Annotated in this window: 51 protein-coding genes (2 of these 51 running past the window's edge); 32 read left to right on the forward strand and 19 right to left on the reverse strand. The window is 67.8% G+C overall.

Annotation, left to right across the window (positions count from 1 at the left end):
• The 4 genes in view from V3328_RS14075 to V3328_RS14090 are tightly spaced (at most 22 nt apart) and all read left to right on the forward strand, a layout consistent with a single transcriptional unit that may run on beyond the window.
• A protein-coding gene (locus V3328_RS14075) for a branched-chain amino acid ABC transporter permease (RefSeq protein WP_340330311.1) crosses the window boundary here: on the forward strand, positions 1-1,001 show its 3' portion. 28 nt of this gene lie to the left of the window's left edge; 1,001 of the gene's 1,029 nt are visible here — the last part of the coding sequence; its start codon lies beyond the left edge, outside the window; the stop codon is at positions 999-1,001.
• An 11-nt stretch (positions 1,002-1,012) separates the two neighbouring features.
• A complete protein-coding gene (locus V3328_RS14080; RefSeq protein WP_378758894.1) occupies positions 1,013-2,185 on the forward strand; it encodes a branched-chain amino acid ABC transporter permease in 1,173 nt (390 codons plus the stop codon).
• Between the two features lie 22 nt (positions 2,186-2,207).
• Positions 2,208-2,963 carry an ABC transporter ATP-binding protein gene (locus tag V3328_RS14085; RefSeq protein ID WP_340330312.1) on the forward strand — a complete coding sequence of 252 codons (756 nt, stop codon included), beginning with the start codon at positions 2,208-2,210 and terminating at the stop codon, positions 2,961-2,963.
• Between the two features lie 5 nt (positions 2,964-2,968).
• Positions 2,969-3,721 carry an ABC transporter ATP-binding protein gene (locus tag V3328_RS14090; protein ID WP_340330446.1) on the forward strand — a complete coding sequence of 251 codons (753 nt, stop codon included), beginning with the start codon at positions 2,969-2,971 and terminating at the stop codon, positions 3,719-3,721.
• A 234-nt stretch (positions 3,722-3,955) separates the two neighbouring features.
• On the opposite strand, the gene V3328_RS14095 is transcribed toward V3328_RS14090, so the two are convergent.
• From V3328_RS14095 to V3328_RS14105, 3 genes are all read right to left on the reverse strand, one after another.
• Complete coding sequence (locus V3328_RS14095) at positions 3,956-5,137, reverse strand: aminotransferase class V-fold PLP-dependent enzyme (RefSeq protein WP_340330313.1); 1,182 nt, start codon at positions 5,135-5,137, stop codon at positions 3,956-3,958.
• 31 nt (positions 5,138-5,168) lie between these two features.
• Positions 5,169-6,293, reverse strand: coding sequence for a tryptophan 2,3-dioxygenase family protein (locus V3328_RS14100; protein ID WP_340330314.1), 1,125 nt, complete (start codon positions 6,291-6,293; stop codon positions 5,169-5,171).
• Positions 6,294-6,434: 141 nt separating this feature from the next.
• Positions 6,435-6,635, reverse strand: a complete 201-nt coding sequence (locus V3328_RS14105; RefSeq protein ID WP_340330315.1) for a hypothetical protein — start codon at positions 6,633-6,635, stop codon at positions 6,435-6,437.
• Positions 6,636-7,083: 448 nt separating this feature from the next.
• Between V3328_RS14105 and V3328_RS14110 the strand changes: the two genes are divergently transcribed.
• The 5 genes from V3328_RS14110 to V3328_RS14130 all read left to right on the forward strand — a co-directional run bounded on the left by V3328_RS14110 (position 7,084) and on the right by V3328_RS14130 (position 18,622).
• Positions 7,084-8,187 (forward strand): collagen-like domain-containing protein, encoded by a 1,104-nt coding sequence (locus V3328_RS14110; protein WP_340330316.1) that lies wholly within the window; start codon positions 7,084-7,086, stop codon positions 8,185-8,187.
• 283 nt (positions 8,188-8,470) lie between these two features.
• Positions 8,471-14,023, forward strand: a complete 5,553-nt coding sequence (locus V3328_RS14115) for an alpha-2-macroglobulin family protein (RefSeq protein ID WP_340330317.1) — start codon at positions 8,471-8,473, stop codon at positions 14,021-14,023.
• A 385-nt stretch (positions 14,024-14,408) separates the two neighbouring features.
• Complete coding sequence (pbpC, locus tag V3328_RS14120) at positions 14,409-16,535, forward strand: penicillin-binding protein 1C (RefSeq protein WP_340330318.1); 2,127 nt, start codon at positions 14,409-14,411, stop codon at positions 16,533-16,535.
• Positions 16,536-16,670: 135 nt separating this feature from the next.
• The gene (locus V3328_RS14125; protein ID WP_340330319.1) at positions 16,671-18,182 is read left to right on the forward strand and encodes a UbiA family prenyltransferase; all 1,512 of its coding nucleotides are present in this window, start codon (positions 16,671-16,673) and stop codon (positions 18,180-18,182) included.
• Positions 18,182-18,622, forward strand: a complete 441-nt coding sequence (locus tag V3328_RS14130; RefSeq protein ID WP_340330320.1) for a GtrA family protein — start codon at positions 18,182-18,184, stop codon at positions 18,620-18,622. Before V3328_RS14125 ends, V3328_RS14130 begins: the two co-directional genes overlap by 1 nt.
• Before the next feature lie 12 nt (positions 18,623-18,634).
• On the opposite strand, the gene V3328_RS14135 is transcribed toward V3328_RS14130, so the two are convergent.
• Both V3328_RS14135 and V3328_RS14140 read right to left on the reverse strand, forming a co-directional pair.
• Positions 18,635-19,921, reverse strand: coding sequence for a glycosyltransferase family 39 protein (locus tag V3328_RS14135; protein ID WP_340330321.1), 1,287 nt, complete (start codon positions 19,919-19,921; stop codon positions 18,635-18,637).
• A gap of 116 nt (positions 19,922-20,037) precedes the next feature.
• Complete coding sequence (locus V3328_RS14140) at positions 20,038-20,886, reverse strand: MBL fold metallo-hydrolase (RefSeq protein ID WP_340330322.1); 849 nt, start codon at positions 20,884-20,886, stop codon at positions 20,038-20,040.
• Between the two features lie 382 nt (positions 20,887-21,268).
• Between V3328_RS14140 and V3328_RS14145 the strand changes: the two genes are divergently transcribed.
• Complete coding sequence (locus V3328_RS14145; protein WP_340330323.1) at positions 21,269-23,434, forward strand: transglycosylase domain-containing protein; 2,166 nt, start codon at positions 21,269-21,271, stop codon at positions 23,432-23,434.
• Between the two features lie 7 nt (positions 23,435-23,441).
• Here V3328_RS14145 and V3328_RS14150 read toward each other — a convergent pair whose 3' ends face one another.
• The 7 genes from V3328_RS14150 to V3328_RS14180 all read right to left on the reverse strand — a co-directional run bounded on the left by V3328_RS14150 (position 23,442) and on the right by V3328_RS14180 (position 30,329).
• Positions 23,442-24,659, reverse strand: coding sequence for a multidrug effflux MFS transporter (locus tag V3328_RS14150; RefSeq protein WP_340330324.1), 1,218 nt, complete (start codon positions 24,657-24,659; stop codon positions 23,442-23,444).
• Between the two features lie 40 nt (positions 24,660-24,699).
• A complete protein-coding gene (locus V3328_RS14155; RefSeq protein WP_340330325.1) occupies positions 24,700-25,560 on the reverse strand; it encodes a fumarylacetoacetate hydrolase family protein in 861 nt (286 codons plus the stop codon).
• A 25-nt stretch (positions 25,561-25,585) separates the two neighbouring features.
• Positions 25,586-26,482, reverse strand: coding sequence for a 4-hydroxy-tetrahydrodipicolinate synthase (gene dapA, locus V3328_RS14160; protein ID WP_340330326.1), 897 nt, complete (start codon positions 26,480-26,482; stop codon positions 25,586-25,588).
• A gap of 80 nt (positions 26,483-26,562) precedes the next feature.
• Complete coding sequence (locus V3328_RS14165; RefSeq protein ID WP_340330327.1) at positions 26,563-27,309, reverse strand: FadR/GntR family transcriptional regulator; 747 nt, start codon at positions 27,307-27,309, stop codon at positions 26,563-26,565.
• 49 nt (positions 27,310-27,358) lie between these two features.
• The gene (locus V3328_RS14170; protein WP_340330328.1) at positions 27,359-28,666 is read right to left on the reverse strand and encodes a TRAP transporter large permease; all 1,308 of its coding nucleotides are present in this window, start codon (positions 28,664-28,666) and stop codon (positions 27,359-27,361) included.
• A 35-nt stretch (positions 28,667-28,701) separates the two neighbouring features.
• The gene (locus V3328_RS14175; RefSeq protein ID WP_340330329.1) at positions 28,702-29,250 is read right to left on the reverse strand and encodes a TRAP transporter small permease; all 549 of its coding nucleotides are present in this window, start codon (positions 29,248-29,250) and stop codon (positions 28,702-28,704) included.
• Positions 29,251-29,357: 107 nt separating this feature from the next.
• Positions 29,358-30,329: a TRAP transporter substrate-binding protein gene (locus V3328_RS14180; protein WP_340330330.1), complete on the reverse strand. Its 972-nt coding sequence runs from the start codon at positions 30,327-30,329 to the stop codon at positions 29,358-29,360.
• A 210-nt stretch (positions 30,330-30,539) separates the two neighbouring features.
• Here V3328_RS14180 and V3328_RS14185 point away from each other — a divergent pair, with 210 nt between their 5' ends.
• The 6 genes from V3328_RS14185 (at position 30,540) to V3328_RS14210 (ending at position 36,140) form a co-directional block, all read left to right on the forward strand.
• A complete protein-coding gene (locus tag V3328_RS14185) occupies positions 30,540-31,352 on the forward strand; it encodes an HpcH/HpaI aldolase family protein (RefSeq protein WP_340330331.1) in 813 nt (270 codons plus the stop codon).
• A 46-nt stretch (positions 31,353-31,398) separates the two neighbouring features.
• The gene (locus V3328_RS14190) at positions 31,399-32,247 is read left to right on the forward strand and encodes an amidohydrolase family protein (RefSeq protein ID WP_340330332.1); all 849 of its coding nucleotides are present in this window, start codon (positions 31,399-31,401) and stop codon (positions 32,245-32,247) included.
• 25 nt (positions 32,248-32,272) lie between these two features.
• Positions 32,273-33,082 (forward strand): NAD-dependent epimerase/dehydratase family protein, encoded by an 810-nt coding sequence (locus V3328_RS14195; RefSeq protein ID WP_340330333.1) that lies wholly within the window; start codon positions 32,273-32,275, stop codon positions 33,080-33,082.
• A gap of 34 nt (positions 33,083-33,116) precedes the next feature.
• The gene (locus V3328_RS14200) at positions 33,117-34,121 is read left to right on the forward strand and encodes an NAD(P)-dependent oxidoreductase (RefSeq protein WP_340330334.1); all 1,005 of its coding nucleotides are present in this window, start codon (positions 33,117-33,119) and stop codon (positions 34,119-34,121) included.
• On the forward strand, positions 34,118-35,149 hold the full coding sequence (locus V3328_RS14205) for a Gfo/Idh/MocA family protein (RefSeq protein ID WP_340330335.1): 1,032 nt from the start codon (positions 34,118-34,120) through the stop codon (positions 35,147-35,149). Before V3328_RS14200 ends, V3328_RS14205 begins: the two co-directional genes overlap by 4 nt.
• 94 nt (positions 35,150-35,243) lie before the next feature.
• Complete coding sequence (locus V3328_RS14210; protein WP_340330336.1) at positions 35,244-36,140, forward strand: dihydrodipicolinate synthase family protein; 897 nt, start codon at positions 35,244-35,246, stop codon at positions 36,138-36,140.
• Positions 36,141-36,144: 4 nt separating this feature from the next.
• Here the strand turns inward: V3328_RS14210 and V3328_RS14215 are convergent, their stop codons facing one another.
• Entirely contained in the window at positions 36,145-36,603 is a 459-nt protein-coding gene (locus V3328_RS14215) for a VOC family protein (RefSeq protein ID WP_340330337.1), read from the reverse strand.
• Positions 36,604-36,794: 191 nt separating this feature from the next.
• Here V3328_RS14215 and V3328_RS14220 point away from each other — a divergent pair, with 191 nt between their 5' ends.
• Positions 36,795-37,595, forward strand: a complete 801-nt coding sequence (locus tag V3328_RS14220; protein ID WP_340330338.1) for an IclR family transcriptional regulator — start codon at positions 36,795-36,797, stop codon at positions 37,593-37,595.
• A gap of 19 nt (positions 37,596-37,614) precedes the next feature.
• Here the strand turns inward: V3328_RS14220 and V3328_RS14225 are convergent, their stop codons facing one another.
• Positions 37,615-38,169: a hypothetical protein gene (locus V3328_RS14225; RefSeq protein WP_340330339.1), complete on the reverse strand. Its 555-nt coding sequence runs from the start codon at positions 38,167-38,169 to the stop codon at positions 37,615-37,617.
• Positions 38,170-38,350: 181 nt separating this feature from the next.
• Between V3328_RS14225 and V3328_RS14230 the strand changes: the two genes are divergently transcribed.
• Positions 38,351-39,181, forward strand: a complete 831-nt coding sequence (locus V3328_RS14230; protein ID WP_340330340.1) for a transporter substrate-binding domain-containing protein — start codon at positions 38,351-38,353, stop codon at positions 39,179-39,181.
• Between the two features lie 55 nt (positions 39,182-39,236).
• Here the strand turns inward: V3328_RS14230 and V3328_RS14235 are convergent, their stop codons facing one another.
• On the reverse strand, positions 39,237-40,166 hold the full coding sequence (locus V3328_RS14235) for a DUF6282 family protein (protein WP_340330341.1): 930 nt from the start codon (positions 40,164-40,166) through the stop codon (positions 39,237-39,239).
• A 295-nt stretch (positions 40,167-40,461) separates the two neighbouring features.
• Between V3328_RS14235 and V3328_RS14240 the strand changes: the two genes are divergently transcribed.
• From V3328_RS14240 to V3328_RS14270, 7 genes are all read left to right on the forward strand, one after another.
• Positions 40,462-41,466: a TRAP transporter substrate-binding protein gene (locus V3328_RS14240; protein ID WP_340330342.1), complete on the forward strand. Its 1,005-nt coding sequence runs from the start codon at positions 40,462-40,464 to the stop codon at positions 41,464-41,466.
• A 190-nt stretch (positions 41,467-41,656) separates the two neighbouring features.
• Positions 41,657-42,229 carry a TRAP transporter small permease gene (locus V3328_RS14245; protein ID WP_340330343.1) on the forward strand — a complete coding sequence of 191 codons (573 nt, stop codon included), beginning with the start codon at positions 41,657-41,659 and terminating at the stop codon, positions 42,227-42,229.
• 7 nt (positions 42,230-42,236) lie between these two features.
• Positions 42,237-43,517 carry a TRAP transporter large permease gene (locus tag V3328_RS14250; RefSeq protein WP_340330344.1) on the forward strand — a complete coding sequence of 427 codons (1,281 nt, stop codon included), beginning with the start codon at positions 42,237-42,239 and terminating at the stop codon, positions 43,515-43,517.
• A 28-nt stretch (positions 43,518-43,545) separates the two neighbouring features.
• Positions 43,546-44,481, forward strand: coding sequence for a 3,5-dioxohexanoate:acetyl-CoA acetone transferase (kce, locus tag V3328_RS14255; protein ID WP_340330345.1), 936 nt, complete (start codon positions 43,546-43,548; stop codon positions 44,479-44,481).
• 5 nt (positions 44,482-44,486) lie between these two features.
• Positions 44,487-45,122 (forward strand): NAD(P)H-dependent oxidoreductase, encoded by a 636-nt coding sequence (locus V3328_RS14260; protein WP_340330346.1) that lies wholly within the window; start codon positions 44,487-44,489, stop codon positions 45,120-45,122.
• Between the two features lie 173 nt (positions 45,123-45,295).
• Positions 45,296-45,676 (forward strand): ElaB/YgaM/YqjD family protein, encoded by a 381-nt coding sequence (locus tag V3328_RS14265; RefSeq protein ID WP_340330347.1) that lies wholly within the window; start codon positions 45,296-45,298, stop codon positions 45,674-45,676.
• Entirely contained in the window at positions 45,676-46,176 is a 501-nt protein-coding gene (locus V3328_RS14270) for a phage holin family protein (RefSeq protein WP_340330348.1), read from the forward strand. The genes V3328_RS14265 and V3328_RS14270 overlap by 1 nt, the downstream gene beginning before the upstream one ends.
• 3 nt (positions 46,177-46,179) lie before the next feature.
• Here the strand turns inward: V3328_RS14270 and V3328_RS14275 are convergent, their stop codons facing one another.
• Entirely contained in the window at positions 46,180-47,526 is a 1,347-nt protein-coding gene (locus V3328_RS14275) for an aminotransferase-like domain-containing protein (protein WP_340330349.1), read from the reverse strand.
• A 114-nt stretch (positions 47,527-47,640) separates the two neighbouring features.
• Here V3328_RS14275 and V3328_RS14280 point away from each other — a divergent pair, with 114 nt between their 5' ends.
• Complete coding sequence (locus V3328_RS14280) at positions 47,641-47,856, forward strand: DUF1127 domain-containing protein (RefSeq protein WP_340330350.1); 216 nt, start codon at positions 47,641-47,643, stop codon at positions 47,854-47,856.
• 90 nt (positions 47,857-47,946) lie between these two features.
• Here the strand turns inward: V3328_RS14280 and V3328_RS14285 are convergent, their stop codons facing one another.
• A complete protein-coding gene (locus tag V3328_RS14285; protein WP_340330351.1) occupies positions 47,947-48,732 on the reverse strand; it encodes an IclR family transcriptional regulator domain-containing protein in 786 nt (261 codons plus the stop codon).
• A gap of 111 nt (positions 48,733-48,843) precedes the next feature.
• On the opposite strand from V3328_RS14285, the gene V3328_RS14290 reads away from it, so the two are divergent.
• The 5 genes from V3328_RS14290 (at position 48,844) to V3328_RS14310 (ending at position 52,316) form a co-directional block, all read left to right on the forward strand.
• Positions 48,844-49,698 carry a CoA transferase subunit A gene (locus V3328_RS14290; protein ID WP_340330352.1) on the forward strand — a complete coding sequence of 285 codons (855 nt, stop codon included), beginning with the start codon at positions 48,844-48,846 and terminating at the stop codon, positions 49,696-49,698.
• Positions 49,695-50,465 carry a CoA-transferase subunit beta gene (locus V3328_RS14295; protein WP_340330353.1) on the forward strand — a complete coding sequence of 257 codons (771 nt, stop codon included), beginning with the start codon at positions 49,695-49,697 and terminating at the stop codon, positions 50,463-50,465. The genes V3328_RS14290 and V3328_RS14295 overlap by 4 nt, the downstream gene beginning before the upstream one ends.
• A 76-nt stretch (positions 50,466-50,541) precedes the next feature.
• On the forward strand, positions 50,542-51,246 hold the full coding sequence (pcaH, locus tag V3328_RS14300) for a protocatechuate 3,4-dioxygenase subunit beta (RefSeq protein ID WP_340330354.1): 705 nt from the start codon (positions 50,542-50,544) through the stop codon (positions 51,244-51,246).
• 2 nt (positions 51,247-51,248) lie between these two features.
• Entirely contained in the window at positions 51,249-51,815 is a 567-nt protein-coding gene (pcaG, locus tag V3328_RS14305; RefSeq protein ID WP_340330355.1) for a protocatechuate 3,4-dioxygenase subunit alpha, read from the forward strand.
• A gap of 180 nt (positions 51,816-51,995) precedes the next feature.
• Complete coding sequence (locus tag V3328_RS14310; protein ID WP_340330356.1) at positions 51,996-52,316, forward strand: hypothetical protein; 321 nt, start codon at positions 51,996-51,998, stop codon at positions 52,314-52,316.
• Positions 52,317-52,751: 435 nt separating this feature from the next.
• On the opposite strand, the gene gyrB is transcribed toward V3328_RS14310, so the two are convergent.
• Entirely contained in the window at positions 52,752-55,178 is a 2,427-nt protein-coding gene (gene gyrB, locus V3328_RS14315) for a DNA topoisomerase (ATP-hydrolyzing) subunit B (protein ID WP_340330357.1), read from the reverse strand.
• A 187-nt stretch (positions 55,179-55,365) separates the two neighbouring features.
• Complete coding sequence (locus tag V3328_RS14320) at positions 55,366-55,977, reverse strand: LysE family translocator (protein WP_340330358.1); 612 nt, start codon at positions 55,975-55,977, stop codon at positions 55,366-55,368.
• A gap of 218 nt (positions 55,978-56,195) precedes the next feature.
• Here V3328_RS14320 and V3328_RS14325 point away from each other — a divergent pair, with 218 nt between their 5' ends.
• Positions 56,196-56,984, forward strand: the beginning of a protein-coding gene (locus tag V3328_RS14325) for a hypothetical protein (protein WP_340330359.1). It continues 813 nt past the right edge of the window; the window shows 789 of its 1,602 coding nt (coding positions 1-789); its start codon is at positions 56,196-56,198; its stop codon lies off the right edge, out of view.

Raw genomic sequence — 56,984 nt, forward strand, 5'->3', positions numbered from 1 at the left:
ACGGGCTCGACAAGGGCGGCGCCTATGCGCTTATCGCCCTCGGCCTGACCCTGATCTTCGGCACGCTCGGCGTGGTCAACTTCGCCCATGGCGCGCTGTTCATGCTCGGCGCCTTCTGCGCCGTCACCCTGAACAAGCTGTTCTCGCTGGAGAAGGTCGTCGTCGATCCCAGCCAGACCACGGCCTGGGGCACGCCGCTGGAAGTGCGCACGCCCTATATCGAGAGCTGGTTCGGCGAGTTCGGGGCAACGCTGATCGACTTCTCCGTGCCGCTGTCGATCCTGCTGGCGATCCCGGTGATGCTGGTCTTCGGCCTGGTCATGGAGCGCGGCCTGGTGCGCTTCTTCTACAAGCGCCCGCACGCCGAGCAGATCCTCGTCACCTTCGGCCTGGCGATCGTCCTGCAGGAGATCATCAAGCACTTCTTCGGGGCCAATCCCATCCCGCAGCCGGCGCCGCAGGACATGCGCGGCATGATCGATTTCGGCACCATGCTCGGCCTCGGCGCCGGCGTCGTGGTCTATCCCGTCTGGCGGCTCGTCTACCTGATCTTCTCGCTGTCCATCATCGGCGGCGTCTTCGCCTTCCTGCAGTGGACGACCTTCGGCATGGTGGTGCGCGCCGGCATGGCCGACCGCGAAACGGTCGGGCTGCTCGGCATCGACATCGACCGCCGCTTCACCGTCATGTTCGCTCTGGCGGCGATCGTCGCTGGGCTGGCCGGCGTCATGTACACGCCGATCCTGCCGCCCGACTATCACATGGGCATGGACTTCCTGGTGCTGTCCTTCGTGGTCGTCGTGGTCGGCGGCATGGGCTCGCTCGGCGGCGCGGTGGCGGCCGGCTTCCTGCTCGGCATCCTGCAGTCCTTCGCCTCGATGAACGAGGTCAACGCGATCTTCCCGGGCATCGACCAGATCATCATCTATCTCGTCGCAGTCGTCGTGCTGCTGGTGCGTCCGCGCGGCCTGATGGGCCGCAAGGGCGTCATGGAATCCTAGGGCAGCGCGTCATGATCGAACGTATCTCTCCCGGCCGCGACTACGCGCTGATCGCCGTCTTCTCGGCGGCGGTTCTGACCATGCCGGTCTGGCTGGCGCCGATCGGCGCCGCCTATCCGGACCTGATGCAGAAGTTCGCGATCTTCGGCATCTTCGCGGTCGGCTTCAACATCCTGTTCGGCCTCACCGGCTACCTCTCCTTCGGCCACGCCGCGTTTCTCGGAGTCGGCTCCTACACCGCGGTGTGGACCTTCAAGCTGCTCGGCATGAACGCCATCCCCGCGATCCTGATGAGCATCGTCTTTTCCGGCGTCTTCGCGCTGGCGATCGGCTACATCAGCCTCAGGCGCACCGGCATCTACTTCTCCATCCTGACGCTGGCCTTCGCGCAGATGGCCTACAACCTGGCCTATTCGGTGCTCACGCCGATCACCAACGGCGAGACCGGCCTCAGGGTGCTGCGCAGCGACCCGCGCCTCCTCGACCACCTGTTCGGCGTCAACCAGGGCGACGGCGTACTGCTGGCACGCGTGTTCGGCTTCGAGCTCCACGGATATGCCGGCTTCTACTTCTGCGCGGTCATGCTGATCATCGCCTTCTACGTGGCGATCCGGATCACCCATTCGCCGTTCGGCATGATGCTCAAGGCGGTCAAGTCCAACCAGAACCGGATGAATTACACCGGCCTCAGCTCGCGGCCCTACACGCTGGCCGCCTTCATCATCTCCGGCATGTATGCCGGTCTCGCCGGCGGCCTGCTGGCGGTGACGGACCCGCTGGCCGGCGCAGAGCGCATGCAGTGGACCGCCTCAGGCGAGGTCGTGCTGATGACCATCCTGGGTGGCGCCGGGACGCTGATCGGGCCGGTGCTCGGGGCGGCGATCATCAAGTACTTCGAGAACATCTTCTCCGCCTTCAACGACGCCACCCTGCACAACTTCTTCTCCTTCCTGCCGGAGGGTCTGCAGGATGTCGCGGCCTCGATCTCCGGCCTGTTCGTCGGGGAGGGCTGGCAGCTCACCCTCGGCGTGCTGTTCATGCTGATCGTCATCTTCCTGCCCGGCGGCATCATGGAGGGGATCAGGCGGATCGGGACGCTGTTCCGGCGCGGGCCGGGCAGCGGCGCCGAGCAACGGGGCGCGCGGAAGGGCGACGCGGGCGCCGTGCCCGCGCCCGCCGAATGAGCCGGGGCGGGGACAGATCGCGATGAGCATCCTTCAGGTAACCGACGTCAACAAGCGCTTCGGCGGGCTCCAGGCCCTCGACAACGTCAACCTCGAGGTCGAGGAGGGCGCCGTGCATGCCATCATCGGGCCGAACGGGGCGGGCAAGTCGACCCTTCTCAACTGCTTCGTCGGGCGGCTGGTGCCGGATACCGGCGCGGTCACCTTCAACGGCCGCTCGCTGCTCGGCATCAAGCCGCACGAGATCAACCAGGCGGGGGTCTCGCGGGTCTTCCAGACGCCGGAGATCTTCGAGGAGCTGAGCCTGATCGAGAACATCATGATCCCCGCCTTCGCCCATCGCGACGGGGCGTTCCGGCTCAACGCCTGGAACATCGTGACCGGCGAGAAGGAGATCCGCGAGAAGTCCGAGCACATCCTCGAGGACGTCGACCTGATCGAGAAGAAGGACATGCTGGCCGGCAGCCTGTCGCGCGGCGACAAGCGGCGTCTGGAGCTGGCGATGTGCCTGGTGCAGGATCCCAAGCTGCTGCTGCTCGACGAGCCGACGGCGGGGATGTCGCGCGCCGACACCAACAACACGATCGACCTGCTCAAGCGCATCGGCGAGCGGAAGATCACCAAGATCGTCATCGAGCACGACATGCACGTCGTGTTCTCGCTGGCCCACAAGATATCCGTGCTTGCGCAGGGCACGGTGATCGCCGAAGGTCTTCCCGCAGAGATCAAGGGAAATCCGAAGGTGCAGGAAGCCTACCTGGGGGGAGCGCACCTGTGAACGTGATGACTGTCACCGAGACCCAACCGAACACGCCGCTCGAGGCTGGCGCCGAGACCTATTTCGCCTGCACCGACCTGCACGCCTATTACGGCGAAAGCTATATCGTGCAGGGGGTCGGGTTTTCTGTCCGCAAGAGCGAGATCGTCGCCCTGCTCGGACGCAACGGCGCCGGCAAGACCTCCACCCTGCGCACCATCGCGCGCGCCGGGCAGCCCGAACTCAAGAGCGGCGAGATCTTTCTCGACGGCGACGCCATCCACCGGATGTCGGCGTTCCAGGCCTCGCGCGCCGGCATCGGCCTGGTGCCGGAAGACCGGCGCATCATCGCCGGCCTGACCGTCGAGGAGAACCTGCAGCTCGCCCAGATAGCCGAACCGAAGGGCTGGCCGCTGGAGCGGCTCTACGAGCATTTCCCCCGTCTGGCCGAGCGGCGGCGCCAGGAGGGCGTCACCCTGTCGGGCGGCGAGCAGCAGATGCTGGCCGTCGCCCGGGCGCTCGCCCGCGACGTCAAGCTGCTGCTGCTCGACGAGCCCTACGAGGGCCTGGCCCCGGTGATCGTCCAGGAGATCGAGCGGATCCTCCACGAGATCAAGTCGCTCGGCCTGACCACCATCATCGTCGAGCAGAACGCCATCGCGGCGCTCAACCTGGCCGACCGGGCGATCATCCTCGACATGGGCAACGTGGTCTTCGACGGCACCGCCCAGGCGGTGCTCGACAACGCCGAGCTCAGGCAGGAATACCTGGCGATTTGAGACTGCCGCAACCCCGCCCGGCGGCTCGCCGGGTCTTCCTGTGTCGGGCCCGGCACGAGAGCCGGGATTTACGTCGGAAGGGCGGCACGGCTGTACCACAGGGGAAAGCCATTCCCCGCGTCTGATCCTATACTGGGCGCGACGACAGGTCGAATGAGGAATGACTTGCGGCGGTGACGGAGCGGGACGCGTTGCGGGTCAACACGAAGCCCGCCCTTCCTGCCGCAGCCGCCGTCAGTCGTCCAGCGCGGCGGCAATCCGAGCGAGGTAGGCGTCGGCGTCGGCGGGCTCGTGGTAGAGCGCGAAGCCGAGGCGAAGGCGGTCGCGGCGGTGGTCGGCGACGACATTCGCCGCCATCATCCGTTCCTGCAGGCTGCCGGCCTGCGGCGTACGGAAGGTCAGGAAATGGCCGGTGGCATCCACGCCCGGCCGGCGCAACAGTGCGGCAGGATCGAGACCGGCGACGGGCCGGCGCTCCAGCGCCGCGAGGAAGACGGTCATGACCGACCTCACATGCGCGTCGATCGCATCGACCTGGAGGTCGAGGCCGTCGAGCCAGTCCATCACCGCGTTGAACCGGTAGAGGCCGCTCGGATCGAAGGTGGCGCCGAGGAAGCGGCCGCCGTCGGGGGCGTAGGCGACGCTGCCGGCATCGCCCGCCAGCGCGCCGAAGGCGGCATACCAGCCGGTGTCGGGCGGCCGCGGCGCGTAGCCCGGCGGGCAGTGCATGAAACAGGCGCCCTCGCCGGACATCGCATACTTGTAGCCGCCGGCCAGATAGAAGGCGCGGTTCCCGATCGCCGACAGGTCGGTCGGCAGCGCCATGAAACCGTGATAGCCGTCGACGACGACGAGCGTCTCCTCGCCGCGCACCGCGCCGACCAGCCCGGCGAGGTCCTCCACAACGTAGCCCGAATCGAAGAACACCTGGCTGACGAAGACCAGGTCGTGGCCGCCCTGCCCGGCGGCCTCGGCGAAGCGGGCGGGAAAGCTGTCGAACGGTTCGGCGGCAATCCTGGTCACCTTAAGCCTGCCGTCCTCCTCCAGCCGCGCCGTCTGGCGGGCGAAGGAATGGAACTCGGCGTCGGTGGTGAGGATCCGGGCCGGCCGGTTCTCGCCCGGCCGGGGCGGCAGGCAGGACAGCAGGCGGCGGACGAAGTCGAAGGTATTGGGCGCGACCGCGATCGTGGCGGGATCCGACAGCGCGAGGCGACGTGCGACATGGACCTGGAAGGCCGGCACGACCTCGCCGAACACCTTGTCCCACTTTCGGTCGGCCAGCGTGATGGCGTCCAGCCAGGCCTGCCGCTGGCCGGCCTCGGTGACGTCGGGCCAGCCGTGGTGGCTGTGGGCGGCGAGATGCAACCGGCCGGGATCGGCCGCAAGGAACCGGGAAAAGTGGCGGGCGTGGCTCATGGGCTGCGTGCGGGCCGGATCGACGGACGGGTCAGGCGGACCGCGCGTCCGGCGCGCCGTCTTGCCCGTTGACGGGCGCGTAGGCGAGCGCCATGCGGCGGCGCAGCGCCTCGGGCAGGTCGGGACGCGCGGCGCGCGGCATCAGGAAAGTCGCCAGCGCGAACAGGTCGGAGAAGATGCGGTGCTGCTCGACGGTCCGGTTCAGGTAGCTGTGGCCGGAGGAGCCGCCGGTGCCGACCTTGCGGCCGATCATCCGCTCGACCATCTGGGCGTGGCGGAAGCGCCATGTGGTCAGCGTCTCGTCGATGTCCATGATGTGGCTGAGGAAGCGGAACGGCACCTGCAGCGCCGGCTCGTCGCGGTAGAGGTTGATGAACAGGGCGGCGAGCACCGCGCCGCGGGCCATGCGCCAGCCAGGGGCCGGCGTGGCGCGGTCCTTCGGCGACGAGGAGAACAGCGCCTCGAAGCGGCCGAGTTCCTCCTCGAGCGCCGCGACCTGCCCCTCGCGCTGCCTGTCGCCGAGCGTCGGGTTGTCGGAGATCCTGGCGATCTCCTCCCTGACGCCGGCGGTGACGGCCGACCGGTAGGCCTCCTGGAACTGCCAGCCGGCGGTCTCCAGGAACGGCACCCGGCCGAGCCAGGCCTCGACCATGTCAAACAGGCTCGGCCTCGCCTCGACGTCGCGGATGCGGGTCTGCTCGGGTTCGATGAGGCGGTGCTCGAAGGGCTGGTCGTCGAACCGCAGACGGTTCTCTCGCTTCAGGCCGAGGCGCACCTCGATCTCGCGGAACTGCAGGCTCTGGAAGCCGGAGCCGGTGAACAGCAGGTCGCGGAAATCGAGAAAATCGAGCGGCGTCATCGTCTCCAGCAGGTCGATCTGGCGGACGCCGAGCTTGAGGATCTCGACGACGCGGGCAAGGCCCGCCGCCGCCGCCGCGACGTCGCGGTCCTCGACCCAGGGACCGGCGAAGATCGCCTCGACCCGGTCGAGCTCGTAGAGCACCTGCTTGAACCAGAGTTCGTACACCTGGTGCACGATGATGAACAGGTGCTCGTCGTGGGCCGGCCGGCCGACCGCCGCGCTCACCGGCTTCTGGCTGGCGAGCAGCGTCTCCAGCTGGAGGTATCCGGCATAGGATTTCGGGTCGATCGTCATCGGCGCCTGACCTGTCTGGCGGGAGCCGGCCCCCCGGATCGGATCTGCCGGGCCGGCCGCCCGAGGATGGTACGACGGGAGCGCTCAGGCAAGGGCGTCGCGAGAGGCCGGCGCGGCCGCGTCAGCCGGTCGGGAGTCCGTTCACCACGGATTGAACGGAGGGGCAGCGGGGCCGGGCAGCGCGTTGGGATTGGTCAGGTCGGGCGACAGGCCGGAACTCGGGTTGAAGGCGGTCGGAGGCGCATATTCGAGCTGCGACACGCCACCGCCGCCGCTGCACGCCGTCATCAATGCGGCCGATGCCACAAGGGCAAAAGCGGTGAACGCTGACTTGAAACGCATAAGAGGCCTCCTCCCGATACCAAGCGCCGGATCCGATCGTCGCGCCGACAGGTTAAGATAGTGCTGCCGGCACCTTTGCAAAGACCACATCCGCGGGCCGCTGTCCATGCATCTGTGACAGGACGCAGGCCGGGCAGTCTGCCGATTGTGACCTTCCGTCAATTGTTAACCGACAAGCAGCATTGTATTGCGTAGTATGGGGGTGGCCGATTCGGGGGCAGGAGGGCACCCGGGCGGCGACCCGCACTGGGCGGGCGAAACCTTTTGTATTGAAACACAAGGGTATTTTCAGGGGCAACAGGAACGCACGCGACGGGCGGCCGGGCGGGGCGAAGCCATACCGGCGTTCGATGTGCGGGGAAACGGAAGGGTTCAGAAAATGCGGGTTTTCGGACTGGCCGGCACGCGACGTGCGGCCCTGGGAGGCGTTTGCGCGATCTGCCTAACGATGTCGGGCGCCGGACACGCCGGCGCGGCAAGCGGGCTCGACGACCTGATCGCGGCGAATCCGGATATCGCCTTCGGCATCGACCAGGCGCGGACGAGCAAGGATTTCGTCGTCGTCTATTCGGCGATCTCGGCGGGCGAACTGATCGTCGTGGGCCTGACGAGGGCCCCCGGCCAGAAGGTGGTGCTGGACGGCAAGTTCCGGACCCGCTCCAACGCGGCGCGGATCTTCTACTTCCAGGAGGTCTACTGGCCCGAGGGCTGCGAGGTGACGCTGAAGTCCGGCAAGGACAAGCAGCAGGCGCTCGTCCAGTTCTGCGGACCGGAGGGCCCCGAAGGCCCGGCCGGGCCGCAGGGACCCGAAGGGCCGCGCGGCAAGCAGGGCAAGACCGGCGCCGACGGAGCGGAGGGGCCGCAGGGGCCCGAAGGCCCGCAGGGGGAACAGGGCCCGCGCGGCAAGCGCGGCAAGCGCGGTGCCACCGGTCCGGAAGGTGCCACGGGACCGGAGGGTCCTGCGGGTCCGGAGGGTCCCCAGGGACCGCAGGGCGCCACCGGCGCCCAGGGACCGGCCGGGCCCGAGGGCCCGCAAGGTCCGACCGGACCCCAGGGGCCGACCGGCGCGACGGGCGCGACCGGGCCGATCGGGCCTCAGGGACCGACCGGAGCAACCGGTCCCCAGGGACCGGCCGGCGTGGTCGAGATCCTGAACTTCCAGGGTGAGGTGGGCGACGTCGACGGCTCGATATTCGGCAACCGGTTCATCGGCGACACGGTGACGGTCACGGTCGACGACGGCCAGCGGGTCACCGGATCGGCCACCGCTATCCTCGGCCTCGCGCTCGACCTGCCGGGGCTCTTCGTCGACTATGATCTCTGCTACCGGTCGACCTCGGGCGGATCGATCGAGCGGTTCTCCACCGACCCGCTACGCGGCTTCCTGAGGCTGCTGCCGACGCCCTATGCCGCGAGCGCCTCGCGGGTGTTCGCGACGGGCGGCGAGTTCACGATCGGGTTCTGCGCCGATCCGACGCTGCTCGGCAACACCGACGCGCTGGAAGGCAACAACCACAACGTCGCCGGCTGGATCATGGTGACGAACGACTAGCTCCGACCATCGAACCAACCATCGCGGGCGGGGCGCCAGGGCGCTCCGCCCGTCTGCGTTGGGGCTTCTGCGTTCGGGCAGGCTGCCTTTCGGCGCGATCCGGCCAGCCGCAGCCCGGCGGCACGATGGGATGGGCACTATTCGGGCGTGCGGGCCGATGGACGTTGCGTCGGCAACGAGTCAATATGCTGCCGGCAGGTCAGGTCGCGATAGGACCGCAACCCATCCAGGTTGCAGACCGCCGGGGGCGCCGGCGTCGAACCGATTGTCCGAGGAGACACCCATGGCATTCATCCGCGTCCCGCACGCAGCGCTGCTCGTCGCACTCTTGCCGGCACTGGTCCTGGGAATGATGGCCGGGGCCGCAGGCGCCCAGTCGGCTGGCCAGACAGTGGGCCAGACAGACAGCCAGTCAGGGGTGCAGACGACCGAGCGCCGCATCGTTCCCGTCGACGACGGCGACTACTACGGCCACGACTACCAGACGCTGAAGGAGGTCACGCTCGGGGCGTGCGAGACGGCCTGCATCAACGACACCTCCTGCAAGGCGTTCACCTACAACACCTCGGCGCAGTGGTGCTTCCTGAAGAACGACGTCGGGCCGCTCAACAGCTTTGCCGGCGCGGTCGCCGGCAAGGTGGTCGAGGTCTCGACGCGCGTCGAGGACATGCCGAGGCCGGACCTGTCCTTCGTGGCCGACTGGCTGGTCGAGGAATCCGGCCGCTACGTCGCCCGCATCAAGGCGCGCCAGGCGCCGGCCGGCGATTTCGCGATGCTGACGGCGCGCGGCCTCGACGCGCTGAACCGCGGCGATGCCGATACCGCCGCCCGCAGCTTCCAGGCCGCGGCTTCGCTGCAGCCGTCCGACGGCCAGGTCTGGCTCGACCTGAGCCGGGCGATCCAGGCGATCTCGCCGTCCGACAGTTCCGACCGCTACCAGCTCAGCGACGACGCCGTGTCGTCGGCGATCGAGGCGGTGAGGCGGGCGAAGAATACCGAGGTGCGCGCCCAGGCCTATGCCGAACTGGCCAGGGCGCTGGAGACGAAGGATCTGTTCCGGCCGGCGCTGCAGGCCTACAAGGCGAGTCTGGCGCTGGTCGATTCGCAGTCGGTGCGCGACGCCTTCGACGTGCTGCACCAGGAGCACGGCTTCCGCATCGTCGACTACACCGTCGACGCCGACGCGGCGAGCCCGCGCATCTGCGTGCAGTTCTCCGAGGAACTGGAGGCGGGCCGGTTCGACTTCACCCCCTATGTGACGCTCGACGGCGCGACGCCGCCGGCGGTGACGGCGTCGGGCGAGCAGCTCTGCATCGACGGGGTCAGCCACGGCGAGCGCTACCGCGTCACGGTGCGCGCCGGCATCCCCTCGGTGGTCGACGAGACGCTGGAGCAGGCCTCGGAGTTCGAGATCTACGTGCGCGACCGCGGCCCCTCGGTGCGGTTCTCGGGGTCGAGCTTCGTGCTGCCGCGGGTCGGCTCGAAGGGCATCCCGGCGGTGACGATCAACACGCCGTCTGTGGACGTTGCGCTCTACCGGATCGGCGAGCGCGGCCTCGCCCGGGCGGTCGGGGACGGGCCGTTCCTGCGCCAGCTCGACCAATGGGACGCCGAGCAGATCGTCGAGGAGACCGGCGAGCAGCTGTGGACCGGCACGCTCGATGTCGCGGAGGGTTCCGGCGACACCCTGAACAAGGAGGTCACCACCATCTTCCCGGTCGACGAGGCGCTGCCGGAACGCCGGCCCGGCGTCTACGTGCTGACGGCGAAGGCGACCGAGGGCGAGCAGGAGTACTGGGAGCCACTGGCGACGCAGTGGTTCATCGTCTCCGACATCGGCCTTGCGACGCTGATGGGCGGCGACGGGCTGCACGTCTTCGCCCGCTCGCTGGAGACGGCCGAGGCGCTCGCCGGAGTCGAGGTCCAGCTCATCGCCCGCAACAACCAGGTGCTCGGCGAGACGGTGACCGACGCGGCCGGCTATGCCAGCTTCGGCGCCGGCCTGACGCGCGGCACCGGCGGTCTGGCGCCCGGCGTGCTGGCGGCGCAGGGCGAGAGTGCCGACTTCACCTTCGTCGACCTGACCCGCTCCGGCTTCGACCTGACCGACCGCGGCGTCGCCGGTCGACCGGCGCCGGGTCCGCTCGACGTGTTCATATATACCGAGCGCGGCGTCTACCGGCCCGGCGAGACCGTCTACCTGACGGCGCTGGTGCGCGACGACACCGCCGACGCCGTCACCGGGGTGCCGCTGACCATGGTGCTGACGCGCCCCGACGGCGTCGAGGACCGGCGCTTCGTCAGCCGCCAGGACGAGCTCGGCGGCCACGTCTTCAACCTGCCGATGATCGGCTCGGCGATGCGCGGCACCTGGACGGCCGCCGCCTATTCCGATCCGAAGGGCGATCCGATCTCCGAGATCGAGTTCCTCGTCGAGGACTTCGTGCCGGACCGCATCGAGTTCGACCTGACCAGCGCCGCGACGGCGCTGCCAGCGTTCCGGCCCGTCGAAATGAGCGTCGACGGACGGTTCCTGTACGGCGCGCCGGCAGCCGACCTGCGGCTGGAGGGCGACATCACCGTCAGCCCGGCCTCGAACCTGCCGGACTGGCCCGGCTATCGGTTCGGCCTCGACGACGAGGAGGTGACGCCGGTCCGCGAGACGCTGGCCGGGCTGCCGCGCACCGACGCGGACGGCAAGGCGACGTTCGACGTCGTTACGCCGGCGCTGCCGGAGACGACGCGGCCGATGTCGGCGCGCATCGACGTCAGGATGCGCGAGAGCGGCGGCCGGGCGGTCGAGCGGTCGCTGGAGCTGCCGGTCGAGCAGACCGGTCCGATGATCGGCGTCAGGCCGCTGTTTTCCGACGACACGGTCGCCGAGCGCACCAGCGCGCCGTTCGAGGTGATCGTGGTCGGCGCCGACGGCCGGCGCGTCGCCGTGCAGAACCTGCGCTGGGAGCTCGTGCGCATCGAACGCAATTTCCAGTGGTACCGCACCGACGGGCGCTGGAACCATGAAGCGGTGACCTACACGACGCGCGTCGCCGACGGCACGATCGACGTCGCCGCCGACCAGCCGGCGCGCATCGCGGCCGACGTCGACTGGGGCCGCTACCGCCTCGAGGTCGCCTCCGCCGAGGCGGCCGGACCGGTGACCAGCGTGTCCTTCACCGCCGGCTGGTATGTCGAGACCAGCAGCGCCGACAGTCCCGACACGCTCGAACTGAGCCTCGACAAGCCGGAATACCGGGTCGGCGACACCGCCACGGTGACCATCGCGCCGCGCTTTTCCGGCAAGGCCATCGTCAACGTCGTCGCCGAAGGCTTGCTGGAAACCCGCGAGATCGACGTTCAGGAAGGCGGCACCACGATAGAGCTGACGGTCGGCGAAGACTGGTCGCCGGGCGCCTACGTCACGGCGACGGTGATCCGTCCGATGGCCGGCGGCAGCGCCTCGCGAATGCCGACGCGCGCCGTCGGGCTGACCTGGCTCGAGGTCGACACGGCCGACCGGACCCTGGCGGTCTCGCTCGAGCTGCCCGACATCGCCCGGCCGCGCGAGACGATGGCGGTGCCGGCGGCGGTCGAGGGCCTGACGCCCGGCGAGCAGGCCTACCTGACGGTCGCCGCCGTCGACGTCGGGATCCTCAACCTGACCCACTACGAGCCGCCGGCGCCGGAGGACTGGTATTACGGCCAGCGCAAGCTCGCCATGGAGATGCGCGACATCTACGGCCAGCTGATCGACGGCCTGACCGGCGAGACCGGCCGGCTGCGCTCGGGCGGCGGCGAGGCGGGTCTCGGCATGGACGGCTCGCCGCCGACGCAGGAACCGGTGTCGCTGTTCTCCGGCATCGTCACCGCCGACGCCGAGGGCAAGGCCACGGTCAGCTTCGACGTGCCCGAGTTCAACGGCACGCTTCGGGTGATGGCGGTCGCCTGGACCGCCTCCAGCGTCGGCCACGGCAGCGCCGACGTGATCGTTCGCGACCCGGTGGTGCTGGTCTCCGCGCTGCCGCGCTTCCTGGCGCCGGCCGACCAGTCCCAACTGCGCGTCGACATCGACAACACCGACGGCCCCGCCGGCGCCTGGCGCATCGAGGTCGACAGCGCCGGCATCGTGCGCACCGGGCCGCCGGAACCCGCAAACATGCTCAACCTCGCGCAGCAGGAGCGCACCGCGATCTCGATCCCGCTGACCGGCACCCGGATCGGCCAGGACCGGATCACCGTGCGGCTGGTGCACGCCGACGGGATGACGATCTCCCAGAGCCTCAACATCGGCGTGCGTGGCGCCGAGCCACCGGTCACCGACCGGCGCGTCGTCTCGCTCATTCCCGGCGCCAGCCTGACGCTCGACGGATCGCTGGTCGCCGACAGGATCGCAGGCTCCGGCTTCGTCAACCTGTCGATCACCCGGGCGGGCACCCTCGACGTGCCGTCCATCATGGCCGCGCTCGACCGCTATCCGTACGGCTGCGCCGAACAGCTTACCAGCCGCGGCATGCCGCTCCTGTACCTGTCGTCGGTCGCCCAGCAACTGGGCCTGGGGACCGAACCGGAGCTGCGCGAAAGGGTCGACAAGGCGATCGCCGGGGTGCTGGCGAAGCAGTCCTCGTCGGGCGGCTTCGGCATGTGGAACCCGGGCGGCGGCGACCTGTGGCTCGACTCCTACGTGACCGAGTTCCTGACACGGGCGCGGGAAGCAGGCCACGCGGTGCCGGAGCTCGCCTTCGGCCAGGCGCTCGACAACCTGTCGAACGCACTCGGCTACACCGACAGCGTCGACACCCAGGGCAGCGAGATCGCCTATGCGCTCTACGTGCTGGCCCGCAACCGGCGCGCGGCGATCTCCGACCTGCGCTACTACGTCGACACACAGCTGGAGAACTTCGCCTCCCCGCTCGCCCGGGCGCAGCTCGGCGCGGCGCTCGCCTTCTACGGCGAGAACGAGCGGGCGCGCCAGGCGTTCGCCGCGGCGCTCTACGCCCTGCAGGACGACGGCGACAGCGACGGCCAGCGCTCCGACTACGGCTCGCGGCTGCGCGACGGGGCGGCGACGCTGACGCTGGTCGCCGAAAGCGGCGCCGGCGCCGAACCGATCCCGGCGCTGATCCGCATCGTCGACGCCGAGCGCGCCGGCCGCACCTACACCTCCACCCAGGAGGACGGCTGGATGCTGATGGCGGCGAACGCGCTGATCAACGAGGCCGGCGATCTCCGGCTGGAGGAGAACGGCGTGGCCGTGGACGGCAACCTGATGCGCCGCTTCTCGGGAGAGCGCCTCGACGGGCAGCCGGTGACGGTCACCAACCGCTCCGACAGTGCCGTCGACGCGGTGATCACGGTGAGCGGCGTGCCGAGCGAGCCACGCGGCCCGGAAGCCAACGGCTTCACCATCTCGCGCACCTATTTCGACCTCGACGGCAACTCGGTTTCCGTCGGCGAGGTCGGCCAGAACGCGCGGATGGTGGCTGTCATCGAGGTCGCCGAGCACAATTCGTGGCCGAGCAGCGTGCTGGTCGTCGACATGCTGCCGGCGGGTTTCGAGATCGACAACCCGAACCTCGTCGACAGCGCCGATCTGGCCGCCTTTCCGTGGCTGCCCGACGACGTCAACCCGGCCCATGTCGAGTTCCGCGACGACCGCTTCGTCGCCGCCTTCGAGCGCGACGGCAACTCCGACCCCTCCTTCACGCTGGCCTACGTGGTGCGCGCGGTGACGCCGGGCGACTACGTGCATCCGCCGGCCTATGTGGAGGACATGTACCGGCCCTATCTCACCGCCCGCGGCGAGACGTCGCGCACGCAGGTGCTGGGCCCGCGGCCCTGAGGCCGATGAGGGCGGCCGCCTCGATCGATGCGCCGCAGGCAAGCGTCGCGCTGGGCCCCGGATCATGTCCGGGGCTTAGGCTGCGGGGTGGGCTGCCGTTGTGCACCGGACAGGCCGCAAAGCAGAGACGACGTCCCGGCCCTGAGCCGGGACCCAGGGGCCGCACGGTACGGCGGGGCCGCATCCACCCGGGCCTCTCCACTCACTCAACCCTTATCCCGAGGAGCGGCGCAGCCGCGTCTCGAAGGGTAGCTGGGAACGGCCAGCGCCGGAGCAATGCGCCCGCCCTCATGGTTCGAGACGGGCGGCGATGCCGCCCTCGGCACCATGAGGGCCTCGCGGGGGACGGAATTGACGGGCCCCATTGGCACCGGCGGGTCGGCCGATGACCTCTCCGTCCCGCACACGCTCGCCCGTCTCCGCGATCGCCGGCGTACTCACGGCGTGGGTGGTGGTCGCGGCGATCGCCGTAACCGGCGGCTTCCTGACGGCGCGCGAAGGCTCCGCGGTGGTCGAGCGGGCCCGGGCGATCGAGACGTCGCGGGAATTGCGCGACCGCGACGGGGTGCTGCTCAGGCCGTTCGCGATCGCCGACGGGCGCTGGCGGCTGCAGGCTGACCTGGCCAGCATCGACCCGCGCTTCGTGGAGATGCTGCTCGCCTACGAGGACCGGCGGTTCGCCGACCATCCGGGCGTCGATCCGCTGGCGCTGCTGCGCGCGGCCTGGCAGGTCGCGGCGCACGGGCGTATCGTCTCGGGCGGCTCGACGCTGACCATGCAGCTCGCCCGGCTGCTGGCGCCGCGGCCGGACCGCACGATCGCCGACAAGCTTGTCCAGATCCGCGACGCGATCCGGCTCGACCTCGCCTTCTCCAAGCCGGAGATCCTGGAGCGGTACCTGACGCTGGCGCCCTACGGCGGCAACCTGGAAGGCATCAGGGCGGCGGCGCTCGCCTATTTCGGCCACGAGCCGCGCAAGCTCAGCCTCGCCGAGGCGGCGCTGCTGGTGGCGCTGCCGCAGTCGCCCGAGGCGCGGCGCCCGGATCGCGACGCCGGCGCAGCGCAGGCGGCGCGCGACCGGGTGCTCGACCGCCTCGTCGCGGCCGGCGCGATCGAGGCCGACGAACTCGGCCCGGCGCTCGCCGCAAGGATCCCGACGGTGCGCGCCGACATGCCCAACCACGCGCCGCACCTGGCCCGCCTGCTTTCGATCAGCATGCCTGAGGCCAACGGTTGGCAGGTCAGCCTCGAGGCCGGTCTGCAGACGGCGCTTGAAGGCCTCGCCTCCGAGGCGGCAAGGCCGCTCGGCGACCGGATGTCGGTGGCGATCCTGGTTGCCGATCATTCCAGCGGCGAGGTGCTGGCCGAGGTCGGATCGTCGGATTTCTTCGACGACATGCGCGCCGGCCAGGTCGACATGGTGCGTGCGATCCGCTCGCCCGGCTCGACGCTGAAGCCGCTGATCTACGGGCTCGCCTTCGAGGCCGGGCTGGCGCATCCCGAGACGCTGATCGAAGACCGGCCGGCGAGCTTTGGCGGCTACCGGCCGCGCAACTTCGACTTCGGCTACCAGGGCACGGTCAGCGTGCGCGAGGCGCTGCAGATGTCGCTCAACGTGCCGGCGATCCGGCTGCTCGACGCGGTGGGACCGGCGCGGCTGATGGCGCGGCTCAGGCGGGCCGGCGTCGAGCCGGTGCTGCCGAAGGGCGAGGCGGCGAGCCTGCCGGTCGGGCTCGGCGGCGCCGGCATGACGCTCGACGACGTCGTCACGCTGTTCGCCGGCCTTGCCAGTGGCGGCGCGCCGGTGCGGCTGCACCGCGATCTCGCGCCCGCCGCCCGGCCGAAGGGCGAGTTTCTCGACGCCCGCGCCGCCTGGCTGGTCTCCGACGTCATCGACGGCACGCCGCCGCCGGCCGGCCGCGCGCATGGCGGCTTCGCCTACAAGACCGGCACGTCCTACGGCTACCGCGACGCCTGGTCGGTCGGCTACGACGGCCGCCACGTGATCGGCGTCTGGGTCGGCCGGCCCGACGGCGCCCCGGTGTCCGGCCTGTCGGGGCGCCTCACCGCCGCACCGATCCTGTTCGACGCCTTCGAGCGGCTGGCGGCGAGTGCCGTCGGCGGCAGGCGGGTGCCGTTGCCGCCGCCGCCGAAGGGGACGCTGCTGGCAGGAGCCGCCGACCTGCCGCCGGCGCTGAAGCGGTTCGCTCCGGGCGAGGTGATGGCCGGGCACGGGGGCGGGGCCGGGGCAGATCCGGCGCCGGCGATCGTCTATCCGCCCGACGGGGCGCGGGTCGCGGTCGACACCGACGGGTCGGGCCGGCCGCGGCCGCTGGTGGTCAAGCTCGACGGCGGCCGCCCCCCGTTCCAGTGGTTCGCCAACGGCGCGCCGATCGACACCTCGCAGCGCCGGCGCGACGCCAGGTGGCAGCCTGACGGCGCCGGGTTCTCGACCGTCTCGGTGGTCGACGCGGACGGACGCGCGGCGAGCGTCACGGTGTTCCTGGAGTGACGGCACCACTGCGTTCGTCACCGGCGGACGCGGCGCCGTTAACATATTGCGCAGAGTTCATTTGCATTTCGGGCGCCGTATCCCTCTGTTAACGTTCGATCCGTGGCCACAACGACTTCGAACACCAGCGTCCGCATGACAACGCACTCCCGCCCGGCTCCGCCGGCGAGCCCCGACATTGCCGTGGCCCAGGCGGGGACCGGGGCCGAGGCGACTGGGCCGGACACGCCGCTGGTGCTCGACCTCGACGGCAGCCTGATCCGCTGCGACCTGCTGCACGAGACCGCCCTCGCCTATGTGCGCCGAAATCCGCTCCGGATCTTCGTGCTGGCGCGCTGGCTGCTGGAGGGCCGCGCCGCAGTCAAGCGCAAGCTCGCCGAGCGCGTGAGCGTCGATGTCGACTTCCTGCCGGTAAACGAGGAACTCGCCGCCTTCGCCACCGAGGCGAAGGCAAACGGCCGGACCGTAGTCCTGGCGACGGCGGCCGACGTGTTCCTCGCCTCGGCGATCGCGCGGCGCTTTCCCTTCATCGACAAGGTGGTCGCCAGCGACGGCGTCACCAACATCAAGGGCGCCGCGAAGGCGGACAAGCTCGCCGAACTGTATCCGGACGGCTTCGCCTACGCGGGCGATTCCGCCGCCGACCTGGCGGTCTGGCGGCGCGCCAAGTCGGTCGTCATCGTCGAGGCGCGGGGCTCGGTTGAACGCGATGCCCGGCAGGCGGGTCCGGTCGAGGCCGTGTTTCCCCGGAAGAGCGTTGCGCGGGCATTCGCCAAGGCGGCAAGGCCGCACCAGTGGGCCAAGAACGCGCTGGTCTTCGCGCCGCTGATCCTGGGCGGGCACCTGGCCGATCCGGCCGCCTGGGTAAACGCCCTGATCGCCTTCGTGGCGATCAGCATACTGGCGTCGACCACCTACCTGCTGAACGACCTGTTCGACCTGCCCGAGGACCGGCTGCACTGGTCGAAGCGGCACAGACCGCTGGCCAGCGGGCGCCTGCCGGTGCTCTACGCGATCGCCGCGCTGCCGGTTGGGTTCCTCCTGAGCTTCGGGCTCGGCGCCCTGATCGGCGCGATCGCAGTCGTCATCCTGCTGGCCTATCTGCTCCTCACGGTCGCCTACTCGATGAGTCTGAAGCGCCAGCCGATCCTCGACGCCTTCACGCTGGCGGTGCTGTTCACGCTGCGCCTCGGACTCGGCATCACCGCCGCCCAGGTCGTCGTGTCGCCCTGGCTGCTGGTCTTCTCGATGTTCCTGTTCTCGTCGCTGTCCTTCGCCAAGCGCCATACCGAGATCGAGCGCATGGCGACTCTCGGCGAGCGCAAGGTCGCCGGCCGCGGCTACCTGTCGAGCGACGGCCCGCTGATCCTGGCGATGGGGGTGTCCAGCGGCCTGGCGGCGGTGATGATCATGGTGCTGTACCTGATCAACGACGCCTTCCAGGCGGGGCTCTACCAGAACTCCGTGTGGCTGTGGGCATTTCCGCCGGTGCTGTTCCTGTGGATCGGCCGGATCTGGCTGCTCTGCCAGCGCGGCGAGCTCAACGACGATCCCGTCGCCTTCGCGGTGCGCGACCGAGCCAGCGTGGCATTGGGCGCGGTCATGGCGGCGGCGTTCCTGGCGGCCTGGTTCGGGCTGGGCGCGTGATGCCGGCGGGGCTTCTGCGCGCCGGACTCGACAACCAGATCGTCCGGTTCCTGCTGCTCGGCGGACTGGCGGCGGCGATCAACTGGCTGATGCGGTTTCCCCTGTCGATGGTCCTGCCGTTCTCCTGGGCGATCCTGGTCGCCTACGCGATCGGCATGAGCGCCGGCTTCACGCTCTACCGGGCCTACGTGTTTCCGGGCTCGAACCGGGCGCTCGGACCGCAGATCGCGATCTTCCTGCTGGTCAACGCGTTCGGCGCGGTGGTGGTCTGGTCGGTCGCAATTGCGCTGGTGGAGGTCGTGTTTCCGGCGGTCGGCTACGCGTTCATGCCCCTCGCCACCGGGCACGGCATCGCGATCGGCGTCGGCGCCGCGGCAAACTTCCTCGGCCACAAGTTCGTGACCTTCCGGATCGATCCGGGAAAGGACGCCGTCGCCTGAGCGTCGGGCGCGTCAGGTCGCGGTCAGCGCCAGCATCACCATGGTCACGACGTTCAGTCCGATCGCGTAGGTCACCAGCACCTGCAGCGCCGGCAGCAGGTGCGCGCGGCGCAGCGCGAAGGCGAGGATGACGAGCAGGACGGGCAGCCAGTCGAGCACGTAGCGCTGGGCATTGTACTGGGTGAAGCCGTTGGAATGGTAGAACAGGATCGGCACAGCGATGATCAAGATCGTCAGGACGCCGATCGCGACCGGCCGCCTCAGCGGCGCGAAGACCGCGAGCAGGACGAAGGGGCTGGCGGCGAGCAGCGAGGTGCCGGCGGAATCCAGCATCTGCGGCACCGTCATGGTCGGGCCGGCGAACTCCAGGTGGAAGCCCTGCACGAACAGGTACATGACGTTGAACAGCAGGTAGGCCGAGGAGAACAGGCCGTACCGGTCGAGCCGGTCGTCGACCATGGTCCTGTCGTCCGGCCCGGGCGGCATCATGTAGCCGTAGCCGGTGTCGAGCGGATCGCCGAAGCGGGCATAGTTGTAGAGAAAGTAGACGGCGAGCGCCGCGGCGACGGGCAAACCGAGCGCCAGCGCGCGGCGCCAGTGCGGCCAGCGCAGCGAGATCAGCGGCTCGTCGGTTCTCAGCGCCAGGACGAACAGGAACGGCAGGTAGAACAGCGACATCTGCCGGCTGAGAAACGCCAGCCCGATGGCGAGGCCGGCAAGCCAGAGCGTACTGCCCCGCAGGGTCTGGTGGATCGCGAAGGTGACCAGCAGGAACGCCGTCGACTGGGCGAAGAACCAGACCCCGTCGCCGCGGATGGTGACGTAGTAGAGCGGCGTCCCGAAGGCGAGAGCAAGCAGCAGCCAGATCGCCGCCGGCCGGTCGAGCGACAGCCGACCGAAGATGCGCCACCACATCCACAGCGAAACGGCCGTGGCAACCAGCGCCAGCGCGATGAAGCCGGCGAAGCCGGGGCCGAACATCGCCACGAACGGCATCGCCAGAACCGCCGGCAGGGGCGGGAAGATCACCCAGGTCCTGCCGTCGTGGATCGCGCAGTCGACGTCGACGCAGCCGGTGATGTCCAGGCGCCCGTGCAGGAACGCGTCGGCAAGTGGTGCGTAGGAATTGGTATCGCCCGGCTCGGTCAGCGCCCGCAGCAGCAGGCCGGCCAGGAGAATGGCGGCGAGCAGCCCCGCAACCGCGAGCAGGACCATACCGCGGCCGGCGAGGAGGTCGTCGTGCGGCGGTCTGCCGGCAAGCGCCGAAGGCGATGCGGTCCGTTCCGTCGTGTCGGCCATGTCGTGCTCCGCTGCCGGGTCGCCGGCCACCCCGCGGACCGCGACTGCGCGCACCCTATCGCGCCAAACCTTTCGATTGCTTTGCCAGAAACCCGGAAACTGCGGTCCAGCGGCGATCAGTATCCCGGCAGCACCAGGACCGTCGGCAGGACGGGAAGCGAATCGCGCGAGACGACCACCGACGGCGTATCGCTGAGCACCACCTCGTACTGCGCGCCCATCCGCACCAGAAACCGGTTGAGCGTGGAGGAGCCGAAATAGTGCATCGGGATGATCAGCGGCGCCTGCAGGTCCTGCAGCGTCTCGATCATGCCCTCGACGTCGAGCGTATAGCTGCCGTCGACCGGCGCCAGGACCACGTCTATGCGGCCGAGCGCCTTAAGGTGATCCCCGGTGAGCACGTGGTGGAGATGGCCGAGGTGCAGGATGCAGAGGCCGGCGACCTCAAACACGAACATCGAGTTGGCGTCGCGCTCGGTCTCGGCGAAGCCGCCGCGGATGTTGGTGGTGACATTGCGCAACCAGACGTCGTCGACCGTCAGCTCCCACTTCGCCGGCTCGCCGTCGCGCTTCCAGCCGGGCAGCAGGTGCTCGATGCCAGGGTCCGGGTTGTAGGAATGGTGGCTGGAATGGGCGATGTTCATCGTCGCGATGCGCGGCACCACCGTCGGCCGGACCATGTCGTTGTAGTCGGTGGCGATAGTGACGCCGGCGGGGCTCTCGATCAGGAAGGTCGAGTGGCCGACATAGGTCAGCCGGACGTCACTGCCGGCCTCGGCCTGAACGAGCCGGAAGGCGGCCGGAACGACGCGCGGCGGATCGTAGGCGATCAATCTGGGACAGCGCTCGGGCTCGACATCCTGGGCACTGGCCGGAGCGGCCGGCAACGCGGCGAGGAGGCCCGCCAGGACGATCCCGACGGTCGGGCGCAGGGCGACGCAGACGAACGGGCGAACGAGACGCATCGGCTTCTCCCGTGTGGATGCCGGGCAGGTGGACGCCGGCAGTCGGCGCTCCGGTTGCCGGAAAGTGTGTCATGCTGCGGACGTTTCTGCCATCGTCGCGCTTTTGAAATGGTCGTGATCGCAGCCGGAGGCGGCATCGGCGGCAAGGCCTGTGGCGCCAGTGCAACGGCGGGCCCGACCGCCCATCCTGCCACGATCTTATCCTTAACCCGCCCTTAAGTAGCCGGATTTACTTTGCCTTTTCGCGGGCGCCGGTTGGCCGCCGTTCAGGGTATTGCGTATGCGGCCAGCCACGCCCGCACCCGGCGGGTGGCAATCGGAAACCGGAACACAGCCGCGCGCGACCGAGGCGGGTGGCCGACACGCGGAAGAGCCTTACGACATGAGCCCCGATCTGAGACTGCGACCCGAGGATCGGGTAGGCGGCGGTCCGGTGCAGCCGGCCAAGCCGAAATCGCGGGCCAAGCCGGCGCGAAAGGCTTCGGTGAAGACCGGGACGAAGAGTGCCAAGGCGCCGGCGTCCAGCCGACGCGCCAGACCGCGCAAGCCGGCCAAGCGCCGCCGCGGCAAAGGCGGTGGGATCGGCCGGACGATCGGACGGCTGGTCTATCTCGGCTTCGTGCTCGGCCTGTGGGCGCTGATCGGCGTGATGGGCGTCATCGGCTATTTCGCGATGACGCTGCCGCCGCCCGAGGAACTGGCGGTGCCGGAGCGGCCGGCCAACGTGATGGTCGTCGCCGCGGACGGGACCGTGCTCGGCAACCGCGGCGAGACCGGCGGCGAGGCGGTGCGCCTGTTCGAGCTGCCGCCCTACCTGCCGCAGGCCGTGATGGCGATCGAGGACCGGCGGTTCTATTCCCATTTCGGCATCGACCCGGTCGGCCTAGCCCGCGCCGTGTTCGTCAACTTCACCGCCGGCGGCGTCCGCCAGGGCGGCTCGACGATCACCCAGCAGCTCGCCAAGAACCTGTTCCTGAAGCCAGAGCGCACCATTCGCCGCAAGGTGCAGGAGGTGCTGCTGGCGCTGTGGCTTGAGCACAAGTACTCGAAGGACGAGATCCTCGAGATGTATCTCAACCGCGTCTATCTCGGCGGCGGCGCGACCGGCGTCGAGGCGGCGGCGCGGACCTACTACGGCAAGTCGGCGCGCGAGGTGACGCTGGCGGAGGCGGCCACCATCGCCGGCCTGTTGAAGGCGCCGTCGCGTTATGCGCCGACCGCCAACCCGGACCTGGCGGAAGAGCGCGCCCAGACCGTCATCAGCGCCATGGTCGACGCCGGCTTCATATCGGACGACGACGCCAAGCTGGCGCTGATCAGCGGCGCCGAGATGCGGCCGCAGACGCCGGGCGAGGCGGCAGGATACGTGGCCGACTGGGTCTGGGAGCAGGTGCCCTCGTTCATCGGCGAGGTCCGCTCCGACATCGTCGTCGACACCACCATCGACATGCGCATGCAGAACTCCGCGGAGGCGGCGCTAGTCAGGGTGCTCGACGAGCAGGGCGCCGAGAAGGGCGTTTCCGAGGGCGCGCTGGTGGCCATGGACACCAGCGGCGCGGTGCGGGCCATCATCGGCGGCCGCAACTATGTCAAGAGCCAGTTCAACCGCGCCATCAAGGCAAAGCGGCAGCCGGGCTCGTCGTTCAAGACCTTCGTCTACCTCGCCGCGATGGAAGCCGGGCTGACGCCGGAGACGATGCGCAACGACATTCCCGTCAGCTTCGGCGACTGGTCGCCCGGCAACTATTCCAACAAATACCGCGGCCCGGTCACGCTGACCGAGGGCCTGAAGGATTCGATCAACACGGTGGCCGTCAAGCTGACGGCGGAACTCGGCACCGAGCGGGTGATCGAGGCCGCCCACCGCCTCGGCATCCGCTCCGAGATCCCCAACAACATGTCGATCGCGCTGGGCACCTCGGAGGTGACGCCGCTCGAGCTGGTCAGCGCCTACGTGCCGTTCGCCAGCGGTGGCTACGGCGTGGTGCCCTACGTGATCCGACGGATCCGCACGACCGAGGGCGAACTTCTCTACGAGCGCAGCGGCGACGGGCCGGGCCAGGTGGTCTCGCCCTACGCCGTCGGCGAGATGAACTACATGCTGAAGCAGACGGTCGCCGACGGCACCGGCCGCCGCGCCGGCTTCGACCAGTGGCCGGCCGCCGGCAAGACCGGCACCAGCCAGGAGTACAAGAACGCCTGGTTCATCGGCTACACCGCCTATCTCGTCGCCGGCGTCTGGCTCGGCAACGACGACGGCACACCGACCAAGAAGGTGACCGGCGGCAGCCTGCCGGCGGAGATCTGGCACGCGTTCATGGCCGAGGCGCACGAGGGCCTGGCGATGGCCGACCTGCCCGGCGACTACCAGCCGCGCGGCAACGAGCCGATGGTCGCCTCCGGCGAGACGCAGCCGTGGATGCAGGACCCGGCGAGCCAGACCGCCGGCTACGATCCGAGCGCGCAGGTGCGCCCGGCGGCGCAGGCGCCGGCCCGCAACGGCCTGTTCGGCCAGAACGGCTTCTTCAAGCGCCTGTTCGGGGGCTGAATCCGGGTCAGTCGGTGATGCCGGACTTGCGGGTGCGGCGGCTTGCCAGGAACACGGCAAGGGTCAGGCCGCCGAGCCCGGCCATGGCGAGCGCCAGCGGCAGCGCCTGGTCGGCGAACACGCCGGCGTCCATGACCGCCGCCACGAACACGCCCATCAGCGCCGCCGACGTCATCTGGCACACCCCCATCAGCGACGAGGCGGCGCCGGCGTTCTCCGGGAACGGCATCAGCGTGCCGGCCATCGACTGGGCGAGCGCGCTGCCGACGCCGGCGAAGGCGACGGCGGAAGCCGCGACCACCGCGTAGACGCCGCCGAGGTCGGTGACGACGAAGAACACCACCGCCGCGCCGCCGACGCTCATCAGGCTGGCGCCGAGCGCGATCCCGGCGTCGATCCCGTACAGGCCGGTGACCTTGCGGCCGAGCAGCGTCCCGCAGATGTAGCCGAGGCTGCACAGGCCGAAGGAGACGCCGAAGGCGAGCGGCGTCAGCCCGTACTGGCCCTGCAGCACGTAGGAGGAGACCGAGATGAAGGTGAACACCGTCGCGTAGCACAGGCAGACCATCGACACGTAGACGACGAACTGCCGGTGGCGCACCAGTCGAGCGAAGATCCTGATCATGCCGAGCGGTGTCGGCGGGTCGAGGGCGCTCTTCGGCAGCGTTTCCGGCAGCCGCAATGCGACCAGAACGAACAGCAGCAGGCCGAGCGCCACGGTGAGGATGAAGCTCGACCGCCAGCCGAAGAAGATCTCCATGACGCCGCCCAGCGTCGGCGCCAGCGTCGGGACGATCCCCATGATGGTCGCCATCAGCGCAAGTTCCTGGCCGGCGCGACGGCCGGAATAGAGGTCGCGGGCCACCGCGCGGGCCAGTACGATCGGCCCCGACGCACCGACGGCCTGCAGGAAACGGGCGGCGATCAGCAGCGGCATCGATGCGGCCATCGCGCACAGGGCGCTCGCCACGATGAAGATCGCCAGACCCGCAAGCAGCACCGGCCTGCGGCCGTAGCGGTCCGACAGAGGCCCGTAGAAGATCTGGGTGGAGGCAAAGCCGAACAGGAAGGCCGACAGGGTCAGCTGAGCCTCGGCCGGTGTGCTGCCGAGCCTGTCGGTCAGCGACGGCAGTGACGGCAGGTACATGTCCGTCGACAGCGGCCCGAGCGCCGTCAGCGTGCCGAGCAGGGCCGTCAGGGCGAAGGTGTCGCGCTTGAAGGTCATGGCCGGGGGAACGGAAGCCGGTCCGGCGAGCGGAGCCTCGTCACTTCGGTTCGTCGATCACGGCGTTTGTCAGTGTGCCGATCTCGGGGACGGTCACCTCGACGACGTCGCCGGGCACGAGCCAGCGCGGCGGATCGAAGCGGGCGCCGGCGCCGGTCGGAGTGCCGGTCAGGATCATGTCGCCGGGTTTCAGCGTCGTGAAGGTGGTGATGTACTCGATCAGCCGGGCGAACGAGAACATCATGCTGTCGGTGGTATCATCCTGGCGGACCTCGCCGTTGACGGTCGTCGTCAGGCGCAGCGGCGCGGCGAGATCGATCTCGTCGGCGGTCACCAGCCACGGACCGATCGCACCGGATCGGTCGAAGTTCTTGCCTTGCGTGACGTTGAACTTGGCATGGCGCACCCAGTCGCGGACGGTGCCCTCGTTGGCCAGCGTCGCCCCGGCGACGTGGCCAAGCGCCCGCTCGGCGGGAATGCGCCGCCCGGGCGTACCGATCACCAGCGCGATCTCGCCCTCGTAGTCGAGTTGATCGGAGACCGGCGGCCGCTCGATCGGCGTGCGGTGGCCGACGAAGGACCCCGGAAAGCGCACGAACATCGAGGGATAGGGGGCTTCCTGCGACCCGTCCCGATACTCCGCATTGCGATTTGCGTAGTTGACCCCGATGCAGATGATCTTTCCGGGATCGGTTACCGGCGGCAGCAGCGTCACCGTGTCGAGCCCGACATCGGGATCCGCCCCGTAGAGGGCAACGCGTGCATCATCGAAACCATCGTCCTCCAGCAAAGCGCGCACGGTCGGATAGTCCGGCAGTCGCTTGCGCAGATCGACGATCCCGCCGTCGACGACGCCGCCCCAGGACACCGTGTCGCCCGACCTGTAGCTGGTAAGTCGCATTGCCAGTTCCTCGAATCGCGATGGTTCAGATCATGCCGGCCCGGGCGAGCACCTCGTCGAGGCGCGCTTCCAGGTCCGGCGTCGCCGGCACGATCGGCAGGCGGTGTTCGTTGTCCGGCAGGATGCCGAGACGCTTCATCATATATTTCATCGGGATCGGATTGATGTCGAAGAACACCGCCTTGTTGATCTCGTGGAGCCGCTGGTGCAATGCGCGCCCCGCCTTCAGGTCGCCCGCCCAGACGGCTTCGCAGAGTTCGGCGAGGTCCGTCGGCCGGATGTTGCCGACGGCGTTCATCAGGCCGCAGGCGCCGACCGTCATCATCGGAAAGGACAGGTGCTCGAGGCCGACGAAGATGCGGAAGTCCTCGCCGACCGCCGCCAGGCAGTCGGAGACGAAATCGAGGTCCGGAGAGGCGTGCTTCATGCCGACGAAGGTCGGCGACTTCTCCTTCAGCTCCCGCACCGTGTCGAGGGTGACCGAGACGGCTGTGCGGCCGGGGATGTGATAGATCATCCAGGGGACGGGGACGTCGCGGGTGACCTCCAGGTAGTATTCCACCATGCCGCGCTGCGGCGGCCGCGTGTAGTAGGGCGTGACGATCAGCACGGCGTCGGCGCCGGCCTCGACCGCGTGGTCGGTCAGCAGCCGGGTTTCCCAGATCGACTGCGACCCGGTCGCGGCGACGACGGGGAAGCGGCCGGCCGCGGCGGCGACCGCGGTGTCGACCGTGCGGTTCCGCTCCTCGGTCGTCAGCGAGGCAGGCTCGGAGGTCGTGCCGTTGACGAGCATCCCGTGCGATCCGCCCTCGACCTGCATCTCGACCAGGCGTGCATAGGCGTCATGGTCGACCTCGCCGCCGCGAAACGGCGTGACGAGCGGCGGTATCGAGCCTTTCAGGCGATCAACTGGCAGCGGCATGTGGCGTCCCTGTCAGGCGCGGCGGGGCACACCATGGCCCGGCGGTGCGGTGCCCGCAAGTCGCCGCAGGTCATCGGAGCCTAGCGGCGCGCGGCGGACTGGCCGGCCAGGCGCTTGTAGCGCTGGACGCCGTGCTCGAGATGGGTGCGCATCGCCGCGCGGGCGGCGATCATCTCGCCGTCGCCGATGGTCCGGCGGATCTCCAGGTGCTCCTTCAGCACGCCTTCCAGGTATTGCCTGCGGCTATCGGCGTCCTCGGCGTCGACGTGGATCGTCTGCCGCGGAATGATGAAGCGGCCGAGGAAGCCCAGGAACTGCGAAAAGTAGGTGTTTCCGGTCGCCCGGCCGATGGCGGCGTGGAAGTCGTAGTCCGCGTCTACCGCCGTCTCGCCGCGCTCGATCGCCTTGCGGAAGGCGGCGATCGTCCGGTCCATTCGGGCCAGGTCCGCCTTGGTGCGCCGCTCGGCGGCGAGCCCCGCCGCCTCGCTCTCCACGGCGATGCGCAGTTCCATGACGTTCAGCACCTCGGCGAGCGACTGCAGTCCCTCGGGATCGATCCGGAACGGCCTGCGGCCGGGATCGACGGAGACGAAGGCGCCCGATCCCTGCCGCGTCTCGACCAGGCCTTCGGCCCGCAGCACGGCGATCGCCTCGCGCACCACCGTGCGGCTGACGCCGAACGTGGCCATCATCTCCTGTTCGGTGGGGAGCCTGGTGCCGGGCGCAAGGTTGCCCGCGGTGATCTCGTCGGTGAGGCGGGTGATCAGCTCGCTGGTCAGGTTGCGCGGCGGCCGCAGCGGCCGGAAGGCACTCGAGGTGGTCGGCATCACGGTTCGATCGTCATTGCTCGCCCGTCACGGGCGACAGCCACAGTCTTCAATAGGACACCCCGGGGTAGCGCAGGCTTGGAAGATACAGTGCGAAGACCGGGAAATACGTGACCAGCAGCAAAACCGCAATCATCACGAACCAGAACGGCCACAGATGGCGGCTGACCTTCTCTATCGACACCTTGCCGATGGCGCAGCCGACGAACAACACCGTGCCGACCGGCGGCGTCACCAGGCCTATTCCCAGGTTGAGCATCATGATGATGCCGAAGTGGACCGGGTCGACTCCCACCGCGAGCACCACCGGCAGCAGGATCGGCGTGCAGATCAGCAGCAGCGGCGCCATGTCCATGAAGGTGCCCAGCACCAGCAGCATGATGTTGATCAACATCAGGATGACGTACTTGTCGTCTGACAGCTGCAGCAGGAAGGCTGTGGTCTTGGCCGGCACCTGCATCAGGGTCATCATGTAGCCGAAGCTCGCCGCGAAGCCGATGACGATCATCACCATGGCGACAGTCCGGATGACCCCGTGCAGCGCCCGCGGCAGGTCGCGCCAGCCCATGTCGCGATAGATGAACATCGTCACCAGGAAGGCCCAGACGACGGCGACGGCCGCAGACTCCGTCGGCGTGAAGATGCCGCCGATGATGCCGCCGACGATGATGACGACGGTGAACAGGCCGGCGATCGCCTCCCAGGTGATGCGCGCCGCGTCGCGGATCGCGACCGGCTCGCCCTTCGGATAGTTGCGCTTCGTCGCCACGACGAAGGCCAGGATCATCAGCGCCAGCCCGATCATTATTCCCGGCACGATGCCGGCCATGAACAGCTGCGCGATCGAGATCGTGCCGCCGGCCGCGTAGGTGTAGATGATGGCGTTGTGGCTCGGCGGGATGATGATGCCCTGCGTCGCCGAGGTGATCGTCACGTTGACGGCGAAATGATCCTCGTAGCCCTGCTTCTTCATCATCGGGATCATGATCGAGCCGATAGACGAGGTGTCGGCGACCGCCGATCCCGAGATGCCGCCGAAGAACATCGACGACAGGATGTTGACCATCGCCAGGCCGCCGCGCAGGAAACCGACGAAGATATTGGCGAAGGCGACGAGGCGGCGCGCCATGCCGCCCTCCGCCATCAGCGCGCCGGCGAAGACGAAAAAGGGGATGGCGAGGAGCGCGAAATCGTCGACCCCGTCGGAGACCTTCAGCAGCACCGCCTCGAGCGGCAGGCCCACATAGATGGCGGAGACGAGCGCGGCGACGCCGAGCGCGTAGGCGATCGGCATGCCGAGGATCAGCAGCGCGAACAGGCTGCCGAGCAGCACGACCGGGGCGAACGCGCCTCCCATCCCTCAGGCTCCCCTCTCGGCGGCTTGCATGGGGCTCACAGCGTCAGCCTCCTGGCCTCTTCCTCGGCGAATTTCTCTGCGTGCCGCGCCTCGTCCTCGAGCTCCTGCGCCATAGCCTGCGGATAGAGCCAGCTCTCGACGACGAACAGCACCGTGAACAGCCCGCTGATCGGGATCGCCGAATAGACGAAGCCGACCCGCACGTAGACGAACTCCGGATAGGCCTGGAACCATGTGGTGCGCACCAGGCTCTGGCCGTAGATGACCATGAACACGCCGATGGCGCCGAGCAGGAGCTGGACCAAGTGCATCGGCAGCGGCCGCAGCCGCTCGGGCAACATGTCGACGAACAGCGTCAGACGCAGGTGGACGCCGGCGCGCAGGCAGGCGGCGGCGCCGTACATGGTGAGCTGGACGGCGAAGAAGATCGACAGCGGTTCGGCGAAGTTGGCGCCGATCAGGAAGATGTAGCGCATGATCACGCCGGCGAATATCAGCAGCGTCATGCAGACGACGGACACGATCCCGATGCCGATGCAGAGCCAGTAGAGCCTGTCCATCAGGCGGACGTAGATCGGTCGCATCGGCATCGTCCCGTGGAATCGCACTCGTGTGGAGACCGGCGTCTTTCAGGACACCGGCGCCGGTCGCTGGACCGGCGCCGGACGCCTCGCAACGAGCCGAACTCGCGCTACTTCGTCGCCTCGATCCGCTTCAGGAGATCGGCGTAGTCGGCGCCATGCTTTTCGCGGACCGATTTCGTGGCCTCGATGAACGGCGTCTTGTCGACGTTCTCGACGATCGTCACGCCCTTCTCCCTGAGGATGTCCATGGACGCCTTCTCGCGCGCCGCCCACAGCTCGCGCTCCTTGCGCGCCGCCAGCACCGAGGCGTTGCGGATGAGCTGCCGGTCGACCTCGTCGAGGGTGTCCCAGACCTTCTTGGAGAACACGAAGATCTCCGGCACCATCAGGTGCTCGTCGATCGTGTAGTAGCCGGCGACCTCGTAGTGCTTGCCGGACTCGTAGGAGGGCGGGTTGTTCTCGGCGCCGTCGACGACGCCGGTCTGCATCGCGGTATAGAGCTCGTTGTAGGCGATCGGCAGGCCGTTGCCGCCGAGCGCGTTGACCATGTCGACGAAGATCGGGTTCTGCATGACGCGGATCTTCATGCCGGCGAGGTCCGCCGGCGTCTCGATGGCCTTGGTCTTGTTGTAGAAGGACCGGGAGCCGGCATCCATGTAGCCGAGCCCGATCAGCCCGCCGGCCGACAGCTTGTCGAGCAGCGCGGTGCCGATCTCGCCGTCGACGACGTTGTGCATCTGGTCGAGGCTGCGGAACACGTACGGCAGGTTGAAGACGTTGAAGTCCGGCACGATGGGACCGACCACGCCGACGCTGACGCGGGTCATCTCGAGCGCCCCGAGCTGGACCTGCTCGAGGGCCTCCTTCTCGCCGCCGAGCTGCATCGAGTGGAAGATCTTGATGGTGATGCGGCCGTTGGTCCAGTCGCTCAGCAGCTGGCCCATGTACTCGATGGCGTCGGTGGTGGGATACCCCATCGGGTGCACGTCGCTCGACTTGATCTCGAGCGCCGATGCGGGCGCCGCGGTGGCCGCCGCCGCTACCGCGGCAAGCGTCAGCTTCCTGATTGAAACAGTCATAAGCGCTTCCTCCTTCCCTTGCTTGTTCGCCTCTTTGCGGCTGGCGGATCTTGCGGCTCGTGCCTGCCCGCTCAGCCGGATCGCCGTCTACATTTCCCCTTCGGTCGGTTGCTTCGAATTTGTCATATCAGTAGTATGACCTTATCACGCCGGGGCAGAACGGAACAAGCCGCTTCGGCGTCTCACCCGCGGCGTCGGACAGGAGACGGCATGCAGCTCCCCAGGAACGCGTTCAAGCATGCGCTCGAGGAGCGACGGCTGCAGATCGGCCTGTGGTCGCAGCTCACCACCGGGCTGGCGGCCGAACTGCTGGCGCGGGCCGGGTTCGATTGGATCGTCATCGATACCGAACATTCGCCGACCGAGGTTCCTGCCGTGCTGCACCAGCTCCAGGCGCTGGCGCCGAGCGAGTCGTCGCCGGTGGTACGGGTGGCCTGGAACGATCCGGTGCTGATCAAGCGGATCCTGGACATCGGCGCGCAGACGGTGCTGGTTCCCTTCATCGAGACCGCCGAGGACGCCGAGAAGGCGGTCGCGGCGACGCGCTATCCGCCGCTCGGCATACGCGGCGTGGCGACCAGTCACCGCGCCAACCAGTTCGGCCGCATCGACAACTACCTCCACATCGCCGCCGGCGAGATTTGCGTCCTCGTCCAGATCGAGACGCGCCGGGGGCTGGAGAACGCCGCCGCCATCGCTTCGGTGGCCGGGGTCGACGGCGTCTTCGTCGGCCCCTCCGACCTGTCCGGCAGCCTCGGGCATCTCGGAGATCCCAACCACCCGGAGGTCCGCGAGGCGGTTGCCGCGATCCACGCCGCGGTCGGCGGCGCCGGCAAGCCGATCGGCACGCTCGCCCCGGTCGAGGAGGACGCGCGGCGCTACATCGACATGGGCTTCACCTTCGTCGCCGTCGGCAGCGACGTCGGCGTGCTGGCCCGGCACACCGACGCACTGGCACGCAGTTTCGCCGGCGCCCGGGACCGGCAGCACGCGCGGTTCGCCGAGACCGACAGGGCTTCCTGAGAACGCCGCCGGCGTCGACCGCAATCCGCAGAACCGGAAGGACGCGATGACCGATTCCCTCCCAGAACCGCGACTCAAGGCGCCGGCCGGCACCTGTGACACGCACATTCATGTCTACGGGGCGCAGGACGACTATCCGATCGCGCCGACCTCGCCGTTTCCCCCGGTCTTCGCGCCGGCGGCGCACTATGAGGAGGTGATGCGGCGGCTGGGGGTCGACCGTGTCGTCGTCGTCCAGCCGTCCGCCTATGCGAAGGACAATCGCTGCACGATTGACGCGGTGGCGGCGCTCGGGAGCGACCGGGCGCGGGCCGTCGTGGTGGTTGGCACCGGCACCAGCGACGCCGAGATGCGGGACCTGACGGACCGCGGTGCGGTCGGCGTGCGGTTCCACATGCTGCCGGGCGGCGTGCTGCCCTGGGAGATCATCGAGGAGATGGCGGCGAAGGTTTCAGGGTTCGGCTGGCACGTTCAACTGCAGCTCGACGGCCGGCTCCTGCCCGAGAAGGAGGCCGTGATCCGGCGGCTGCCCGGCAGGCTGGTGATCGACCACACCGGCAAGTTCCTGGAGCCGGTGCAGCCGAAGGATCCGGCCTTCAAGACGCTGCTCGGGCTGGTCGAGCGGGGCAATACCTGGGTCAAGCTGTCGGCACCCTACGAAACCTCGAAGGCCGGGCCGCCGTCCTACGTCGACGTCGGCGCGCTCGCCCGCGAGCTGATCGCGGCGGCGCCGGAGCGGATGATGTGGGCCAGCAACTGGCCCCATCCTTCCGCCCAGCCGAACCCGCCGGACGACGCGATGCTGCTCGACATACTACTCGACTGGTGCCCCGACGAGGCGACGCGCCACCGGATCCTCGTCGACAACCCGGCCGAACTGTATGGTTTCGCCTGAGCATCGATCCGAACAGGGAAGTGACATGAAACTGATCCTTCTGACGGGAGCGGCCGGCGGTGCGGCGCGGATGATCCGGCCGCTGCTGCGCGAGCATTACCGGCTGCGCCTGTCCGACATCGCGCCGGTCGGCGACCGGACGGACGACGAGGAGGACGTCCCGGCGGACCTCGCGGACTTCGACGCGCTGCGCAAGGCCGTCGAGGGCGTCGACGGGATCGTCCATTTCGGCGGGTATTCGGTCGAAGGGCCGTGGCCGGCGATCCTCAGCGCCAATATCGAGGGCACCTACAACATCTTTGAGGCGGCACGGATGGAAGGGGTGAAGCGGCTGGTGTTCGCCTCCTCCAACCACGCCGTGGGCTTCTACCGCCGCGACCAGACGATCGGCGTCGACGTCACCCCGAAGCCGGATTCACGCTACGGCGCCAGCAAGGCGTTCGGCGAATCGCTGGGCAGCCTGTACGCGGAGAAGTACGGGGCCGAAGTCCTGTCGATCCGCATCGGCAACGTTGCCGACCGGCCCGCCGATGCGCGCCGGCTGGCGATCTGGCTCAGCCCGCGCGACCTCGTCCAGCTGATCGGCATCGGACTGGAGCGGCCGGGCATCCGCCACGAGATCGTCTACGGCATGTCCGACAACAAGCGGGCGTGGTGGGACAACTCCAACGCCATACGGCTCGGCTACACGCCGCGGGACCGGGCGGAGGATTATGCCTCGCAGGTGCTCGCCGAGAGCCCGGGCATCACCGACGACCCGCGCATCGAGGACCACCAGGGCGGCTCGTTCTGCGTCACCGAGACCGGCGGCGATCCGACCAAGCCGCCAATGTGATCCGGCACCTAAAGATCGAACGCCTGGAGGGTGCGTGGCCAAGATCCTGCTGACCCATTCGCGCGAGGAGCGTGAGACGCGTTTTGACGACGTGGCCTTCGCCGCGCTCGAGGCGCTGGGAGACGTGCGGGTCAACGCGGCAGGGCATGTTCTTGGCACGGCGGAACTGGCGGCGCTCGCCGTAGGCTGCGACCTGATCGTCTGCGACCGGCTGACGCGGGTGACGGACGACTTCTTCGCCGCCGCACCGACCATCGCGGCGGTGTGCCGGGCAGCCGTCGACATCCGCAACATCGAAGTCGACGCCGCGTCGGCCGCAGGCGTACTGGTCACCCATGCCGGCCCGACATTCGTTGCCGCCGTCTCGGAGCTGACGTTCGGGATGATCATCGATCTTGCCCGAGGCGTAACCGATGCGGCGACCACTTACCGCTCCGGCTCGATGCCGACGGCGCGGATGGGTGTGCAGCTGTCCGGCGCGACCCTCGGGGTGATCGGCTACGGCGCGATCGGCCGAGAGGTGGCCCGGCTTGGCCGGGCCTTCGGCATGGCCGTGCTCGCGACCGATCCGCATGTGACACCGGACCGCGACGACGTGCGTCGGGTCGGCCTCGAAGACCTGCTGGCACGGTCCGACTTCGTCGTCTGCTTGGCGATCTCGTCGCCGGTCACCGACCGGATGATCGGCGCCGATGCGTTGGCCCGCATGAAGCCGACGGCATACTTCCTCAACCTTGCGCGCGGGCCGCTCGTCGACGACGATGCATTGAAGGAGGCGCTCATCCGCAACCGGATCGCCGGCGCCGCGATCGATGTGGGCAACGAACCGGGACAGATGCCGCGCATGGACATCGCCGCCTTGTCGAACGTGATCGCGACACCGCATGTCGGCGGCCTGACGCGGCAGGCCGCGCACGCGCAGGCAATGGAGACGGTCGGGCAGGTGGCGGAGATCCTGTCGGGCCGCATTCCGCACGGCGCGCTGAACGGAGTGTTTGCGAGGAGGATGAGCGAGTATCGGATGGGAAAGCGTCAGTGAGCAGGCACCGGATCGCCCTGGTGGGACTCGGCATGGCGGTCAGGCCGCACGCGGAGAGCCTCGCCGACCTCGACGACCGCGTCGAGGTTGCCTGGGCGTTCAGTCCCAGCGCCGAGCGGCGGGCGTCGTTCGCAGCGGACTGGACGATGCCGATCGCCGACAGCCTCGAGCAGATCCTCGCCGACGACACCGTCGAGGCGGTCATGCTGCTGACGCCGCCGAACACCCATCTTGAGCTTGCCACGGCCTGCGCACGGGCCGGAAAGCACGTGCTGCTGGAGAAGCCGGTCGAGGTCACCACCGAACGGGCCGAAGCGCTGGTCAGGGAGTGCCGCAAGGCCGGCGTCCGCCTCGGCCTGGTGCTGCAGCACCGGTTCCGCCCCTCGGGCCTCAGGCTCGCCGAACTGCTTGCCGACGACCGGCTCGGCAGGCTTGTCGGGGTCGATGTCAGCGTGGCCAACTGGCGACCGCAGTCCTACTACGACCAGCCCGGCCGCGGCACGCTCGCTCGCGATGGCGGCGGCGTGCTGATCACTCAGGCGATCCATACGCTCGACCTGGCGATTGCGCTCCTCGGCCTGCCCACGGAAGTCTCTGCCTTCGCCGCGACGAGCCCGGTGCACGAGATGGAGACCGAGGACATCGTCGCCGCCGCGCTCCGGTTCCCGAACGGGGCCATCGGCACCCTTTGCGCCACCACGACCGCCTATCCGGGCTATCCCGAGCGGATCTTCGTGATCGGCGAAAAAGGCACCGCCAGCCTCGTCGGCACCACGCTCGAGGTGCGTTACCACGACGGTACCGAGTTCAACGAGGGCGAGGCCGGCGCGGGCGGCGGCACCGGCGCCGATCCGATGGCCTTTCCCAACGACTATCACCGCTCGGTGCTTGCCGATTTCCTCAACGCCATCGAGGCCGGCCGCGATCCGAAGATCAGTGGCGAAGAGGCGCTGCGGGTGCACTATCTGATCGACGCACTGCTGAAGTCCTCCGAACTGGGCCGCCCGGCCAAGGTGCGGCAGAAGTGAGCGGAGCGGGAACAACAGTGCTGTCGCGCAGGCGACTGCACGGCCGTGCCGGCGTGCGATATACCTCGCCCGTCAACCACCCGGAGGCTGCCCCATGCCGAAGCTGATCGTGCCCGCCGCAACCCCGATCGACGGGGATCGCAACATCGACATCGACCGCCTCGCCGCGCATTGCCATGCCCTGCTCGCCGACGGCGCCGATGCGATCGCCCTGTTCGGCACGACGGGAGAGGCGACCTCGTACACCTCGGCCGAACGCATTGCGACACTGGAGGGCCTGATTGCTGCGGGAATACCTGCCGAGATCATCATGCCGGGCACCGGCTGTCCGGCGGTGCCGGACACGATCGCGCTCAGCCGGCACGCCTTCGAGCAGGGCTGCCGCACGGTGATGACGCTGCCGCCCTACTACTACAAGGCGGTATCGGCAGATGGCATCCGCGACTCCATGGCCTGGCTGATCGACGCGCTCTCGGGTCTGGAACCGCGCATCATCCTCTACCACATCCCCCCGGTCGCCCAGGTCGGCTTCCCCGTTGCGCTGGTCCGGCGGCTCGCCGACGAGTTCAAGGGGATCGTCGTCGGCGTCAAGGATTCCTCCGGCGACTGGTCGAACACCGAGGCACTGCTCGAGGCGTGCCCCGACCTCGACATCTTCCCGGGCTCCGAAACCTGGCTGCTGCCGGGGCTGCGCAAGGGCGGCGCCGGCTGCATCACGGCAACCGGCAACCTCAACGCCAGAGCGATCCGTGCGGTGATCGACGAGACCGACCCGGCCCGCGCCGACGCCCGGCACGAGGAGATCGTTGCCTACCGCAAGACGGTCGAGGCTCGCCCGGCGATCCCGGCCATCAAGGCGGTGCTGGCGGATCGCTACGGAATTGCCTCCTGGGGCGCGGTGCGGCCGCCGCTGCGGCAGCTGCCGGTCTCCGAGATTGCGCCGCTGCTGGACGATCTTTCGAGGCTGTCGGCCGAGCCGGTCGCCGGCTGACGCCTCACTGCGCGGCGGCCGCGGGTTCGGGTTCCCATTCCGACAGTTCGACCGTCACGCCCTCGGGGCCCGTCAGGAAGACGAGCTTGCGCTGGTGGAAGTCGAGCACGTCCGTGCGCACGGTGACGCCGGCGGCGCGCAGGCGTGCGACCTCGGCGTCCAGGTCGTCGACGGCGAAACAGATGTGGTTGAAGCCGAGCCGTGTCAGGTCGGCAATGCCCGGATCGGCATCCTGCGGCAGGTTCAGGTAGTGAAGGAGCTGGATCTCGGTCCGAGTTGGCGCGGCGGGAAGCGCCAGCGTCACGTGCTGCGCCTCGATTCCAGGTACGCCCATGTAGTCCTCGAAGACCTTCCCGGAGATCACCACGTCCTTGTCGAGTTCGAACCCGAGGTGGCCGAAGAAGGCCGTTGCGGAGTCCATATCCCGGACGACTATGGTCATGTGGTCGAAATGCCTGAGCATATGGCGTCTTCCCCCTGTGGCGCTTCCGGTAAGGCGTGGTCGGGCATCATAGTAGACCAGGGGCGCCCAACGCCAACCGTAGCCGGCAGCGACAGCATCGGGGTTTCCCAGAACGGAACATGCTGTTACGGTGTTCGCAACAGCGTCTCGCGTGCTGGCCCGCAGAGGCGCCCCCAAAGTCCGAGGTTTACATGCCACGCATTTCCGGCGAGCGTCGCGGCGACGGAGTCCAGGCCGTGGTCTTCGCGCTCGAGATCCTCGAGTTCCTCGCCCAGCAGCAGAATTCGGTCGGGGTCACCGAGCTCGCCCGCGCCTTCGACACCACCAAAAGCCGCATGCACCGGCACCTGCAGACGCTGGTGGGCGCCGGCTATATTCTTCGCGAGGACGATACGGAGCGCTACCGGGTCTCGACCCGGCTGATGGCGCTCGGCCGGGCGGTCAGCGACAATTTCGAGCTGACCGCGGTGGCGCGGCCGGTGATGCGCCAGATGCGCGACGCGCTCGGCCATCCGGTGGTGCTGTCGCGGCCGGTCGCAGACGGGGTCAACGTGCTGGCGATGCTGACGGGACAGTCGACGCTGGAGGTCGGGGTCAAGGTTGGCTCGACGATCGAGTACCACACCACGGCGCAGGGCAAGGTGGCGCTGGCTTTCGGCGACGAATCCACCCGCCTGCGGGTGCTGAACGGGACGCTCGCGCAGGCGACGCCGCAGACGAACACCGATCCGGTGCGGCTTTCCGACGAACTGACGGAGATCCACGAGAAGGGCTGGGCGTCGTCGCCGAACCAGGCGCTGATCGGCCTGAATGCGCTGGCGGCGCCGATCTTCGATGCGGGCGGCGTCTTCGTTGGCTGCGTGGCGCTGGTCGATTCGATCCAGTTTCTCGGCGAGCCGCCGACGAAGGACCAGATCGCCCTTGTCGTCGACGGCGGCAGGCGGATTTCGCGCGAGCTCGGCTACCGCCTGCCCAGGGAGGCGGCAGCCTGAACGTCTCCGGAACGCGCGGTCAGGCGACCAGCCAGGAGGTGACGGTGCCGTTCGTCACCGTGCAGGTCACGTAAGAGCGCGCCTGGTAGTTGGGCCACAGCACCGACATGTAGGCGGAGACGACGAACGTGTTGTAGCCGCGCGGCTGGATCGACACGATATTGTCGAGACGCAGCCCGAGGGCGCCGCTCTTCTGCGAATACTTGTTGCCGTAGGCCACGCAGGTGCGCCATGCCGCGTCCGATCCGTACTGCGGCGGGGGCGGAGCCGGAGGCGGATAGTAGCCCGGCGCCGGTTGCGGGGCGTATGGCGGCGGATAGTAGCCCGGCGACCGATTCTTGTCGGAATTGGCGACCGCCGCTCCGATCAGTCCGCCGACCACAGCGCCGGCGACGCCGGCGGCAACCTTGTCGCCGGTCTTGGAGACGCGCACCACGGGTGCCTCGTTGTCCGGCACCTGCGGCGGCGCCAGTATCGGCCCTGCGGCCTGCGCCGCTCCGGCCAGGTTGGCCGCGAGCAGCCCTGCCGCCGCGACGCTTGCAATGCGTGAATGCCAGACGTGCCGATCAGACATCGATTCCTCCATGGGCCGCTTGCGGGCAGCATAGCCTGCACGCCATAATCATTGAAGTGGGCCTGTTTCGGAATTCTGAACCAGTTGTGTGGAAAGCTGCGCGTCCGGCGATCAGGTCTCGGCAACGCGCCGCCAGGCGGATATCGTGCGGAAACATTCGCTCAAAGGGAGTGCGACCAAAATGGCAAGGCTATTCGGACGATTTCTGGCGATGATGCTCGCCTTGGGAGCATCGGGTCTGGCAGCATCCACCGCGTCGGCCGACACGCTGCAGGACGTGATGTCGCGCGGCACCCTGCGTGTCGGCCTGGCGGCGGAAACCTTCGTGCCGTGGACGATGGTCGACCATGACGGCGATCAGATCGGCTTCGAGATCGACGTCGCCCGCCGCCTCGCCTCCGATCTGGGCGTAGAGGTGCAGTTTGTCCAGCGGCCGTTCGTACAGCTCATTCCCTCGCTGCTGGCCGGCGAGAGCGACGTGATCATCTCCGGCCTGTCAATCACCACGCAACGCGCCAAGCTGGTCGCCTTCTCGCGGCCATACGCCCATTCCGAGGTGAACTTCCTTGCCCGGACCAGCGGCGGCGCCCAGGTAACGACGGACTCAGTCGACAAGGAGGGCACGACCATCGGCGTCGTCGGCGGGACGGTCTCAGAGTTCGCGGCAGCCCAGGCCTTCGCCCATGCTACGGTCCGCCAGTTCCAGGCCGACAGGAACCTGCAGGACGCCCTGCTCAACGGCGAGATCGCGGGTCTCGTCGCCAGTTCGCCGATCCCGGAACTGGTGATGGCGGCCAATACCGACGAACTGACGATCAGCGAAGAACCGCTGCTGCGCACCGCCGAGGCGTTCGCCGTGCGGCCGGACTCGCTGCGGCTGCTGAACCTGCTCGACTCCTGGATCTACGAGAAGGAGGCTGGCGGCTTCCTGGAACGCCTGCGCGCCTATTGGTTCGACAGCACCGACTGGGGCGACCGGCTGACCCAAGACGAGACCGAGGTGGTCGAGTAGACCGCCCCGGCGCCGTCGCCGCCGACGCGGCGGGGCCTTCGTCCCGCCCGCGGCCTCAGACCTCGATACCGAGCAGGCTCGCCGCGTTGGTCGAGGTCATCTTGCGGATGTCGGCTTCCGAGTACTGCAGGTCGAGCAGCATCCGCACGATCTCGCGATAGCCTTCCACCGGCGGCGGCGCCTGCGTGAGGCCGAGGTCGGAGCCGAGCACGGTCTTGTCCACCGTGCCGGCCTCGATGAACCGCTTCAGGTCGGCGCCGTCGAACATCTTGGTGCGGGCGTTCTCGATGAACATCGAGATCGAGTGCTCCAGATAGACGCCCATCGCCGCAAAGTCGGCCATGTCCTGATCGGTACAGTCGATCAGGTAGGTGGGATGATTGATCATCATCTTCTTCACCCCGCGCCTCTTGGCTTCCTCGAACAGCGGCACCTGCTCGGTGACGTGCAGGTGGCCGCCGGCCAGCAGGATGTCGCCCTCGGCGATCAGATCGAGGCACATCTTCGTCTCGTCGGTCAGCTGTCCGTTCTCGTCGAGGACGGTGAGCGGCGTCGGCTCGACCATCTTCTCGCGGGTGGAGGGAAACGCCAGGGCGTCCTTGCTCTTGGCTGCGTACTTCTCGATGTGGTTCTTCGCAGCGAAGGTCGGCATCCAGACGATCTTGCCGCCCAGCTTGATGTTGTGGTCGACGGCGTAGCGGTTGATGCCGCCGGACGGATTGTTCAGCGCCACACCCGAAAACAGCCTCACTTTGCGATCCGGATAGGCTTTCTCCAGCATCTGGGCATGCGACATACCGGGATAGTAGTGATCCTTGAACAGGATCGCAGCAAATCCGGCCTCTTCCGCCTGTGCCTGCGCCTCCTCGTGATCGAGGATGCGCGGCATCACCGAAGGGCCGGAATGGACATGTAGGTCGACGGCGCCCTTGAGCAGCGCAGCGACTTCCGGATCGCGGTTCCCACCGTTTTCCCCGAGGGCCATGTACTCCTCCTGTTTCGTTGTACGTAACACTGTTGCGCCAAGCATTTCATCGGGACTGCGTTTCTGTCAAGCAGCGCGATACACGGACAGTGGCCGGATCGCGCATCTCATGCACGCGGCCTGCCGCATGTAGAAACCGTAACGGGACATGCCGTCGCGTCAGCGGTAAATCCACCCCTTGCCTGCCGCTCGGAGCACGCCGGGCCACATGGGCGGCTTGACAGCATCGGCCCAAAATCGAGAATATGGATTGAAACAGCGTTTCGATGTTCGAAACATAAAGGGAGGAACACCGATGATATCCCGCCGTCAGCTACTCGCGACCACAGGCGCCGCAGCAGCCACCCTGGCGATGCCTTACGTCGCCCGGGCGCAGAGCCCGATCAAGATGCGTCTCGCCCATGCGGCCAACGAGGTCCATCCGGGCCACATAGCCACCGTCGAATTCCAGAAAGCGCTGGAAGAAATCGCGCCGGGCGCGGTGGAGATCCAGATCTTCCCCAACCGCCAGCTCGGCGACGACAAGCAGAACCTCGAGAACACCGTCGCCGGCACCATCGAGATCGGCGCCGTCAGCGGCGTGCTGGTGGGCCTGGTGACCGGTCGCCAGTCGCTGGATTCTTTCCAGCTTCCCTTCCTGATCCGCGACTACGAGCACTTCGCCGATCTGGCCGCCGGCGAGACGACGCAGAAGATCTTCGATGACCTGGCGCCTGCCGGCCTCGTCGGCGTGCAGGTCGTCGATATCGGCCAGCGCAACTTCCTGACGGTCAACGAGCCGGTCACTAAGACCGACGAGTTCGCCGGACTGAAGACCCGCATCCTCGGCGTGCCGCTGCACAAGGCGATCTGGGAAGCCGTCGGCACCAACCCGATCGGCCTGCCCTACGGCGAGGTCTACGGCGCGCTGCAGACCAAGGTCATCGACGCCGTCGAAATCAACGTGTCCTCGATCGTCGGCGAGAACCTGTGGGAAGTCGGCAAGTACCTGACGCTGACGGGGCACTATCCCTGGCATCAGGTGATCGTCGTCAACAAGCCGTATTTCGACGGTCTGCCGAAGGAGATCCAGCAGGCCTTGCGCGAGGCCGGCCGCAAGTCGACGGCGCCGACGCTGGCCTACACCAAGGAGCAGGACTACGGAGCCCGCGACGACCTGACCCAGAACAAGGGGATCGAGATCGTCGAGCTCGAAGACCTTCCGAACATGCAGCAGAAGGTGAAGCCGGTCCTCGACGAGTGGTCGCAGAAGTCGCCGCTGATCGAGGAGTTCATCAAGGAGGCCCAGGGCACCAGCTGACCTTGACCGAACGGCGGGAACTCCGCGAAGGTGTTCCCGCCGCCGGCATCCGTCCGGACGGGGCGGCGGGGCCGGGACGACCTGGCAAGGGGGAACGGGCGAGACTGCCCGGGCGTATGGGTGGATCCGACCTCATACCGTAGACATGAAGCTGCCGGTGTCCCCGCGACACCAGGGAGGGACGGCGAACATGCATGACGGCGGCCCGGGACAAGCCGCACCCAGCGGCTTCGTCGGCTGGTACACGCGCATCATGATGTCGATCGGCGCCAGCGCCATGGCGGCGATCCTGATCATCATGATGGTCCAGGTGGTTGCCCGCTACGTCTTCAATGCGTCGCTGATCTGGGCCGAGGAGATCTGCCGCTACATCCTCGTCTGGATCACCTTCCTGTTCATCGGTCTCGCCTTCCAGCGCGGCGAGCTGGTGACCGTCGACATCCTCACCATCAAGCTGTCGGCGAAGGCCCAGTTCATCCTGAAGTCCATCGTCAGCATACCCGTTCTGGCGTTCCTGGTGCTGATGGTGATCAACAGCTACGACTTCTTCGGCCGCTTCCACATGCAGACGATCCCGGCGGTCGACTTCATCTGGGAATCGATCACCGGCCACGCCGCCGGCGTCTCGATCCTGTGGGTCTATCACTCCGTGACGATCGGCTGCACTCTGCTGGTGGTTCACATCCTCGTCTCGCTGGTCGCCGAGGCCCGCGCCCTCGTCAGGATGCGCGACGAGCCGCCCTCCACCCAGATCACCGGATAGCGGCGCGATGGGTCCCTTTCTGTCGATCTTCCTGCTGCTGCTCGTCACCGGCGTGCCAATCTCGCTGGCGCTCGGCGTCGGCGGCATGATGTACCTGTACTGGACCGGCAACGGCATGCTGATCCTGTCCTTTCCGCAGCGCATGCTGGCCGGCGTCGATTCGTTCGTGCTCCTGACCATTCCGCTGTTCCTGCTGGCCGGCGCGCTAATGAATGTCGGCGGCATCACCGACAGGATCATCACCTTCGCCCGCGCCATGGTCGGCCACCGGCAGGGCGGACTGTCCTCGGTCACGGTGCTGTCGAGCCTGTTCTTCGCCGGCATTTCGGGGTCGGCCACCGCGGAGGCCTCGGCGCTCGGCTCGATCCTGGTGCCGGCAATGTCGAAGCAGGGGATGCCGACGGCCTATGCCGCGGCGCTGGTCGGCGTGTCGGCGATCATGGGTCCGATCATCCCGCCGTCGATCACCATCATCGTCTACGGCGTGCTGGCCTCCGCCTCGATCGGCCAGCTCTTCCTTGCCGGAGTCTTTCCGGGCATCCTGCTGACGGCGGGCTTCCTCATCTACGCGAGCTGGCGGGCGAGACGCGACGGTTTCCCGGTGTCGCCCAAGGCCTCCTGGACGGAGCGCCGGCAAGCCATGTTCCGCACGCTGCCCGCTCTGCTGATGCCGCTGATCATCATCGTCGGCATCAAGGGCGGCATCGTCACGGCAACGGAATCGGCGGCCGTCGCGGTGACCTACGCCCTGGCCATCGGCCTCCTTTACAGGGACCTCACCTTCCGGCGGATCTGGGAGGCGCTGGCGGTGACCGCGATCACCACCTCGGCGGTCCTGTTCATCATCTCGATGGCCTCGATCGTGTCGTTCGTCTTCGCGCTGGAACAAGTGCCGGCGCAGGTTGCCCGCAGCGTGCTGTCGATCAGCGACAATCCCTATTTCGTGCTGCTGATGCTGAACGTCGCGCTGGTGATCCTCGGCATGTTCCTGGAGCCGATCACGATCCTCATCCTGACCATGCCGGTGCTGCTGCAAATGGCGCAGATCATCGGCATGGACCTGGTCCAGTTCGGGATGATGGTTGTGCTGAACGTGGTGATCGGACTGGCCACGCCGCCGGTCGGGATCTGCCTGTTCATCGTCTGCGCGATATCGGGTAAATCGCTTGTCGAAGTGTCGAAGGAGGCTATACCGCTGTTGCTGATCGCCATCTTCGTGCTGGCGCTCGTCGCCCTGGTCCCGCCCATCACGCTTTTCCTGCCGCATTCGTTTGGCGGCGTTCAGTAAGCCCTACCCCGCCGAGAGAAAGGCTCCGATGAAGAAGCAAGACAAGGTGATCATCACCTGTGCCGTCACCGGCTCCATCCACACGCCGACGATGACGCCGCATCTGCCGCTCACCCCCAACGAGATCGCCGAGGGCGCGATCGGCGCCGCGGAAGCCGGGGCATCGATAATCCACCTGCACGCGCGCGATCCCGAGGACGGCAAGCCGACGCCGGACCCCGAGGTGTTCATGCAGTTCCTGCCGCGCATCAAGCAGTCGACAGATGCAGTGATCAACATCACCACCGGCGGCGGCCACGGCATGAGCGTTCAGGAGCGGCTCGCCGCACCGCTGCGCGCCAAGCCGGAAATGTGCTCGCTCAACATGGGGTCGATGAACTTCGGGCTGTTCCCGATGCTCGACCGCTACAAGGAGTTCCAGCATGACTGGGAACGCCAGCACCTGGAAAACTCGCGCGATTTCATCTTCCGAAATACGTTCAAGGACATCGAGTACATCCTGAAGGAGCTGGGCGAGACGCACGGCACGCGCTTCGAGTTCGAGTGCTACGACGTCGGCCACCTCTACAACCTCGCCCACTTCCTCGACCGCGGCCTCGTCAAGCCGCCGCTGTTCGTGCAGACGATCTTCGGCATCCTCGGCGGCATCGGCGCCGATCCCGACAACGTCACCCATATGCGCCGCATTGCCGACAAGCTGTTCGGCGACGACTGGTGCTGGTCGATCCTGGCGGCCGGGCGCAACCAGATGCCGTTCTGCACGATGGCCGCGACGATGGGCGCAAACGTCCGGGTCGGGCTGGAGGATTCGATCTATCTGGGCAAGGGCCAGCTGGCGGAAACCAACGCCGCGCAGGTCGCCAAGATCCGGCGCATCCTCGAGGACATCTCGCTGGAGATCGCGACGCCCGACGAGGCGCGGGCCATGCTCGATCTGAAGGGTGCCGACCGGGTCGGGTTCTGAGGCCCGTGAAAGTCTTCATCGTCTATGCCCATCCCGAGCCGACCTCCTTCTGCGCGGCCCTGAAGAACCATGCCGTCGCGACGCTGGAGGCGGCCGGCCACGAGGTGCTCGTATCGGACCTGTACGCGGAGAACTTCAATCCGGTGGCGGGCCGGCACGATTTTCTTGGCGTCCACGACCCCGATCGCTTCCACTACCAGAACGAGCAGCTGCACGCCGCCGAGGGCGGGGGGTTCTCGCCGGAACTCGCCCGCGAGCAGGAACGCCTGCAGTGGTGCGACGTCGCCATTCTGGTGTTTCCGCTCTGGTGGTCCAACCTTCCCGCGATCCTCAAGGGGTGGGCGGACCGGGTGCTGGCCTACGGCTTCGCCTATCTCGACGGGCTGCGCTTCGAGCGCGGCCTGTTCAAGGGCAAGCGGGGGATGGTCTGCGTCACCACCGGCGGCACGACGGAACGATTTTCTCCCGATGGCGTTTACGGACCTATCGGTCCGATCCTGAGACCGGCCAACCGCGGGGTCTTCGAGTATCTCGGAATGGAGGTGATTGATCCCTTCGTGGCCTATGCCGCGCCGCGCGTCGACGACGACGAGCGGAGGCAGTACCTTTCCGCGTGGGAGCAGCGCCTGAAGCAGCTCTGAGCCCGGGACAGACTGCGCATCGCGAAGGTTCCCTTGCAGGGGCCGAGATGCGCCCCGGTTAACCACCATCCGATTTTTGCGATAGCTCATGGGCGAAAGCCGGTCTGCTGTGGCAGACTGGCGTCCGGACGCAGAACCCGCTCCCGTACATTCTATTCAAAGGAGTTCCGTCTATGAGCGCCACCAAGACAAGCAGCAAGTCGGCCGGATCCGACGACGTGTCCGAGAGCTTCGACCGGCTGATGGACCAGCTTGGCCGACTTCGCGACGATCTGTCCGAGATCCAGGGCGCCGCGAAGGACCTCGCCAAGGCCGGCGCCACCGAAGGCCGTGACCGGCTGCAGTCGGAGATCGAGGAAATGACGCGCCGGATCGCGGAACTGTCCTCGGAGCTTGAAGCCCGCGGCCACAACGCGGCGCGCAAGGCCGGCGCCAAGGCGAGCGAATTGAGCGGGGAACTCGAGAGCACGATCAATCGCAATCCACTCGCCGCCGTGCTGATCGCCGTGGGCCTCGGCTTCCTGATCGGCATGGCTTCCCGGGGCCGCTCCTAGTGTCGATCAACAGCATGGTGCGGGCGGTCGCGGAGACCGCCGTCGACGCCGTGCGCCCGGCCATCGAGGAAACCGTCCGCGACGCGGCGCGCAACGCGGCGCGCCGGACGATCTTCTTCGTTGCCGCCCTGATCCTCCTGGCCATCGTCCTCGTTTTCGCCGAGTTCGCGCTTTTCCTGTGGTTGCGGACCCACATGGCGCCGTACTTCGCGGCTCTCATCGTCGCCGGGGTCGCTCTGGCGTTGATGGCAATAGCCCTGCTGGTCGCCCTGGCCAGCGGAGGCCGGCCCAAGCCGGAAATGCCGGTGGAGCCCGACCACTCCGCTCTGGAAGCCCAGGCCGAAGCATCCGCGCGCTTTCGAATGAACGGCGAGCCGTGGACCACCCTCGCCAGGGACGCCGAGTCACTCGGGAAGTCGTTCGGAAAGGAAGCCTCCGGCAGCCAGCTCGTGCTCGGGGCGTTCGTCGTGGGCATGCTGCTCGGCCATCTCCGGAAGTAGCCGCTACTGGACGATGTTGTCGTCGGGAGCGCTGCGCGCGACCGCGGCGACGATGTCCAGCCCCGCCGCCAGCGTCTCCATCGGAGGAGACGCCAGCGCAAGCCTTACCGCGTTGGGAGCATGGCCCTGGCCGGCCGCGAAGGCTGCGGCCGGCATAACCGCCACTCCGCGGCGAGAGGCCGCCGCCACGAAGGTGTCGGCGCGCCAGCCCTCAGGCAGTTCCAGCCACAGATGATAGGCGCGCGGATCGCCGTGCACCTCGAACCCGGCGAGCCGGTCGCGCGCCAGTACCTGACGCGCCGCGGCATCCCTGCGGCGCAGCACCGCCAGCCGGTCAACGATGTCCTCGCGCATGAGGCGGCCTGCGGCCATCAGCCCGTAGGTCTGCGGACGCCAGCCGCCGGCCCTGACCGCAGTGGAGACCGCCTCGCGGAGCGGGCCGGCCGGCGCATGCAGGAAGCCCAGCGTCAGCCCCGGCGCGACGCGCTTAGACAGGCTGTCCACGTACAGGGTGCGATCGGGCGCGTGGGCGGCGAGCGGCGCCGGGGCGGCGTCGTGGAGGAAGGCGTAGACGGCATCCTCGATGGCGACGATATCGTGCTTTTCCAGTACGGCGGCGAGCTCGGCGCGACGACCGGCCGGCATCGTCACGCCGAGCGGGTTGTGCAGGGTCGGCTGCAGGTAGATCGCTCTCAGCGGTGCGGATCTGTGCGCCTCCTCGACGGCCTCCGGCACGATCCCGTGTGCGTCCATCGCCAGCGGTACGGCCCGGAGGCCGAGGCGGGCCATCTTCACCTTGGCGACCGGATAGGTCATCCGTTCTATGCCGATGCGCTCGCCCGCGGGCGCGACCGCCGACAGGGCGGCCGCGATCGCCTGGCGGCCGTTACCGGATATCGCGAGTCCCTCGGGATCCGGCGTCCAGCCGCCGATCGCCATGATGCGTGCGGCGTCCTGCCGGATCTCGCCGCTGCCGCTGATGGCGCTCGGCTGCAGCGCCGCCTCCAGGGCGCGGGGATCGAGCAGACTTTCCATTGCCGGGGCGACCAGCCCCGGCACCTCCGGGAGGACGGAGTAGTTCAGTTCCAGGTCGATGCGGTCGTGCCGGGTCTCATAGAGCGGCACGCCTGCCAGGCTCGGCTCCGGGCCCGACACGAAGGTGCCCCGGCCGACTTCGCCGCTGACCAGGCCGCGCCGGCCAAGCTCGGCATAGACCCGGCTGGCGGTCGAGACCGCGATCTCGTTGCGGTAGGCGAACTCGCGTTGCGGCGGCAGCCGCTCGCCCACCGCCAGCCGTCCCGACCTGATGTCGTCGGCGAGCCGGTCGGCAATTGCCCGATAGTCCGTCATCCGGTTTTGCTCCGAGTGCAATATAATGATTGAATTCTATTCTTGGCGCAATAAATATTCTATTGATATCGGATTGCACCGATAGAATACCTCTCTTTATTGTGGATTGCTCCGATGCCAATCACCTCTGTCGCTCCCGCGCTCCGGACGAAGCGTCCCATCCGGTGGGCCTTTGTCGCCCTCTATCCCTTGTGGCTGGCGGGGATCTGGATGGATCGGGTCCGCAAACGCCGCGAACTGGCCGGGCTAGACGAGTTCCAGCTCGACGACGCTGGAATCGACCCCGATTACGTTCGCCGGGAAGTCCGAAAGCCGTTCTGGCGGGCTTAGAGCGGTTCAGAGACGAGGACGACGGTGCAGGCATGTCCCGAAATTGCCCGTCCCGAAGGGTTTGCGATAGCTCTGAACCGCTCCAGTACCTCAGCGGCTGTCCATCGCCAGCTCGACCGCTCGCACCGCCCGACGGATCGCCGGCAGGAAGCTGTCGACCATCTCGTCGGCGGAAACGCGCGCGGCCTGGGCGGAGATGTTGATCGCAATGTTGGAGCGGGAATTGGGATTGCGCACGGGCGCGGCGATCGAGCGCAGGCCAATCTCGAGCTCCTCGTTGACCAGCACGTAGCCACTCTCCCGCACCTCCTCCAGCCGGCGCCGCAGCGCGATCCGCGTGGTCAGCGTGTACACGGTGAGAGGCTTCAGGTCGGCTGCCGAGAAGTAGATCTCCAGTTCGCGCGGCGTGAGAATGGACAGCAGCGCCTGACCCATCGAGGTGGCATGCGCGGGCAGGCGCGTGCCGATGCCGAGGCCGATCGTCATGATGCGGTGGCGTGCCGGGGCGCGAGCGACATAGATGATGTCGGTGCCGTCCAGCATCGCTGCCGACGCGGACTCGTCGAATTCCTGGGACAGTCCGCGCAGCACATCCTGCACCACCTCCAGTTCGGAAGCCGAGGAGACATAGGACTGCGCCAGCTCGAGGATTGCCGGGGTCAGTTCGTAGAACTTACCGTCCGTGCGTGCGAGGCCCACATCGCATAAGGTGATCAGGAAACGGCGGGCGGCGGCGCGGGTCAGGCCCGTGCGGGCGGCGACGTCGGTGATCGTCTGGCGCCGGTTGCCCGCATCGAAGCTGCGGATGACGCCGATCCCGCGGACCAGGGACTGCACGGACTCGTCGCGAATAGCCAAGCGCGCCTCGATGTTCAAGTTCGTATGACGAACATAGAACCGTAGTGCGAACTGAGACGTTGACGCAAGCACCCGCTGACAGGAGAAAGGGCCAGGGGCCGCAGTGCCTCGGAACAAGAGGATTGCCGAGTGGCGCGCTTCACATCCCTTGCAGACGCGATCGAGGAATGCATCCAGGACGGCGACAGCGTCGCTATGGAAGGTTTCACCCACCTCATTCCGCACGCGGCCGGACACGAGGTGATCCGCCAGGGCCGCAAGCACCTGACGCTCTATCGCATGACGCCGGACCTGATCTACGACCAGCTGATAGGCATGGGATGCGCCGACAGGCTGGTCTTCTCGTGGGGCGGCAATCCCGGCGTCGGCTCGCTGCACCGGCTGCGCGACGCGGTGGAGAACGGCTGGCCACACCGGCTGGAGATCGAGGAGCACAGCCACGCCGCGATGGCCAACGCCTACGACGCGGGCGCCGCCAATCTGCCCTTCGCAGCGTTCCGCGGCTATATCGGCGTCGACCTGCCGAACGTCAATCCGAACATCAGGCACGTGACCTGCCCGTTCACCGGCGAGGAACTGGCGGCGGTGCCGGCGATCCGACCGGACGCGACGGTCATCCACGCGCTGCGCGCCGATCGCGAGGGCAACGTGCTGCTCGAAGGCATCGTCGGGGTGCAGAAGGAAGCCGTGCTGGCGGCGAAGAAGGCGGTCGTCACCGTCGAGGAGATCGTCGACGATTTCGGCGACCTGTCGCCGAACGCCGTCATCCTGCCGAGCTGGACGATCACCGCGATCGTCGAGGTGCCGGGCGGCGCGCACCCCTCCTATGCGCACGGCTATTACAAGCGCGACAACGCCTATTATATCGCCTGGGACCCGATCGGCCGGGAGCGCGACGCGTTCATCGCCTGGATGAAGGAGAACGTGCTCGACGGCGGCCCCGGGGATTTCGCAAGATACGCAAAGGCGGGAGACCGGCCATGAGCTACAGCGCCAGCGAGATGATGACGGTCGCGGCAGCGCGGCTCCTGAAGAACGAGGACGTCTGCTTCGTCGGCATCGGCGCGCCGTCGGCGGCCTGCAACCTCGCCCGGCTGACCCACGCGCCGGAGATCACGCTGATCTACGAGTCCGGCACGATCGCCACCAGGCCCGACGTGCTGCCTCTGTCGATCGGCGACGGCGAGCTGTGCGACACGGCGCTGACCACCGTGCCGGTGCCGGAGATGTTCCGCTACTGGCTGCAGGGCGGGCGGATCACGCTCGGCTTCCTCGGCGGTGCCCAGATCGACCGCTTCGCCAACCTCAACACCACGGTCGTCGGCCCCTACGACGAGCCGAAGGTGCGGCTGCCGGGCGGCGGCGGGGCGCCGGAGATCGCCGCCCATTGCGGCGAGATCCTGATCATCATGGCGCTCAGCCGCCGCGGCTTCGTCGATCATCTCGACTTCATCACCTCGATGGGCCACGGCGAGGGCGGCGACCACCGGAAGCGCCTCGGCCTGAAGACCAGGGGCCCGACCCGGGTGATCACCGACATGTGCATCCTTGAGCCCGACCCCGACACCAAAGAGCTCACTGTCGTGTCGATCCATCCGGGCATCACGCGCGATCAGATCACCGAAGCCTGCGGCTGGCCGATCCGCTTTGCCGACGAGGTAGCGAACACGCCGGCGCCGACCGCGACGGAACTGGAGACGCTGCGCGAACTGCACGAGCGCACGCGCAAGGCGCATTCAAAAGCGGCCTGAGGCAAACCTGCCGGGAGGATTGCCGGCCGGCACCGCTCGAATCGGGGTCCGGCCGCAAAGAGAGAGGACAAGCACGATGAGCGACGTCAACGGCTACCGCATCGTCTCGCCGGACAGCGCCCCCGCCCATCCCTATCCCGACTACCGGTCGAACCCGATCCGGGTGCCGAAGCGGCCGCTGATGATCCTGCCGCACACGCTGTCCGAGGTGACGGGTCCCGCCTATGGCCATGACACGGTGCGGCCCGAGGACGCCGACCTGACCCGCCAGCACGGCGGCGAACCGCTGGGCGAGCGCATCATCGTGCACGGCCGCATGATGGACGAGGACGGCCGACCGGTTCGCAACTCCCTGATCGAGCTGTGGCAGGCCAACGCGGCCGGTCGCTACGTCCACCAGCGCGACCAGCATCCGGCGCCGATCGATCCGAACTTCACCGGCGCCGGGCGCTGCATCACCGACGACGACGGCCACTACCGATTCGTCACCATCCGGCCCGGCGCCTATCCCTGGCGCAACCATCACAACGCCTGGCGGCCGGCGCACATCCATTTCTCGCTGTTCGGACCGAGCTTCATGCAGCGGCTGGTGACGCAGATGTACTTTCCCGGCGATCCGCTGTTTCCGTTCGACCCGATCTTCAATTCGGTTACGGACGCAAAGGCACGCGAACGGATGATCTCCAAGTTCGACCTCGATGCCACCGAGCCCGAGTGGGCGCTGGCCTTCAGGTTCGACATCGTGCTGCGCGGTCGCGAAGCGACCCCCATGGAGGACTGAGCATGTCGAAGACGACGCCCTCCCAGACCGTCGGGCCGTTCTTCCATTTCGGCCTCACCGACAACTACGAGATCGACGACCTTGCCGGCGAGGCCGCCGAGGGCGAGCGCATCGTCATCGAGGGCCACGTCTACGATGGCGACGGGGCGCCGGTGCCCGACTGCATGATCGAGATCTGGCAGGCGAACGCGGCCGGCAAATACGACCATCCCGAGGACCGGCAGGACAAGCCGGTCGACCTCAACTTCGCCGGCTTCGGCCGCGTCGGCACCGACCCGGAGGGCCGCTTCCACTTCCGCACCGTGCGGCCCGGTCCCGTGGCCGGCCGCGGCAACGCGCTGCAGGCGCCGCACATCGTCGTGCAGATCTTCGCGCGCGGACTGCTGCAACAGCTGTTCACCCGCGTCTACCTGGAGGGCGAGCCGCTCAACGACACCGATCCGGTGCTGAACATGATCGAGGACCATGCCGCCCGCTCGTCGCTGATCGCCAGGAACAAGGGCGACGGCCACTATCACTGGGACATCGTGCTTCAGGGCGAGGGCGAGACGCAGTTCTTCGCGGGGTAGAGACGGCGCCCGCCTCCGAAGAGCCTGGACCCGAGCGGCGCGTTCGCCCGCCGCTTCAGCTACAATCTGCGACCCTTTCCGACAGTTTCGCCAGATCCTGGCAAAGCTCTGCGACGTTTGCGCGCGACATTGCCCGCAGATCCGGTCGAGGGCGGCCGGACAACGTCAGGAGGATCGGCAATGCGGCTTTCGAATATGGCCCTGGGCGCGGCGGTGATGGTGCTGGCCGGCGTGACGGCGGTTGAAGCATCGGCCTGGACGCGCCATTCGACGACCTACACGGCTCGCGGCCCGTACACGTCCCAGGCGGCGGGCGGATGCGCCTACTCCACATGCGGACGGAGCGTCGTCACCTACGGCCCCTACGGCGGTGCAGTCAGCCGGTCGGGCAGCGTGACGCAGGTGGCGCCGGGCGTCTATGCCTACGGACGCACCGTCGTCGGCCCATATGGCCGCAGCGCCACCAGGACCGGCGCGGTCACGGTCTCGCCGGGATCCTGACGGCATGTCGAGCGTACCCGGCAAGCTGCAAGGGTGCCCGAATCAGCGCACGGCGACAGGGGAGGCAGGCCGGACGTCCCGGAGGGTCGCCGCTCTCGCCCTGGCTCTCGCTAGCCTGGGCGTCAGCCTCGCCAGCATGCCGGCCGCCGCCCAGTTCGGGCCACCGACGGACATCCGCAAGGTACTGCGCGAGGCTTGCGCCGGCGACTTCCGCAGGCTGTGCGGCCGCGTCCGGCCGGGCGAAGGCAGAATCCTGGCCTGCTTCAAGGAGAACCGGGCCGCGCTCTCGCTCCCATGCCAGGATGCCCTTGCACCCGTTCTCGACGGGCAGCCGCCGGACGCGGGCAGGCCACCGCCGCCGGAGTAGCCAGCCAATGGGCCGCACCGGATGTCCGGTGCGGCCCGAACCGGGGCCGCATGAGGCGGGACAGCGCCTCACACGTCCAGATTCGACACGCTCAGCGCGTTGTCCTGGATGAAGCGCTTGCGCGGTTCTACGACGTCGCCCATCAGTTCGGTGAAGATTTCGTCGGCGTCGACCGCCTCGCGAACCCTGACCTGCAGGAGCGAGCGCGCATTGGCATCGAGCGTGGTTTCCCAGAGCTGGCCGGGATTCATCTCGCCGAGACCCTTGTAGCGCTGCAGGCCGAGCCCCTTGGAACCTGCCGCCATCACCGCCTTGAACAGGGCGGAGGGACCGCGAATCTCGGTCTCCACGTCCTTGCGCCGGAAGATCGCGGCCTTGTGGAAGATCTCCTGCAGGTAGACGGTGTGGGAGTCGAGCTTGCGCGCATCGGCCGACTCCAGCAGGGCGCGATCGATAAAGGCCGCCTCGCGAACCCCGCGCACCTCGCGCTCGAACCGGAAGCCGCCGTCGTCGGTCGGCACCCCGACCCACCCCTGCTCGGTCTCTTCCGACAGAAGGTCCAGCCGTCGCGCGACGTAGGCGGCCGCCGCATTGCGTTCCTCGTCGGTTTTGCCGGCGGCGCCGTTCATGATGCCGGCGATCGCCGCCTGCTCGACGGCGGTGCGGTGGTAGCGGCCATGCAGGCCCTGCACCGTCTTGGCGATCACCCGCGCCTCGTCGACGATCGCGCGCAGGTCCTGACCCGAACGCACCTCGCCGTTGGCGAGCGTCAGCGACGCATCCTCCAGGCCGGTTCCGATAAGATACTCCTCAAGAGCCCGCTCGTCCTTCAGGTACTGCTCGGAGTTGCCGCGCTTCACCTTGTAGAGCGGCGGCTGGGCGATGAAGAGGTGGCCGTTCTCGAGGATCTGCGGCATCTGCCGGTAGAAGAAGGTGAGAAGCAGCGTGCGGATATGGGCGCCGTCGACATCGGCGTCCGTCATGATGATGATCTTGTGGTAGCGCAGCTTCTCGATGTTGAATTCCTCGCCGATGCCGGTGCCCAGCGCGGTGATCAGCATGCCGATCTGGTCCGACGACAACATCTTGTCGAAACGGGCCCGCTCGACGTTGAGGATCTTGCCGCGCAGCGGCAGCACCGCCTGGTTGGCGCGGTTTCGGCCCTGCTTGGCGGAGCCGCCTGCCGAGTCGCCCTCGACGATGAAAAGTTCGGACTTGGCCGGATCGCGCTCCTGGCAGTCGGCGAGCTTGCCGGGCAGGTTGGCGATCTCCAGTGCGCCCTTGCGCCGCGTCAGTTCGCGCGCCTTGCGCGCCGCCTCGCGGGCGGCGGCCGCCTCGACCACCTTGGAGACGATCGCCTTGGCTTCCGCCGGATGTTCCTCGAACCAGGTGCTGAGGCGCTCGTTGATGACGCTCTCGACCACCGGCCGGACCTCGGAGGAGACAAGCTTGTCCTTGGTCTGGCTGGAGAACTTCGGATCCGGCACCTTGACGGACAGGACGCAGGTCAGGCCCTCGCGGCAGTCGTCGCCGGTGAGCGACACCTTCTCCTTGCGCATGATGCCCGAAGACTCGGCATAGCCGGTCACCTGGCGCGTCAAGGATCCGCGCAGGCCGGCCAGATGCGTGCCGCCGTCGCGCTGCGGGATGTTGTTGGTAAAGCAGAGCACGTTCTCGTGGTAGGAATCGTTCCACCACATGGCGACGTCGACGACCACGCCGTCCCGCTCGCCGGTAATGACGATCGGCTGCGGCAGCAGCGCCGACTTGGCCCGGTCGAGATACCTTACGAAGGCCTCGATGCCGCCATCGTAGTGCATCTCCTCGACCCTGGTCTCGACACCGCGCCTGTCGGTCAGGACGATGGTCACGCCGGAATTCAGGAAGGCGAGTTCACGCAGCCGGTGCTCCAGCGTCGACCAGTCGAACTCGGTCATCGTGAAGGTCGTGGCCGCGGGCTGGAACGTCACCTCCGTGCCGGACTTGCCACCGGCGTCGCCGGTCACCTCCAGCGGCGACTGGGCGACGCCGTCGTGGAACACCATCGTATGCTCCAGGCCGGCGCGCCAGATCCGCAGGGTGAGCTTGGAGGACAGGGCGTTGACGACGGACACGCCGACGCCGTGCAGCCCGCCGGAGACCTTGTAGGAGTTCTGGTCGAATTTCCCGCCGGCATGCAGCTGGGTCATGATGACCTCCGCCGCGGAGACGCCTTCTTCGTGCATTTCGGTGGGGATGCCGCGGCCGTTGTCGACGACCGTCGCGGAGCCATCGGCATTGAGCGTCACCTCGACCCGGTCGCAATAGCCGGCCAGCGCCTCGTCGATGGCGTTGTCCACCACCTCGTAGATCATGTGATGAAGGCCGGAACCGTCGTCGGTATCGCCGATATACATGCCGGGGCGCTTGCGCACGGCATCGAGGCCCTTGAGGACCTTGATGGATTCGGCACCGTAGTCGCCGCCCTGCGGAGCGACGGGCTCGTTATCCTGCATCTGCTGTTTCCGTTTCTCTAACCGGTCCCTGCGATGAGCTCGCCCCGGTCGCGCCGAGCGCCGGAAGGACATGAAGAATCAATGACATCCTAGCATTTCCGGGGCTCGGTTGCCGAGCCCCGCAGGACGAAAATCGTCATGCCCGATATGGGGATTTCACGGCCGATTTTCAAGTTGTCCCAGGGACTTAGCCGCGGGTGGCAATGGCGGCGGCCGCGCCGATCATGGCCGCTCCCGCGATCCGGTTGAGAATCCGCCGCGCGCGCGAGTTGGCAAAGAAGCCGCGCGCCCTCGCAGCAAGCGCCGCGTAGGGCGCGAGCACGACCACAAGTACCACGAAAACGATCGCCGCCATCTCCGCGAAACCTAGCAGCGTCAGCCCGCCGAGATCGACGATCGTCGGCAGCAGCGCCAGGTAGAACAGGATCACCTTAGGATTGCCGAGGGTGACGAACAGCCCGGCGAAGAAGGCGCCGGCTCCGGACGTCGTCCCCGGCGGCAAGGCGGCCGCGTCCGGCCGCGCCATGAAGAGCCGCAACGCCAGATAGACGAGATAGGCGGCACCGGCCCAGCGGATGACGGTGAAGACCCCGCCGAACGTCGCCGCGATCACGCCGAGGCCGAGCGCGGCGGCCGACAGAAAGATCAGGTCGCCGACGATCAGACCCAGCATCATCGGCAGCGTCCGGCGAAAACCCGCACCGAGCGCACGCGCGACGATCGCCGCGATCCCCGGCCCGGGGATCGACGCGGCCAGCGCCAGCGCGGCGGCAAAGGTGATGAGGCTCGTCCAATCCATGGGCGATTGTCCTATCGGAAATCGGGTCCAGCGGGAAGCGGGCTGCGGTCAAGCTACCGAGCCTTGAGTGCCAAGACCTTTGTCTTCTTTTTATTAAACCGCTCGGCAAGATGGTATAAGCAATCCAGCGCACGAGTAAGCAAGCTGTACGCTTGTGAATCGACCAGATTCGACAAAGTGAGCCGGGCTCCTTTGAGACCAATTTTGTTGGTAGCGACATGAACCCAACGAAGTTACTCGACGATACCGTCTCTACAATCGGCCGCTATGCCCCCGCGATCCTTGTTCACGCGCTGCTCTTTGCCCTGATTAGCGCGTGGGTTTTGCGACCGGACGTCCTGCCGAGCGGAGAAACGGCCTGGAGCTCTTTGACGAACATCATCGATTCCTCACTGAAAGCAATCGGCCTTAACGTCGAACGATGGTACGTGCTCGTTTTCCTTGGAATAGGATACCTGACCGTATTCCAGTGGGCGATGAATCTCGTATCCTCGCTTCCGCTTTTCGGCGTGGTGCACCGCGTCCGTTACGACGACTTTGTGATCAGCCATGCCGCCGTAGTGTTGCGACTACCGCCCAATCTGAATGAAATCGGCGTGGTGCTGGGCAATCTGATTGACGATACGATAAAAGAAGCTGCCGAATCCGGCGGGAACAACCCGTACCAACATCTGATAGATCGCTCCAGTACGCTGCATCGGTACTATGGAGCACTTCTGATCGCACTCGCGGCCGCGCTGGCCTGGGCGCTGGAGGGCGGAAGCCTGTCCAAGTCCCCGGATCGCGTGTGGCAACTCGTGCTCCTGCTCACGGCAATTTGCTTCGTTCTTAGATGGAAGATGGCCCGGGACTTCGTGGACAATCGAAATCAGCTTGCCTTCTGGGCCCTGCGCTCGTTCGAACGGCGGGAAGTCACTCGACCCCCAGACCCGCTGGAGCGGTCACGTTCCCGAGCTGTCCTCCAACAAATTGCATTGCAGAAAGCCTTTCGGCGGCATCCGATAAAC

Source organism: Microbaculum marinum (assembly GCF_037855135.1).
Taxonomy (GTDB): domain Bacteria; phylum Pseudomonadota; class Alphaproteobacteria; order Rhizobiales; family Tepidamorphaceae; genus Microbaculum; species Microbaculum marinum.

Excerpts from the sequence above, each read along its gene's own strand:
- V3328_RS14110 (WP_340330316.1), top strand. The coding sequence starts at position 7,084 with ATGTCGGGCGCCGGACACGCCGGCGCGGCAAGCGGGCTCGACGACCTG.
- V3328_RS14320 (WP_340330358.1), bottom strand. The coding sequence starts at position 55,977 with ATGGATTGGACGAGCCTCATCACCTTTGCCGCCGCGCTGGCGCTGGCC.
- V3328_RS14190 (WP_340330332.1), top strand. The coding sequence starts at position 31,399 with ATGACCGATTCCCTCCCAGAACCGCGACTCAAGGCGCCGGCCGGCACC.
- pcaH (WP_340330354.1), top strand. The coding sequence starts at position 50,542 with ATGAGCGACGTCAACGGCTACCGCATCGTCTCGCCGGACAGCGCCCCC.
- V3328_RS14210 (WP_340330336.1), top strand. The coding sequence starts at position 35,244 with ATGCCGAAGCTGATCGTGCCCGCCGCAACCCCGATCGACGGGGATCGC.
- gyrB (WP_340330357.1), bottom strand. The coding sequence starts at position 55,178 with ATGCAGGATAACGAGCCCGTCGCTCCGCAGGGCGGCGACTACGGTGCC.
- V3328_RS14230 (WP_340330340.1), top strand. The coding sequence starts at position 38,351 with ATGGCAAGGCTATTCGGACGATTTCTGGCGATGATGCTCGCCTTGGGA.
- V3328_RS14180 (WP_340330330.1), bottom strand. The coding sequence starts at position 30,329 with ATGACTGTTTCAATCAGGAAGCTGACGCTTGCCGCGGTAGCGGCGGCG.
- V3328_RS14215 (WP_340330337.1), bottom strand. The coding sequence starts at position 36,603 with ATGCTCAGGCATTTCGACCACATGACCATAGTCGTCCGGGATATGGAC.
- V3328_RS14095 (WP_340330313.1), bottom strand. The coding sequence starts at position 5,137 with ATGAGCCACGCCCGCCACTTTTCCCGGTTCCTTGCGGCCGATCCCGGC.
- V3328_RS14225 (WP_340330339.1), bottom strand. The coding sequence starts at position 38,169 with ATGTCTGATCGGCACGTCTGGCATTCACGCATTGCAAGCGTCGCGGCG.
- V3328_RS14195 (WP_340330333.1), top strand. The coding sequence starts at position 32,273 with ATGAAACTGATCCTTCTGACGGGAGCGGCCGGCGGTGCGGCGCGGATG.
- V3328_RS14280 (WP_340330350.1), top strand. The coding sequence starts at position 47,641 with ATGCCAATCACCTCTGTCGCTCCCGCGCTCCGGACGAAGCGTCCCATC.
- V3328_RS14125 (WP_340330319.1), top strand. The coding sequence starts at position 16,671 with ATGACAACGCACTCCCGCCCGGCTCCGCCGGCGAGCCCCGACATTGCC.
- V3328_RS14130 (WP_340330320.1), top strand. The coding sequence starts at position 18,182 with ATGCCGGCGGGGCTTCTGCGCGCCGGACTCGACAACCAGATCGTCCGG.
- V3328_RS14135 (WP_340330321.1), bottom strand. The coding sequence starts at position 19,921 with ATGGCCGACACGACGGAACGGACCGCATCGCCTTCGGCGCTTGCCGGC.
- V3328_RS14145 (WP_340330323.1), top strand. The coding sequence starts at position 21,269 with ATGAGCCCCGATCTGAGACTGCGACCCGAGGATCGGGTAGGCGGCGGT.
- V3328_RS14085 (WP_340330312.1), top strand. The coding sequence starts at position 2,208 with ATGAGCATCCTTCAGGTAACCGACGTCAACAAGCGCTTCGGCGGGCTC.
- pbpC (WP_340330318.1), top strand. The coding sequence starts at position 14,409 with ATGACCTCTCCGTCCCGCACACGCTCGCCCGTCTCCGCGATCGCCGGC.
- V3328_RS14175 (WP_340330329.1), bottom strand. The coding sequence starts at position 29,250 with ATGCGACCGATCTACGTCCGCCTGATGGACAGGCTCTACTGGCTCTGC.
- V3328_RS14275 (WP_340330349.1), bottom strand. The coding sequence starts at position 47,526 with ATGACGGACTATCGGGCAATTGCCGACCGGCTCGCCGACGACATCAGG.
- kce (WP_340330345.1), top strand. The coding sequence starts at position 43,546 with ATGAAGAAGCAAGACAAGGTGATCATCACCTGTGCCGTCACCGGCTCC.
- V3328_RS14080 (WP_378758894.1), top strand. The coding sequence starts at position 1,013 with ATGATCGAACGTATCTCTCCCGGCCGCGACTACGCGCTGATCGCCGTC.
- V3328_RS14090 (WP_340330446.1), top strand. The coding sequence starts at position 2,969 with ATGACTGTCACCGAGACCCAACCGAACACGCCGCTCGAGGCTGGCGCC.
- V3328_RS14235 (WP_340330341.1), bottom strand. The coding sequence starts at position 40,166 with ATGGCCCTCGGGGAAAACGGTGGGAACCGCGATCCGGAAGTCGCTGCG.
- V3328_RS14155 (WP_340330325.1), bottom strand. The coding sequence starts at position 25,560 with ATGCGACTTACCAGCTACAGGTCGGGCGACACGGTGTCCTGGGGCGGC.
- V3328_RS14185 (WP_340330331.1), top strand. The coding sequence starts at position 30,540 with ATGCAGCTCCCCAGGAACGCGTTCAAGCATGCGCTCGAGGAGCGACGG.
- V3328_RS14140 (WP_340330322.1), bottom strand. The coding sequence starts at position 20,886 with ATGCGTCTCGTTCGCCCGTTCGTCTGCGTCGCCCTGCGCCCGACCGTC.
- V3328_RS14165 (WP_340330327.1), bottom strand. The coding sequence starts at position 27,309 with ATGCCGACCACCTCGAGTGCCTTCCGGCCGCTGCGGCCGCCGCGCAAC.
- pcaG (WP_340330355.1), top strand. The coding sequence starts at position 51,249 with ATGTCGAAGACGACGCCCTCCCAGACCGTCGGGCCGTTCTTCCATTTC.
- V3328_RS14105 (WP_340330315.1), bottom strand. The coding sequence starts at position 6,635 with ATGCGTTTCAAGTCAGCGTTCACCGCTTTTGCCCTTGTGGCATCGGCC.
- V3328_RS14115 (WP_340330317.1), top strand. The coding sequence starts at position 8,471 with ATGGCATTCATCCGCGTCCCGCACGCAGCGCTGCTCGTCGCACTCTTG.
- V3328_RS14240 (WP_340330342.1), top strand. The coding sequence starts at position 40,462 with ATGATATCCCGCCGTCAGCTACTCGCGACCACAGGCGCCGCAGCAGCC.
- V3328_RS14295 (WP_340330353.1), top strand. The coding sequence starts at position 49,695 with ATGAGCTACAGCGCCAGCGAGATGATGACGGTCGCGGCAGCGCGGCTC.
- V3328_RS14170 (WP_340330328.1), bottom strand. The coding sequence starts at position 28,666 with ATGGGAGGCGCGTTCGCCCCGGTCGTGCTGCTCGGCAGCCTGTTCGCG.
- V3328_RS14220 (WP_340330338.1), top strand. The coding sequence starts at position 36,795 with ATGCCACGCATTTCCGGCGAGCGTCGCGGCGACGGAGTCCAGGCCGTG.
- V3328_RS14310 (WP_340330356.1), top strand. The coding sequence starts at position 51,996 with ATGCGGCTTTCGAATATGGCCCTGGGCGCGGCGGTGATGGTGCTGGCC.
- V3328_RS14150 (WP_340330324.1), bottom strand. The coding sequence starts at position 24,659 with ATGACCTTCAAGCGCGACACCTTCGCCCTGACGGCCCTGCTCGGCACG.
- V3328_RS14265 (WP_340330347.1), top strand. The coding sequence starts at position 45,296 with ATGAGCGCCACCAAGACAAGCAGCAAGTCGGCCGGATCCGACGACGTG.
- V3328_RS14250 (WP_340330344.1), top strand. The coding sequence starts at position 42,237 with ATGGGTCCCTTTCTGTCGATCTTCCTGCTGCTGCTCGTCACCGGCGTG.
- V3328_RS14245 (WP_340330343.1), top strand. The coding sequence starts at position 41,657 with ATGCATGACGGCGGCCCGGGACAAGCCGCACCCAGCGGCTTCGTCGGC.
- V3328_RS14100 (WP_340330314.1), bottom strand. The coding sequence starts at position 6,293 with ATGACGATCGACCCGAAATCCTATGCCGGATACCTCCAGCTGGAGACG.
- dapA (WP_340330326.1), bottom strand. The coding sequence starts at position 26,482 with ATGCCGCTGCCAGTTGATCGCCTGAAAGGCTCGATACCGCCGCTCGTC.